The sequence below is a fragment of the Terriglobia bacterium genome (genome assembly GCA_020072565.1).
GTDB lineage: Bacteria > Acidobacteriota > UBA6911 > UBA6911 > UBA6911 > JAFNAG01.
This window is the reverse complement of the sequence record JAIQGI010000011.1, coordinates 57672-115342: the sequence shown is the minus strand read 5'-3', so window position 1 is coordinate 115342 and position 57671 is coordinate 57672. Positions and strand designations below refer to the sequence as shown.

The 57671-nt window shown below is 60.0% G+C and carries 45 protein-coding genes (2 of these 45 cut by a window edge); 16 read left to right on the top strand and 29 right to left on the bottom strand.

Translation table 11 applies throughout. The features are described 5' to 3' along the window. The 4 genes from LAP85_08940 to LAP85_08925 all read left to right on the top strand — a co-directional run. Positions 1–1084 carry the 3' portion of a hypothetical protein gene (locus LAP85_08940; protein MBZ5496517.1) on the top strand. It extends 74 nt beyond the left edge of the window, so 1084 of the gene's 1158 nt are visible here — the last part of the coding sequence; the start codon falls outside the window, past its left edge; the stop codon is at positions 1082–1084. Positions 1085–1730: 646 nt separating this feature from the next. Continuing rightward, positions 1731–4352 (top strand): heavy metal translocating P-type ATPase, encoded by a 2622-nt coding sequence (locus LAP85_08935; GenBank protein ID MBZ5496516.1) that lies wholly within the window; start codon positions 1731–1733, stop codon positions 4350–4352. Between the two features lie 254 nt (positions 4353–4606). Further along, positions 4607–4810 (top strand): cold shock domain-containing protein, encoded by a 204-nt coding sequence (locus LAP85_08930; protein MBZ5496515.1) that lies wholly within the window; start codon positions 4607–4609, stop codon positions 4808–4810. 73 nt (positions 4811–4883) lie between these two features. Then, a complete protein-coding gene (locus LAP85_08925; protein ID MBZ5496514.1) occupies positions 4884–5243 on the top strand; it encodes an RNA-binding protein in 360 nt (119 codons plus the stop codon). A 55-nt stretch (positions 5244–5298) separates the two neighbouring features. On the opposite strand, the gene LAP85_08920 is transcribed toward LAP85_08925, so the two are convergent. Beyond that, positions 5299–5481 carry a hypothetical protein gene (locus tag LAP85_08920; protein ID MBZ5496513.1) on the bottom strand — a complete coding sequence of 61 codons (183 nt, stop codon included), beginning with the start codon at positions 5479–5481 and terminating at the stop codon, positions 5299–5301. 147 nt (positions 5482–5628) lie between these two features. Here LAP85_08920 and LAP85_08915 point away from each other — a divergent pair, with 147 nt between their 5' ends. Then, the gene (locus LAP85_08915; protein MBZ5496512.1) at positions 5629–8316 is read left to right on the top strand and encodes a protein kinase; all 2688 of its coding nucleotides are present in this window, start codon (positions 5629–5631) and stop codon (positions 8314–8316) included. Between the two features lie 47 nt (positions 8317–8363). On the opposite strand, the gene LAP85_08910 is transcribed toward LAP85_08915, so the two are convergent. The 3 genes from LAP85_08910 to LAP85_08900 form a co-directional block, all read right to left on the bottom strand. Further along, positions 8364–8927 carry a peroxiredoxin gene (locus LAP85_08910; protein ID MBZ5496511.1) on the bottom strand — a complete coding sequence of 188 codons (564 nt, stop codon included), beginning with the start codon at positions 8925–8927 and terminating at the stop codon, positions 8364–8366. A 274-nt stretch (positions 8928–9201) separates the two neighbouring features. Continuing rightward, entirely contained in the window at positions 9202–9885 is a 684-nt protein-coding gene (locus tag LAP85_08905; GenBank protein ID MBZ5496510.1) for a metal-dependent transcriptional regulator, read from the bottom strand. 4 nt (positions 9886–9889) lie between these two features. Next, complete coding sequence (locus tag LAP85_08900) at positions 9890–12148, bottom strand: ferrous iron transporter B (protein ID MBZ5496509.1); 2259 nt, start codon at positions 12146–12148, stop codon at positions 9890–9892. Between the two features lie 244 nt (positions 12149–12392). On the opposite strand from LAP85_08900, the gene LAP85_08895 reads away from it, so the two are divergent. Next, the gene (locus LAP85_08895; protein ID MBZ5496508.1) at positions 12393–13358 is read left to right on the top strand and encodes a D-cysteine desulfhydrase family protein; all 966 of its coding nucleotides are present in this window, start codon (positions 12393–12395) and stop codon (positions 13356–13358) included. Positions 13359–13462: 104 nt separating this feature from the next. Here LAP85_08895 and LAP85_08890 read toward each other — a convergent pair whose 3' ends face one another. Then, positions 13463–14248 (bottom strand): SDR family oxidoreductase, encoded by a 786-nt coding sequence (locus tag LAP85_08890; GenBank protein ID MBZ5496507.1) that lies wholly within the window; start codon positions 14246–14248, stop codon positions 13463–13465. Positions 14249–14468: 220 nt separating this feature from the next. On the opposite strand from LAP85_08890, the gene dinB reads away from it, so the two are divergent. The 4 genes from dinB to LAP85_08870 all read left to right on the top strand — a co-directional run bounded on the left by dinB (position 14469) and on the right by LAP85_08870 (position 18924). Beyond that, positions 14469–15665 (top strand): DNA polymerase IV, encoded by a 1197-nt coding sequence (dinB, locus tag LAP85_08885; GenBank protein ID MBZ5496506.1) that lies wholly within the window; start codon positions 14469–14471, stop codon positions 15663–15665. Between the two features lie 87 nt (positions 15666–15752). Further along, positions 15753–16634 (top strand): bifunctional 5,10-methylene-tetrahydrofolate dehydrogenase/5,10-methylene-tetrahydrofolate cyclohydrolase, encoded by an 882-nt coding sequence (locus LAP85_08880; protein MBZ5496505.1) that lies wholly within the window; start codon positions 15753–15755, stop codon positions 16632–16634. A gap of 82 nt (positions 16635–16716) precedes the next feature. Then, on the top strand, positions 16717–18252 hold the full coding sequence (locus LAP85_08875) for a methylenetetrahydrofolate reductase C-terminal domain-containing protein (protein ID MBZ5496504.1): 1536 nt from the start codon (positions 16717–16719) through the stop codon (positions 18250–18252). Positions 18253–18366: 114 nt separating this feature from the next. Continuing rightward, on the top strand, positions 18367–18924 hold the full coding sequence (locus tag LAP85_08870) for a C-GCAxxG-C-C family protein (protein ID MBZ5496503.1): 558 nt from the start codon (positions 18367–18369) through the stop codon (positions 18922–18924). A gap of 90 nt (positions 18925–19014) precedes the next feature. On the opposite strand, the gene LAP85_08865 is transcribed toward LAP85_08870, so the two are convergent. The 7 genes from LAP85_08865 to panB form a co-directional block, all read right to left on the bottom strand. Then, positions 19015–19668: a corrinoid protein gene (locus LAP85_08865; GenBank protein ID MBZ5496502.1), complete on the bottom strand. Its 654-nt coding sequence runs from the start codon at positions 19666–19668 to the stop codon at positions 19015–19017. A 201-nt stretch (positions 19669–19869) separates the two neighbouring features. Beyond that, on the bottom strand, positions 19870–21015 hold the full coding sequence (locus tag LAP85_08860) for a uroporphyrinogen decarboxylase family protein (protein MBZ5496501.1): 1146 nt from the start codon (positions 21013–21015) through the stop codon (positions 19870–19872). After that, complete coding sequence (locus tag LAP85_08855; GenBank protein ID MBZ5496500.1) at positions 20991–21743, bottom strand: DUF1638 domain-containing protein; 753 nt, start codon at positions 21741–21743, stop codon at positions 20991–20993. The genes LAP85_08860 and LAP85_08855 overlap by 25 nt, the downstream gene beginning before the upstream one ends. Positions 21744–21855: 112 nt before the next feature. Next, the gene (locus LAP85_08850) at positions 21856–22683 is read right to left on the bottom strand and encodes a dihydropteroate synthase (GenBank protein ID MBZ5496499.1); all 828 of its coding nucleotides are present in this window, start codon (positions 22681–22683) and stop codon (positions 21856–21858) included. A 139-nt stretch (positions 22684–22822) separates the two neighbouring features. Continuing rightward, a complete protein-coding gene (locus LAP85_08845) occupies positions 22823–23287 on the bottom strand; it encodes a cyclic nucleotide-binding domain-containing protein (GenBank protein MBZ5496498.1) in 465 nt (154 codons plus the stop codon). A gap of 108 nt (positions 23288–23395) precedes the next feature. Then, a complete protein-coding gene (locus LAP85_08840) occupies positions 23396–25159 on the bottom strand; it encodes a formate--tetrahydrofolate ligase (protein ID MBZ5496497.1) in 1764 nt (587 codons plus the stop codon). Between the two features lie 111 nt (positions 25160–25270). Beyond that, positions 25271–26125, bottom strand: coding sequence for a 3-methyl-2-oxobutanoate hydroxymethyltransferase (panB, locus tag LAP85_08835; protein ID MBZ5496496.1), 855 nt, complete (start codon positions 26123–26125; stop codon positions 25271–25273). A gap of 236 nt (positions 26126–26361) precedes the next feature. Here panB and LAP85_08830 point away from each other — a divergent pair, with 236 nt between their 5' ends. The 4 genes from LAP85_08830 to LAP85_08815 all read left to right on the top strand — a co-directional run bounded on the left by LAP85_08830 (position 26362) and on the right by LAP85_08815 (position 31193). Further along, complete coding sequence (locus tag LAP85_08830; GenBank protein MBZ5496495.1) at positions 26362–27636, top strand: hypothetical protein; 1275 nt, start codon at positions 26362–26364, stop codon at positions 27634–27636. Between the two features lie 45 nt (positions 27637–27681). Continuing rightward, on the top strand, positions 27682–29160 hold the full coding sequence (gene aroE, locus LAP85_08825) for a shikimate dehydrogenase (protein ID MBZ5496494.1): 1479 nt from the start codon (positions 27682–27684) through the stop codon (positions 29158–29160). A gap of 39 nt (positions 29161–29199) precedes the next feature. After that, on the top strand, positions 29200–29781 hold the full coding sequence (gene hisB / locus LAP85_08820) for an imidazoleglycerol-phosphate dehydratase (protein ID MBZ5496493.1): 582 nt from the start codon (positions 29200–29202) through the stop codon (positions 29779–29781). 143 nt (positions 29782–29924) lie between these two features. Continuing rightward, positions 29925–31193 (top strand): glucose-1-phosphate adenylyltransferase, encoded by a 1269-nt coding sequence (locus LAP85_08815; protein MBZ5496492.1) that lies wholly within the window; start codon positions 29925–29927, stop codon positions 31191–31193. Positions 31194–31344: 151 nt separating this feature from the next. Here LAP85_08815 and LAP85_08810 read toward each other — a convergent pair whose 3' ends face one another. Beyond that, on the bottom strand, positions 31345–33381 hold the full coding sequence (locus LAP85_08810) for a SpoIIE family protein phosphatase (protein MBZ5496491.1): 2037 nt from the start codon (positions 33379–33381) through the stop codon (positions 31345–31347). A gap of 57 nt (positions 33382–33438) precedes the next feature. On the opposite strand from LAP85_08810, the gene LAP85_08805 reads away from it, so the two are divergent. After that, positions 33439–34293 (top strand): deoxyribonuclease IV, encoded by an 855-nt coding sequence (locus LAP85_08805; protein ID MBZ5496490.1) that lies wholly within the window; start codon positions 33439–33441, stop codon positions 34291–34293. 125 nt (positions 34294–34418) lie between these two features. Here the strand turns inward: LAP85_08805 and LAP85_08800 are convergent, their stop codons facing one another. From LAP85_08800 to ndhC, 15 genes are all read right to left on the bottom strand, one after another. Beyond that, on the bottom strand, positions 34419–35951 hold the full coding sequence (locus LAP85_08800; GenBank protein ID MBZ5496489.1) for an amino acid permease: 1533 nt from the start codon (positions 35949–35951) through the stop codon (positions 34419–34421). Between the two features lie 140 nt (positions 35952–36091). After that, on the bottom strand, positions 36092–38788 hold the full coding sequence (locus LAP85_08795) for a GNAT family N-acetyltransferase (protein MBZ5496488.1): 2697 nt from the start codon (positions 38786–38788) through the stop codon (positions 36092–36094). A gap of 191 nt (positions 38789–38979) precedes the next feature. Further along, positions 38980–41229 (bottom strand): UvrD-helicase domain-containing protein, encoded by a 2250-nt coding sequence (locus LAP85_08790; GenBank protein ID MBZ5496487.1) that lies wholly within the window; start codon positions 41227–41229, stop codon positions 38980–38982. A gap of 40 nt (positions 41230–41269) precedes the next feature. Then, entirely contained in the window at positions 41270–43423 is a 2154-nt protein-coding gene (locus LAP85_08785; GenBank protein MBZ5496486.1) for a S46 family peptidase, read from the bottom strand. An 84-nt stretch (positions 43424–43507) separates the two neighbouring features. Beyond that, positions 43508–44944, bottom strand: a complete 1437-nt coding sequence (locus tag LAP85_08780; GenBank protein ID MBZ5496485.1) for an NADH-quinone oxidoreductase subunit N — start codon at positions 44942–44944, stop codon at positions 43508–43510. Between the two features lie 70 nt (positions 44945–45014). Then, entirely contained in the window at positions 45015–45323 is a 309-nt protein-coding gene (gene nuoK / locus LAP85_08775; GenBank protein MBZ5496484.1) for an NADH-quinone oxidoreductase subunit NuoK, read from the bottom strand. A gap of 9 nt (positions 45324–45332) precedes the next feature. Beyond that, positions 45333–45845 carry an NADH-quinone oxidoreductase subunit J gene (nuoJ, locus tag LAP85_08770; GenBank protein MBZ5496483.1) on the bottom strand — a complete coding sequence of 171 codons (513 nt, stop codon included), beginning with the start codon at positions 45843–45845 and terminating at the stop codon, positions 45333–45335. A 160-nt stretch (positions 45846–46005) separates the two neighbouring features. Further along, positions 46006–46521 (bottom strand): NADH-quinone oxidoreductase subunit NuoI, encoded by a 516-nt coding sequence (gene nuoI, locus LAP85_08765; GenBank protein MBZ5496482.1) that lies wholly within the window; start codon positions 46519–46521, stop codon positions 46006–46008. 10 nt (positions 46522–46531) lie between these two features. Next, positions 46532–47488 carry an NADH-quinone oxidoreductase subunit NuoH gene (nuoH, locus tag LAP85_08760; protein ID MBZ5496481.1) on the bottom strand — a complete coding sequence of 319 codons (957 nt, stop codon included), beginning with the start codon at positions 47486–47488 and terminating at the stop codon, positions 46532–46534. Between the two features lie 131 nt (positions 47489–47619). Next, the gene (gene nuoG / locus LAP85_08755; GenBank protein MBZ5496480.1) at positions 47620–50334 is read right to left on the bottom strand and encodes an NADH-quinone oxidoreductase subunit NuoG; all 2715 of its coding nucleotides are present in this window, start codon (positions 50332–50334) and stop codon (positions 47620–47622) included. A 39-nt stretch (positions 50335–50373) separates the two neighbouring features. Next, the gene (gene nuoF, locus LAP85_08750; GenBank protein ID MBZ5496479.1) at positions 50374–51690 is read right to left on the bottom strand and encodes an NADH-quinone oxidoreductase subunit NuoF; all 1317 of its coding nucleotides are present in this window, start codon (positions 51688–51690) and stop codon (positions 50374–50376) included. Continuing rightward, complete coding sequence (gene nuoE / locus LAP85_08745; GenBank protein ID MBZ5496478.1) at positions 51690–52154, bottom strand: NADH-quinone oxidoreductase subunit NuoE; 465 nt, start codon at positions 52152–52154, stop codon at positions 51690–51692. The genes nuoF and nuoE overlap by 1 nt, the downstream gene beginning before the upstream one ends. Positions 52155–52168: 14 nt before the next feature. Beyond that, a complete protein-coding gene (gene nuoC, locus LAP85_08740; GenBank protein ID MBZ5496477.1) occupies positions 52169–53908 on the bottom strand; it encodes an NADH-quinone oxidoreductase subunit C/D in 1740 nt (579 codons plus the stop codon). Positions 53909–54134: 226 nt separating this feature from the next. Next, the gene (locus LAP85_08735; GenBank protein ID MBZ5496476.1) at positions 54135–54836 is read right to left on the bottom strand and encodes an NADH-quinone oxidoreductase subunit B; all 702 of its coding nucleotides are present in this window, start codon (positions 54834–54836) and stop codon (positions 54135–54137) included. Positions 54837–54851: 15 nt separating this feature from the next. Then, positions 54852–55223, bottom strand: coding sequence for an NADH-quinone oxidoreductase subunit A (ndhC, locus tag LAP85_08730; GenBank protein MBZ5496475.1), 372 nt, complete (start codon positions 55221–55223; stop codon positions 54852–54854). A gap of 291 nt (positions 55224–55514) precedes the next feature. Here ndhC and LAP85_08725 point away from each other — a divergent pair, with 291 nt between their 5' ends. Next, positions 55515–56156 (top strand): response regulator transcription factor, encoded by a 642-nt coding sequence (locus LAP85_08725; protein MBZ5496474.1) that lies wholly within the window; start codon positions 55515–55517, stop codon positions 56154–56156. Positions 56157–56370: 214 nt separating this feature from the next. Here LAP85_08725 and LAP85_08720 read toward each other — a convergent pair whose 3' ends face one another. After that, positions 56371–57671, bottom strand: the final stretch of a protein-coding gene (locus tag LAP85_08720) for a hypothetical protein (GenBank protein MBZ5496473.1). Its footprint extends 1453 nt past the window's final position; only the last 1301 of its 2754 coding nucleotides appear in the window; its start codon lies beyond the right edge, outside the window; it ends in the stop codon at positions 56371–56373.

Here is a 57671-nt window from a genome sequence, read left to right as displayed (position 1 = left end):
GCGAAGACTGGAGGGCATTCCCACGCGAACAGTCCGCGACCTCGATGCGCTTCTCCCGGAGCTGCGGGCCGCTTCCGACTTTCGTTCGGCGGCGAAACGCACCTTGATCCTGGCGCGCAACCGAGGCAGCTTCATGAAGGAGTGTCCGGGCGCAGGTGCCGAGATCTGCTGCAACTACTTCGTGATCAACTATGCATTGAATTGCCATCTGGAGTGCACCTACTGCGTCCTGCAGTCATTCCTCAACAATCCGGCCCTGACCATCTACACCAACATCGATGATCTCATGTGCGAGGTGAAAACGAAGGTGCAGCTCGTGCCCGGGCGCACTTTCAGGATCGGGACCGGGGAGACCGCCGACTCTCTTGCGCTCGATGACATAACGCTTTACTCGCACCGGCTGGTACCGTTTTTCCGCAACCTTCCGAATGCAGTGTTGGAGCTGAAGACGAAATCAGCCCAGATAGCCAATCTACAGGCGCTGGATCATGGCGGGCATACCATCATTTCGTGGTCGCTCAACCCCAGACGCATCATTCGCAACGAAGAATTGAGGACCGCCACCCTCGAGGCGCGTCTTGCCGCAGCCCGCCGGTGCCGTGAGTGGGGATTTCGCGTCGGCTTTCATTTCGACCCTCTGATCCATTACGAAGGCTGGGAAGAGGATTACGAGGAGGTGGTCCGGGATCTGTTCCGGCACGTGGATCCAGACGGTGTCTGCTGGATCAGTCTCGGATGCCTGCGCTTCACCCATGACTTGAAAGACATCGTCCGGCGACGGTTCCCGCGATCCAATGTCCCTTACGGAGAGTTCGTCCCGGGCAACCACGGCAAGCTGCGCTATTTCCGGCCCATCCGCGACGAGATGTACGCGAAAATGAGGGCCTGGATCGGCGAGCGCGCGCCGCAGGTTTTTGTCTATCTGTGCATGGAAAATCGCGCAGTATGGGAGCGAACCTTCGACTGTGCGCCGGCATCCTCGGACGAACTTGCAGCGAAATTGGATTCGCTGGCCGGCATCCACGAGTGCCGAGAAGCAAGAACCGCCACACGAATAGAGCCTGGGGGCGATTCTCAGTTGTGACGGGGTCTCTGCGGCCTCAGCGCACTCTGTGTTGAGATGGCTTGGGTGCGGCCATGCCGCGACATGCGTTTCGAGGGGGATTTTGCTGTCAGAGAATTTGGTTCTGCTTTAGCTCTTTTTCTTGTGATTCTTGTCGAGAAAGGAAAGATCTCTGGCGGAACTGCGCGAGGTCTGACTATGATCGGAATAGCAGAAAGCCAGACAAATCACAAGCAGAACAGCCAAAAGAGTCAGAATGATCCCGACCATTGTTCCTCCACCGCACCCCTTTGCCAAATCAAAGGATGCAAAACGCTATAGCGAGGAAAATCAATTTCTGACCTTTCCGACCCGACTTCCCTGTTTTCCACCCCGAATAATCTCATTACATTCACAGATCTCTCGGAAAATCTCAACTCATTTTTAAATAAATATCTTCCTCACAGTTAATTAGATGCAAGAACCTCCTGTGGAGGTTCAGTGACAGAAGTCAGATATCATGCCGACCCGGAATGACCGCAGAGCCGGCGGCAGAGGTAGGGCCCTTATTGACCGGAGGTTGTTCCCTGTTTGCTGTGGAACAGATTGGTTTCTCGATCGCGACGACTTAGATATTTATGGGTGTGATAAAGTTATAATCACGCAACGACATGCGAGGAGAGGACCGATGAAGGGTGATTTTGAGGCCAGGGATCTGGTGTGTGGGATGAAAGTAGATCCGGACACGGCTGCGGGTAAAGCCGACTTCAAGGGCCAGACCTACTATTTCTGTAATCCATCCTGCGAAAAACGATTCCGCGAGGCTCCCGAGAGATTTTTGACGGCAAGGCCCAAGTTCCTCACCGCTCTCGACGCTGCGCCGGAAATGGCCCGGGATCCTGTGTGCGGCATGAGCGTTGACCCGCGCCACGCAGCGGCCGAAGCGGATTACCAGGGGATGAAGTATTACTTCTGCTGCCGGTCCTGTGCCGACCGATTCGTGGCGGCGCCGGAACGTTTCCTGGCGCTCGGAAGCGCCGCTCGGTCAGAGCCTTTTGTGCAGCGGGTCGAGCCGGAGGATGAGGCGACACAGTACCTATGTCCGATGCACCCGGAAGTCCGCGCCGGCAGCCCAGGTACGTGCACCGCTTGCGGCATGGTCTTGGAGCCGTTGCCGATTGCGCCCCGGTCCAAGATCGACTACATCTGTCCCATGGATCCCGAAGTGGTCAGCGACAAACCCGGCACATGCCCCGTTTGTGGAATGGTGCTGGAGCCGCGCACGGTCACCCTCGAAGAAGAGGCGAATCCGGAACTGGACGGGATGAAAAGGCGATTCTGGATCAGCTTGATCCTCACGGTCCCGGTGGTGCTGATCGCAATGGGTGAGATGATGGCCGGACCCGGGCATTTCTTCCTTTTCTCCGGGAGGGCGCCGGTCTGGATTCAGTGTCTGTTGTCCACGCCGGTCGTTCTTTGGGGAGGATGGCCCTTTTTTCAGCGTGGCTGGAAATCCATTGTCAGCCGCAACTTGAACATGTTCACCCTCATCGCCGTCGGCACAGGAACTGCGTTCCTCGACAGCCTGATAGCGACGCTGTTTCCGGGGATATATCCTGAATCGTTTCGCGGCCACGGGGGCCGGCCGGCCGTCTACTTCGAAGCAGCGGCGGCGATCACCACGCTTGTCCTTCTGGGCCAGGTGCTGGAGATCCGCGCCCGCAGCCGAACGAGCAGCGCCATCCGGGCTCTCCTGAGCCTGGCGCCGAACACGGCGCGCCTAGTGATGGCGGACGGCGGCGACCGGGATATTCCTCTGAATCGGGTCAAGCCGGGCGACCGGCTGCGCGTCCGCCCGGGAGAAAAGGTGCCGGTGGACGGTGTGATTCTCGAAGGATCGAGCTCCGTGGATGAATCGATGGTAACTGGGGAGCCGATCCCCGTGGAAAAAGTCAAGGGTTCCCGGGTTACCGGAGGGACGGTGAACGGCACGGGCAGCTTCGTCATGGAGGCGGAGCGAGTGGGAAGCGATACCTTGCTTGCACAGATCGTCCGCATGGTGAGTGATGCGCAGCGCACGCGGGCGCCGATCCAACGATTGGCCGACAGGGTCTCCTCCTATTTTGTGCCGGCCGTGGTTTTCGCTGCTGCCGTCACATTTGTCATCTGGGCCTGGATCGGGCCTTCACCCCGCCTTGCCTATGCTTTGGTGAACGCGGTGGCCGTGCTGATCATTGCCTGCCCCTGCGCGCTCGGGTTGGCCACGCCGATGTCCATCATGGTGGGCACGGGGCGCGGCGCCGTGGCGGGGGTGCTTATCAAGAATGCCGAGGCGCTTCAGATGCTCGAAAAAATCGACACTCTGGTCGTCGACAAGACCGGAACCCTTACAGAAGGGAAGCCACGCCTGAGTGCGCTCGTGAGCCTGCCGCCGCTGGCCGAGACGGAACTTCTGCGGGCTGTAGCATCTCTGGAACGGGGGAGCGAGCATCCGCTCGCGACCGCCATTGTCACGGCTGCAGAGTCGAAGGGGCTCCTGCTCAGCGAGGCCCGCGATTTCCGCTCCGTCACGGGAATGGGAATCAGCGGGAAAGTCGGCGGGCACACGATCGTTCTCGGCAACCGGAGCCTGTTCGAACAACTCGGGATCGACCCCTCCGCATTGATAAGCAAGGCCGAAGAGGTGAACCTGGGCGCGCAGTCGATCGTGTTTGCGGCCATGGACGGCAAGCCTGCCGGAGTTCTGGGCGTCTCCGATCCAATCAAAGAGACCACGCCTGAAGCCATCCGGATGCTGCATGGGGACGGTGTGCAACTGGTCATGCTGACGGGGGATAGCCGCATCACTGCGGAAGATGTAGGGCGCCGGCTGAACATCGACGACGTGAGGGCAGAGGTCAGGCCCGGCCAGAAGGGGGAGATCGTCAAGCAACTCCAGGCGCAGGGACGCATTGTCGCCATGGCAGGCGACGGGATCAACGATGCCCCCGCCCTGGCCCAGGCCCACGTCGGGATCGCCATGGGCACCGGTACGGACGTCGCCATTCAGAGCGCCGGAATCACTCTGGTAAAAGGGGACCTGCGCGGCGTCGCCCGTGCGCGCCGGCTGAGCCGCGGGACGATGAGAAACATCCGCCAGAACCTCTTTTTCGCCTTTGTCTACAATATGCTGGGAGTGCCCATCGCGGCAGGAATCCTGTATCCGGTATTCGGGCTGCTGCTCAGTCCCATGATCGCCGCGGCCGCGATGACCTTCAGTTCCGTTTCTGTCATCAGCAACGCTTTGCGCCTGCGCCGCCTGCAGCTATGAGAAAAGTGCATCTCCCGCGGATTTCGCCCAATCCCCTTTTTGTCACCCAAGTTCCGATTTGTCTTGTTTACCTTGATAACTCGGCGTAGGATTTGTGGGTAGGGTTTTGTAAGGACTTCGTTGATAGGATTGAGCTGCATGCTCCTGGACGGAGGGCAGCTTTTTTTGTTTTTGGCCCCATAGCCCGCGGATAATTACGGAAACCCGAGATTAACATTTTTGCCCGCAAGGGTAAGTTGACACTAGGAAAGCAAATGAGAGAACAAGGAACAGTGAAGTGGTTTAATAATGATAAGGGTTACGGTTTTGTCAGCCGTGAGTCCGGGGACGACGTTTTCGTCCACCACACGGCGATCGAAGGCACCGGCCGCAAGTCGCTCAACGAGGGTGACCGGATCGAGTTTGAGGTGGCCAGGGGTCCCAAGGGATTGCAGGCTCAGAACGTAACAAAGATTTAAACAGGACTGCGGGGGTTCCGGTAATCCGGAACCCCCTGCCCTATAAGGATTGTCACTCTGAAAGTGAGGTTTCATGCCAGGAAAACTTTTCGTAGGTAACCTTTCCTTCAATGTCGTTGAGGCGGATCTCGATAAGCTCTGCGCGGATCTTAATCTAAAGACGGCAAGCGTCAAGGTCATGCGTGATATGGAATCAGGGAGGTCGCGCGGATTTGGTTTTATCGAGCTGGCCCCAGAAACCGACATGGATGCTGCCATTCAGGCCATGAACGGGAAGGACCTGGATGGGCGGGCTCTTACGGTGAATGAGGCGCGGCCGCCCAAAAAGCGTGAGTTTGGCGGTGGCGGTGGCGGCGGCAACAGATTCGGCGGACACGATTCCCGCCGCAAGGAGCGCGAACGTCCCAAGCGCAAGATCCAGGAACTCTACTAACGATCCGGAGTGCGATGGCTTGCCACCAAAAAGCGCCGCACTCCTGATCGCGAGCTCAGCGGTCCGTGCGTGCCTCGCAGCGGACGTAGATCTCTCCGGCCAGGGTATAGACATTGCGCCCGGTAACCAGGTAACTCCCCAGTGCGATCTCGGCGAGCGGCGCACCCCGGAAGCAATCATCCGGCGGACACACCCTTCCTGCCGATGGTTTGCCATCATCTGCGTCCGGCACTCGCATCGCACCGGCCAGCCGCCTCTTCTGCGGTTCAGTCAGCTCTCTTGACACCCATTAGGGTGACCACTATCATAAGCCAACTCGGGAAACAATCTCCTAGGTTAATATTGAGGCCACCTGACAGTCCTTTTGTGTCAGAAAGTGGATCAAATGCAAACGTCACCAGCTGACTTGGCCGGCCGCACCGTTGCTCACTATCGCATCGTGGAGAAGATCGGCGCCGGCGGTATGGGGGTGGTCTATCGCGCCCAGGATACGAAGCTGGCGCGCGAGGTGGCCATCAAAGTCCTACCGGAGGTTTTTGCACAGGATCCGGAAAGACTGGAGCGTTTCCAGCGCGAGGCGCAACTGCTGGCTTCGCTCGACCATCCGAACATCGCCGCGATCCATGGGCTGGAAGAATCCGGGGACCTCCATTACCTTGTGCTGGAGTTGGTGCCGGGCGGGACGCTGGCAGAGCAATTGGCTTTGGGGCCAATGGATGTAGCTGCGTCACTCCGCATTTGTGTTCAGATTGCCGAGGCGCTGGAAGCGGCCCATCAGAATGGCGTCATCCACCGTGACATCAAGCCTGCAAACATCAAGGTCACTCCCGAAAATAAGGTCAAGGTATTGGATTTTGGCCTGGCCAAGGCATTTGCCTCCGAAGGATTGAGCCCGGATTTTTCAACTTTGTCCCGAGTTGCCGCAACCGCAACGCAGGAAGGAGTGATCCGGGGCACGCCGTCCTATATGAGCCCGGAGCAGGCAAGGGGCAAGACTGTCGACAAGCGGACCGACATCTGGGCGTTTGGTTGCGTGATGTACGAGCTTCTGACGGGGCGGCGGGCGTTTCCTGGACAGACGATCTCGGACACGATCGCCGGAATCCTGAATGAGGTGCCCGATTGGCGTGCGTTGCCGGAGGCAACGCCGGCCGGCATTCGATGTCTGCTGAGGCGGTGCCTCGAAAAGGACTCCAGGCGGCGCCTGCATGATATCGGCGACGCCAGGATCGAGATCGAAGACGCCATCGCGTCCCCCTTGCCGGTTGCGGGCAAGAAAACGACCTGGACGACTCTGCGGGATCATCCTATAAGGCTGAGCCTCGCCGTCATGATGGTCTGCGCCCTCGCTATAAGTTTCTTCGTATGGAAATTGCAGCCCACGTCACTTCCCTCGCACGGCCCGGTAATGCGCTTCACCGTTACACTTCCGTCAACTGAGCGGCTGACAGGAATGGACTTTCCCAGCATAGCAATCTCGCCGGCGGGATCTCACCTGGCGTATGTCGCGAGCCGCGGCGGCACTTCGCAGCTGTTCCTGCGACGCATGGATAGCCTCCAGTCCGAGCCGATCTCCGGCACTGAGCAGGCGCTGGGCCCCTTTTTCTCGCCCGACGGACATTGGATTGGTTTTTTCGCGGGTGGGAAGCTCATGAAGGTGTCAATCCAGGGCGGCGCCCCGGCGTCCCTGTGCTATGCCCCGATCGGCTTCGGCGCCGTGTGGGGACGCGATGACACCATCACGTTCGCGCCGACCGGAGGGTCGGGACTTTTGCAGGTGCCCTCTGGAGGCGGCACTCCCCGCGCGGTGACGAGGCTGAATTCGGAAAAAGGCGAAATCAGCCACCGCTGGCCCGACCTGTTGCCGGACGGGAAAACGGTGCTTTTCACCGTGGGGGCGCTCGGCAGCTGGGATGACGCACAGATCGTCGCACAGTCGCTGCAGACAGGTGAGCGGCACATCCTGATCGTCGGAGGCACCTCCCCTCACTACGTTCCGACCGGGAATCTGATCTATGTGCGAGGTGGCACCCTCTTGGCGGTGCCATTCGATGTCGCTCAAAGCAAAGTCACCGGCCCTCCGGTGGCTGTTCTGCCGAGGGTATGGGAGTCCGTCGACGGCGCCGCCCAGTTGAGCACCTCGCCCCTTGGCCACCTCGTGTATGTGCCGGGCGGACCTCCCGGCAGCATGCACACGCTTGTGTGGGTAAGTCGGAAGAACGACGTTGAGCCGCTGGCAGCACCGCCAGACGCTTATTCGGATCCCAGGCTCGCACCAGACGGCCGGCGTCTGGCCGTCACCATCACCCGAACCTCGGAAAACGTCTGGATCTACGACATCCCCACTGGCAATTTCACGCAACTGACTTTCGATGGCAACAATTCCATGCCGGTGTGGATGCCGCCGGACGGCGCCCGCCTGGCGTTCGCGTCGAACAGGACCGGTCCGTTGAACCTCTTCTGGCGGCGAACAGACGAGGGTGGATCGGATGAACGGCTGACAACGAGTGAACTGCTGCAAGTCCCCTGCTCTTGGTTGCCTGGTGGCCGGGGGCTCGTGTTCGTCGAGAATTCTCCGACGACCGGCCGCGACATCCGGATGCTCTCGATGGACGGCGATCTCAGCATCCGGCCGGTCCTCCAATCGCCCTCCAATGAGACCGGTCCCGCTCTGTCGCCCGACGGGCGCTGGCTGGCATATGTCTCGGACGAATCGGGTCGCAACGAAGTGTACGTCTCGTCGTTTCCGGGAGCCCAGGGCAAGTGGCAAGTTTCAGTCGACGGCGGGACCGAGCCGCTCTGGAGTCACGATGGAAGTGAGATCTTCTATCGCATCGGGAACCACCTGATGGCCGCCAGAATCACGACTACGCCTTCCTTCAAGAGGAACACACCGCAGTCGCTCTTCGAGGGTGCGTACGACCGGGGGAAGGCTTCCCGGCCGGCTTACGATGTCAGCGCCGACGGCGCGCGATTCTTGTTCGTCAGAAGCGGCGACAAAGAATCGGCGCCGATCGAACTCGAGGTCATCCTGGAATGGTTCCAGGAGTTGAAGCACCGCGTATCCAGGTAGCCTCCACGGGGGTAGCCGGCCTGTGCGGGTCTTACGAGCTGCGGCTGTCACCGCCGTGCACGTTTCGGAACACCAAGCTCGGCGAGCTTCGCGGCGATCGCCTTGCCATGATCGGATGGACTGACCTCCTTGTCGATGTAAAGGATCTTCCCGTCGAGGCCGATGTAAAACGTCCATCGCGAAATGCCCTCATAAACCGGGGAGGCGACGCCGTAGGCTAGAGCCACCTTCCGGGTAGGGTCGCTCAAAATGGGATAGTCTACGCCCAGCGACTGGGCATAAGCCTTGTTCGTTTCAGGGGAATCAGTGCTGATGGCGAAAAAAGCAACATTAAAGGCGCGGATTTCGTCGCCGCTCTCACGGAGCGATTGACATTGGGCCGTTCAGCCGGCGCTGTAGGCTTTGACAAACCAGACAAGCACCACCGCCTGCTTGCCTCCAAACCCTGCCAGGCTGTAGGTCTTGCCGTCCGATCCCGGGAGAGAGAACTGAGGCGCGGGACTGCCGGGTTTGAGCTGAGTTGCTGTCTGGGCTGAGCTGTCTCGAAAGCCGCTTGTGACGGCGGTGGCCGCAATGAAAACAAGTATGCCCAGGTTTTGAAGCGTTCGCATCCGACACCCCCTGCCGCGTATGTTGGGAAAATCAACCCGAGTTGCCCGTATCTAAATCCAATGGTCGCACAATATACCTTTGCAGACCTGCAGTCAACTGCTCCTGCGGCCGGGGGAGCAGCCACCACTGAGTCCAAGTCTGCAGCCTCCCTATTGACGCTGACCTTGGGGACGCTGGTCACTGCCCCCTCCCCAGGCGGGGGCTTCTGCACTTTCACCCTCACCGCTCCCGGGTCGAAAACGGCAGCAATCCACCGCACTGCGAATCGCGAACTCAGCGGCCGCGGCGTCCCTCGCGGCGCACGTAGATGTTTCTGGCCACCTCTTGCTCGACCGCGATTTCGGTTTCATCGCACTGGAAGACGCAGCTCGGCCATTTTTGCAGCAGCTTGAGCCGGTTGCCCGGTGTCATCCCCAACGACGAAAGCTTCAGCATGCGTGCGTGTTCGGTTGTGCACAGGTAGGCGATGGTGCCGGTTTCCCCCACGTCAAGCTGATCGCCGGAAACCAGGATGGGTTGGAGCTCCTCCTGGGTGCGGCGGCAGCACTCCCCTTCGGGAATGGGTTTTCCGTGAGGGCAGAAGCGCGGATGTCCGAGTAAGGTGCAGATCGAGTTGGCTATGCCCTCGGCCAGTATGTGCTCGAACTCGCAGGCGGCATCCTCGCTGTCATCAACGTGCGCTCCCAGGGCATCGCAGATCAGGCGCTCTGCGAGGCGGTGGCGGCGGATGATCCGTTCCGCCAGCTTGCGCCCTTCCTTCGCCAGCCTGACGCGCTGCGCATTGTCGATCGTGATCAGATCCTGGCGCCTCAGAGCTCCAAGGTGCTCCGCGGTTACCTGCGTCCCGGCCTCATGAAAGATCTCCTCAGGAGCGTCTTTTCCTTTTTCCTCGAGAGTCCATAGAGCCTCGAGAATTTCGGCCAGTTGCTCCGGCAGCCTGTCAGTTGTGAATTCCATTTCGCTAACCGAAAGTGATATGGAACGTGCGCAGCACCCAGCTGACCATGGCACCGATGCTGACGGCGAACGGGACGATGAAAGTGGTCATGGCTACGGCGCGCTTCATCCCCTGTTCTTTGGCGATTACCAGGAAGCTGGCGAGACAGGGAACAAAGAGCGTGATCACTACCAGGCTCACGACCACCTGCTGGGCGCTCAACATTCCGGTGCGTGCCATCTGGAAGAGACCGGCAGCTCCGTAATCACGCCGCAGGAAGCCCAGGACAAAAGCGCCCGCCGCCTGTGCCGGGAGGTGCAAGAAGCCCGTCACGATGGGAGCCAACCCCGTCTGCACCCATTCCAGCAGGCTCTGACCCGCCACACGGACCTTGTCCAGGATGAAGAGCGCCACCGTCCCGTAAAGGAAAAGCGGAAGCGCTTCCTTCAAATACCACTGAATCCGATAGCCGGTTTTGAGCGCGAGGTTCTTGAGCTGCGGCACGCGGATTGGGGGAATTTCGAAGATGAACTCGCTGCTCTGGCCGCGAATCAGCTTGGAAGACAAAAAACCGACCAGGAGAAGCTGCGATGCCACCACTCCGAGCACGGTCAGGGTAGCCGCGGGGGAAAAGCCCGAAGCGATGCCGAGGATCACACCCAGTTGCGCCGAGCATGGGACACCCAGAGCGAGGAGCAGCGTCGCGATGAGCCTCTCTTTGCGCGAGCTGAGGACCCGTGTTGTGATCGTGGCCATGGTGCAGCAACCGAGGCCGAGCACCATCGGCAGTGTCGCTTTCCCGTTGAGCCCCATCAGGCGCATCACGCGGTCGGATAGAATCGAGAGTCTCGGCAGATACCCGCTGTCCTCCAACAGCCCGAACGCGATGAAGAAGGTCGCTACCACCGGCAGCACAATCGCGATTGCATAAGTCAGCCCCATCGACACCAGCCCGTATTTTCCGGCGACGAATTCCTGGAAAAATCCCGGCGGCAGGAACCCGTGGATCAGCGGGATCAGGTAACGCCCGAAGACGATGTCTTCCAGGAAACCGACCAGCGTCTGGGCGCCCGTGTAGCCGACAAATTCAAACAGCAGGAGCAGAACGCATAACAGGATCGGAATCCCGGTCGAAGCGCGCCTTGTCAGGATACCGACCTCGTGCGCGAATTTCCGGCTGCGGGCGATGAGCATGCCGAAAGGGATAACGACAGGGGCGATGAAGAACAGGAAGTGGAGCGCTTCGAGGGCCAGGCCGAATTCCCCGCGCCCTGACGAAGCCTTTGTGAGTAACAGCGTGGAGATGAGACCGGCGCTGCCGGAAGCGGGCGCCAGGCGCGCGGCAAGAAACCGGGTCGCCACACTGTAGGGTGTCGCGACGCCTGCGATGCCTCCAAACTCATTCCATGCGAAAAGGATCAGGCCTGCGATCAGCAGCCCCAGCCATATCCGTGACGCAGAGCTTTCGGCTTTCTCCAACAACCCACCCTGTCTCCTCTTCTTGAAGGCGGCGACGGAGCGGTCCAGAAAATCATTTCTGCTCTCAGCCACATCCTTGGCCAAAGACCGGTGCGTGGCTTCCAGGTATGTCTTCCTGGCATGTTCAAGCTGGTTTACGACGGTACCGCCCAGCGACGATTCCAGCCGCCGCGCAAAGCCGGCATCACCGAGCGACAGCCACTCGACTGCCAAAGCTCCGGGAGCGGATCCTGATCCGTTGAGCGTTGAAGAGACATGGCACATCGGACGGCAGTCCCTCAGCGGATTCGTCGGCGGCAACGCGTTCTGCATGGCCTGCAGCAGCTGGCGCCGGCCCTGCGAGTAGATGGCGACGGTTTCGACGACCGGAACGGAAAGCAGGCTGGACAGGCCCCGGGTGTCAATCTCGATGCCGCGCTCCTGTGCTTCGTCCATCATGTTGAGCACGAGAACCATCGGGATGCGGAATTCAACCAACTGTGAAGCAACCAGGAGCGTGCGCCGCAGGTTTTTGGCGTCCGCCACTTGCATGATGAGGTCGGGCTTTTCCCGGAGGAGGACCTCGCAGGTGACGCGCTCATCCTCCGATTGGGGAACGAGACTATGCACGCCAGGCGTATCGACGATCTCGTAGGAGACGCCTCCCAGGCTGATTCTGCCGCGCGAAACCTCAACCGTGGTGCCAGGGAAATTCGAGACCATGACATAGCTGCCGGTTAACAACCTGAAAATGACAGACTTGCCGACATTAGGATTGCCGACCAGGATCACCCTCCTCGTGGCAGCGCGCTCGTCGGTCGTCATGCTTCTCTTGCTCCTGCTTGAAGGCGCAGCATAATTATTGAAAACGAACTTCAAAATGTAGCAGATTCATGGCGGTGCTGCCAGAGATTAAAGACGCCGGGTTCGGGGGACTTCGCTTTTCGCAGACGTCTCTTTGTTACATCTTGTGGATCCTGATAAATGAAACTTTCAGGACCTGCCGGCCGGTTTGGCGGATACAATGAGCGCTTCGGCATGGAAGCGAATCTGTTTTGACGGAGGACTTATGAAGATTGCCTTGCCGCGCGTTTCTCTTACACCCTTGCCCACGCCGGTCGAATCGCTTGCGCGGCTGGGCCAAGCCCTGGGCGGGCCGCGCCTTTTCATCAAGCGCGACGATCTGACCGGGCTTGCCGGGGGCGGGAATAAGACACGCAAGCTCGAGTTTCTGGTTGCCGACGCTCAGCTCAAGAAGGCCGACACCCTCATTACGCTCGGGGCGGTGCAGTCGAATCATTGCAGGCAGACAGCAGCAGCGGCTGCCAGGACGGGCTTGCGCTGCATCCTTGTCTTGCGTGGCCATGCGCCGGCGCAACCGGTGGGCAACCTGCTCCTCGATCGTCTGCTGGGAGCTGAAATCCGCTGGTCGGGCGACCGGACGCGCGAGGAAGTCATGGATGAGGTGGTGGCAGCCGAACGGGCGGCGGGACGCAATCCTTACCCTATTCCTCTCGGCGGTTCGAATCCGCTGGGAGCGGCGGCTTATGCTGCTGCGATGAATGAGATCCTGACCCAGACGACGGAGCATTTCGACCGCATCGTCTTTGCATCCAGCTCAGGCGGCACTCACGCCGGGCTGGCGGTCGGTGCCGTCATGGCCGGCTTCCGTGGCCAGGTGCTTGGCATCAGCGTGGACGAGGACCTGGCGTCGCTGCAGCGCCTGGTTGCGGAGATTGCCAACGGGGTGTACCGTCTGCTGGGCGAGCCGGGAACCATTCAGCCCCGCAATATTTTTGCCAACGCGGATTGTCTGGGCGCCGGCTATGGGATCCTGGGCGCGCCGGAGCGCGAGGCCATCGACCTGTTCGCGCGTTACGAAGGGATAATCGTCGATCCGGTATATACCGGCAGAGCTGCAGCGGGCATGATCGACCTTATCCGTCGTGGCGTCATCGGCAAAGATGAGACGGTTCTGTTCTGGCACACCGGTGGTGTCCCTGCACTGTGGGCTTACATGAATCAGCTCGCCTGATTTCGGATTTTTTGATTTGGCGCCAGCGAACACTCGCAGCCCCATCGTGACTTCGATAGCGACCGCAGGTTCCAAATCAAAATTCCGCAATCCAAGATCCAAAATCATGAGATGCGGCTTTTCACCATGGCTGCCGCTAAATGAACCACCAGGCTGCGGGGGAAGAGCCAGCTGGCGAAGGTCTGCAGCTTGTTGCTTATGCCGGTTATGCTGATGCGCTTGCCGGCTTCGAAATCATGGAGGCCGATGCGCACGCAGTCGGCCGCGCTCATCCTGGGTCTCGTGCGCGCGCTCTCAGCGCGCTCTCCTGCAACTTGCTGGAATTCGGTTTCGGTGTAGCCCGGACAGAGCGCCATCACACGCACGCCCGAGCCGCCTAACTCTTCGGCCAGCGCCTCCGTGAAGCTCAGTACATAGGCTTTGGTCGCCGCGTAGACGCTCATGTAAGGGACCGACTGAAAGGCCGCCGTGGAGGCCACGTTGATGATGCCTCCCGACCGCTTCCGCGTCAGGATCTTCGCGGCCTCGAGAGACAGCTCGGTCAGCGCGCTCACATTGAGCTCAATCATCTCGAGACATCTCGCCGCGGCGATGTCGACTGCAGGCCGGGCCGCTCCGAATCCGGCGTTGTTGATGAGCAGGCTGAATCTGTCCGGTTCGAGCGCGATGCTCGAAACGAGTTGCTGCCGTTCTGCACGGACCGTCAGGTCGAGCTTCAGGATCCCGGCTTTTGCCTGGCCGCGTGCTTCGATGTCCCCGGCCAATTGCTTGAGCCGCTCTTCTCTGCGCGCGACCAGAAGCAGGTCGTACCCCCGTGTCGCCAGCTGTTTTGCCATCTCCCACCCGATGCCCGCGGAAGCCCCGGTAACCACGGCCAGTCCCTTTGTCACGTTGTTCTCCTCGTTGCAGTAAAACTTCCAAACCTTGCAGTGGACACTCCGTACTCTCGAGCGCCAGGTCGACACCGGCAACCTATAATTTACTCTCGATCTCAAAGGAGGTGCGACTTTTTAGAATCCATGACCCGCAATCCAAAATCCAGGTTCAAGAGCATTTGCTGTCTGTGAAGGTTTGCGATTACCATAGCAGGTGCGAGGAGCGGAGCTTGAAATGAACCGCACCATTCTGCACGTCGACATGGATGCCTTTTTTGCGGCGGTGGAGCAGCGCGACCACCCCGAGTATCGCGGCAAGCCCGTGATCGTCGGATCCGATCCCAAAAATGGCAGAGGCCGCGGGATCGTGGCGACGTGCTCCTACGAAGCGCGCAAGTTCGGCGTGCACTCGGCGCAGCCGATCTCTGAGGCCTGGCGCCGCTGCCCGCAGGGCATCTACGTCCGGCCGGACATGGGCAAATATGCGCGCGCCTCGGACCGCCTGATGGCGATCCTGCTCGAGTTCACCGACATGGTTGAGCAGGTCAGCATCGACGAGGCATTTCTCGATGTCACTGGCAGCCGCAGGCTGCTGGGTTCGGGGATCGAGATCGCCCGCAAGATCAAAGCGCGCATCGTTGAGGATCAGCACCTGACGGCTTCGGTGGGGATTGCGGCAAACAAGTTCGTCGCCAAGGTGGCGTCGGATCTGCAGAAACCAGACGGCCTGGTAGCCGTCGAACCTGGGCGGGAGCGGGAGTTTCTCGCGCCCCTTCCTATCAGGCGACTGTGGGGTGTTGGCGCCAAAACCGAGGAAGCGCTCGGCCGCCTCGGCATGCGGCTGATCGGAGATATCGCCCGGCTCGAACATGCCGATCTGATCCGGCGCCTGGGGCAAAGCGGCGACCACCTCTGGCAACTCGCACACGGGATCGACGACCGCGTCGTCTCGCCCGAAGAAGGCTTCAAGTCGATCGGCCACGAAACCACTTTTGATCGGGATACTGCGGACCGGCAGCTGCTCCACGACACGCTCCTCGAGCTGGCCGAGAAAGTGGCCCAGCGCCTGCGCGCAAACGATGCCCGCGGCCGGACGATTACCGTCAAGCTGCGCGAGGCCGATTTCTCGACATCAACGCGCCGCACCACTCTGCCGCAGCCGGCCGACACCACGGAGAAGATATTTCCGACGGCCTGGAAACTCATGCAACCGCTCATCCGCACTGGAAAGCTGGTGCGCCTGATAGGAGTCTATGCCAGCAACCTGGGCACGCCGGAGAACAAGGGCCAGCTGCCTCTCTTCGACCAGACGCCGGAGAAAGACCGACAGCTGGCACAGGCACTCGACCACATCACGCGCCGTTACGGAGACGGCTCCATCACCCGCGCCTCCCTGGTAGCTTCCAAGAAGAAGGACTCCTGTGAAAAGTGATTGACACTCGCGCACGGCAAGGGGATAAACGTTTCGACGGTTGCGCGATGTGGCCTGCCGAGGACAACACTTCGAGGAGGAATGCCTATGACCGCCAGGCTGCTCAAGGGCGCGGACGTAGCCAGGGAGATTCGTGAAGAGCTCCTGCAGGAAGTGCAGCGGCTCAAAGAAACCCGCGGCGCTGTCCCGGGACTTGTGACGGTTCTGGTCGGCAACAATCCCGCCTCGGAGAGCTATGTCCGGGCCAAGCAGAAGACGGCCCACGAGCTTGGTTTCTATTCGATCCAGGACAGCCGGCCGGAGAGCATTTCCGAGGATCAGTTGCTGGCGCTCATCGAGGGATACAATCGGGATGAGCGGATCCACGGCATCCTGGTCCAGCTGCCGCTGCCGCGCCACATTAACGAGGCCAAAGTGCTGTACGCCGTCGATCCCAAGAAAGATGTTGATGCGTTCCACCCGGTGAACGTCGGCAAGCTGGTGATCGGACAGGCGGATTATCTTCCCTGCACCCCCGCCGGCATCCAGGAGCTGATCGTTCGTTCCGGTGTGGAGACCAGCGGTGCCGAAGTGGTCGTCATCGGCCGGTCCAATATCGTGGGCAAGCCGATAGCAAACATGATGCTGCAAAAGGCAAAGGGCGCAAATGCCACTGTGACGGTTTGTCACACGAAGACCCGGGATATGGCCTCGCACTCAAGGCGCGCCGACATCCTGATCGTGGCTGCCGGCACACCGGAATATGTCCGGGGTCACATGATCAAGCCCGGCGCAGTGGTGATCGACGTGGGCGTCAATGAGGTGGGACGTACAGCCGACGGCAGGAGAATGCTGAAGGGGGACGTGGCTTTTGAGGAAGCCGTCGAAGTCGCCGGCGCCATCACGCCAGTTCCCGGAGGCGTGGGGCCGATGACCATCACCATGCTCATGAAGAACACGGTCCGGGCATGCAAGGTGCACATGTCTTGATGAGGCCGGATCTGCAATAATCAAAATCCCGGGTCCGTTGACTCTTGCAGATCCGGCCCCTCTGAAAATGGGAGTGAGGAACGTGCCGGAGAATTTTCTCAGGCTGGCTCTTGATCAGGGTGAGTTTTTTATTTCTGCCGAGCTGGTGCTGGGCCGGGACCATGCAGTCACGGAGGCAGAGACCTTCGTCCTGGACGCGTCCCGCGAGAGCAAGGGCATCAAAATCATCAGCATCACCGATCTGCCGGGCGGCAACCCGGCCCTGCCTCCGGAATCCTTCGCATCTTTCATAGCCGAACGGGGCTTGACGCCGCTGGCCCACCTGAGCGGCAAGGATGGCAACCGGGCCTTCCTCGAAAGCCGCCTGCATGCTCTGGCGCGCATCGGGGTCGAAAGCATCCTGGCGCTCACGGGAGACGCGCAGAAGGACGGATTTCTGGGCAAACCCAAGCCGGTCTATGATCTCGATTCCGTCTTGTTGCTCGGGCTTATAAACGCCGTCGGCGCCGGCATCGAATACACGCTTGGATCCCGGACCGTCCGGACGACCCCCTTCGCTTTCCTCGCGGGTGCGGTGGTGAATCCCTACAAAACCAGCGAGCCCGACCAGATGATGCAGCTTTACAAGCTGGAGCTGAAAGTGGCTGCAGGAGCCCGTTTCATCATCACCCAGCTGGGCTTCAATCTTCGCAAGCTTCTTGAGGTCAAACAGTTTCTGATGAGGGAAGGGCTGGGCGGCGTGCCGCTGGTGGCCAATGTCTATGTGCCGACCGCGACCATCGCCCGCATGATGAAGGATGGGGAGGTTGCCGGATGCGTGATTCCGGATGCTCTGATTGAGCGGCTCGAGAAGGAGAAGAAACCGGAGCGGCTCGAACGTGCGGCCCTGATGGTTGCCGCGGCGAAGGACCTTGGATTCGCCGGGGCGCATGTGGGCGGATTCCGGCTCGCGCATGCCGACTATGTGACCATTCGCGACCGCGCCCTGGAAATCGGAGCGGATTGGCGGCAGCGGGTGGAGGATCTGATTTTCCCCTACCCCGGCGAATTCTATCTCCTGCCGCCAGGTGAGGGCGGCCTGAGCGACCCGGACGCAACGTATCAGACCGCCGCTTCTCCACACCTCTCCCTGTTGCAGCACCTCACCCTGGCCGTGCATGAGCACCTCGTGGCCGGGGATTCAAGCGGGGCCCGATTTCTTTCGGCGAGATTGGGAGTTTCTGCCGGCTTGCCCAACGACGATTCGTGGCGTTGCGGATTCTGGTATCGGCTGCTTGGGGCGGCGACGCTCTATCGCAGAGCCGTGCTGGGATGCTTGAGTTGTGGCGACTGCTTGCAGGATCACCTGAGCTACGCGGGATGCACCATGCGCTGGTGCTATAAGGGCCTGCGCAACGGCCCATGCGGTGGCTCGCGCGTGGATGGAAGCTGCGAGGCGCACGCGGATCTGCGCTGCGCGTGGGAGAACGTCTATCTCAGCACCTTGGCGATCCGGGAGGATCCGGCGAAGTTCGCCCACACCTGGCTCCCGCCCCGGGATTGGCACCTGGACCAGACGAATGCTCTGGCAAATCGTCTCGCCGGGTTGGATAATTACCCGCGCCGGCAGAAGATCTGACCGGCGGGTCCGGGGAGAAACCACAAAAGACACGAGATACACGGAAGGCATTATGCGTGTTGCGTGTGTTTTGTGGTTTCTTATGTTTTAGATCCACTAGGAGGAGCGCGGGGAATGACGGAAAAGAGAGGCGGAGTGTTGTCCGATACCGACAGGACGGAACTCTTGAACCGCGTGGAGGAGAAGGCGGGCTCCTATATGAACAAGTATGGGGGCTGCGGCCAGTGCACGCTGCGGGCGCTCCAGGAAGAAATGGATCTCGGCGGAGGCGCGGCGGTGTTGAAGGCAGCAGGTTTCACCAACATGGGAATCGCGCTGACGCAGAACATATGCGGCGCGTTGCTGGGTTGCATCATGGCCATGGGATTGGCCTGCGGGCGCGAGGATTTCGCCGATACCATCTACCCCCAGCCCGAGGTGGTGGACGAGACCTACCAGCTGCCCCGTTCTCTGATGCTGATCCGGGGCTTTTATCAACGCTTCATACAGGAATTCGGCAGCTGGTCCTGCCGCGATCTGCAGATCCGGATCTTCGGCCGGAGCTTTGAGACCGTGATCCTGGAAGAGGAGGAAAGGTTTCACCTGGCGGGCGGACACACGGCGTGCGTCAGTCTTGTCGGCAGGGCCGCGCGTCTCGCGGCCGAAACCATCCTGGAGCTTCCGTGCCGCTAGAGAGCGAATCGGGAGCACTTCGACATTCCGGTTCGGGTACGGCGGCAAATCTGCCGGTGAGGCCGGCGAATCGGCATGTCCCCTTCTGCTTTACGTGCGCGGGTCTTCCATCAATGTCCTGGCCAGCCTGGTAGCGGACGCCGCATCGGGGGCGTAGCCGTCGGCGCCGTATTCATCCGCGAGCCGCTGATTCAGGATGGCGCCGCCGACCATGATCTTCACCCTGTTTCTCAAGCCCTCTTTCTGAAGCGCTTCGATGACCCCTTTCATGCGGGGCGCCGTGGTTGTCAATAACGCAGACATTCCCAGGATGTCGGGGCTTTTCGTCTTGACGGCATTGACGAACTCATGGGTCGCAACGTCCGCGCCCAGGCTGAGGACCTCGAAGCCGGCTCCTTCCAACATGATGCATACCATTCTCTGGCCGATGTCGTGCACGTCGCCCTCGACGGTCCCCATGACGACCTTGCCGACCTTCTTGACGTCGGACCGGGCGAGCTGCGGCTTCAGCAACTCGAGCGCTGAGGTCATCGCTTCCGCGGCCAGGAGCATTTCGGGAATGAACTTCTGCCCCTGTTCATACTCGTTCCCGACCAATTCCATCGCGGGAATGAGCGCCCTGTTAAGAATTTCCTCTGCCGGGTGATCTGCCAGAGCTTGCCTCGTGAGCGCGACGGCCTTCTGGTCTTCCATGTCTACAATGCTGAGCTTGATCTGCTCCAAAATGTCATCGGCAAGGGTCATTTCAGCCTCCTCGATACTCTCAGTCAGACCAGCGAAGTTGTGGCGAAGTTCTTGGAGTGCGCGAGCTTGCTGCCGCCTGTCAAGGCGCGAGCAAGCTCGCGCACTCCAAGGACGATGGGGGATGTTCCGGTTTTCCGGTTCCAACGCCGCCGCTTGAATGTGATGATCGAAAAATCGGGATGTCCCCCTTTCGCCGGCGCATTACGACAAACGGCCGTGCTTTCTTGCGGCGTAGACCACCGTGTCAATATTGACGAAGGGCACACCCTGCGGCGTCCAGCAGTTGGGCCCGAGGATGCTGCGCAGTCCGCTCCCCTCGACGACCTGGATGATTTCCCTGCACTCCGCCTCGATGGTGTCCGGCGTGCCGGCGTCAAGAGTTGTGGCATACGGCACGGGAACCTTCTTGTCGGTGCTCGTCAGCGTGGTGGCCCCGATGTTGCCGTTGATGGCCTTGGCGCGTGCCCTGCCGGCCCTGTTTTGCTCGGTGATTCTTTCGACGCAGAGCCGGATGTCCATCGGGCCGAGGAAATAGCAGTCGGCCTGATTCTGTGCGATGAGGTCCAGTCGATCGTGCCAATTGCCGCAGGGATGGAAAACGACAGGCAGCCCCGTCTCCTTCCGGATGGCCTCGATGAACTTCCTTTCCATCGGCTGGGTGAGTTTCTCGTAGACGGCCCGCGAGATGCAGTCTGCCGAGGACACCGGATCGTTGACCCACACCAGATCCGCCCCGGCTTCCACCTCTGCTTTTACCATCTCCAGCCATGGATCGAGAGCCAGTTCCATGAGTTCCTGCGCCCAGGCGGGATCGCGCACGACCGTGGTGAACCACTTCTGGAAACCGAGCAGGCAGCCGACGGTTCTGGACGGGCAACTCCCCCATGTCATGATGGGGACGTGCTGCTTTCCGCCTCCCCTCTTGGTCAATTCCTCTTTGAGCCTCCGGATGACGTAGAGGACCTTGGGCATGTTGCCGTCTTTTCGGGGATCGATTTTCCAGTTGATCTTTCTGGTGTCCTCCTTGCTCCTGATGGCGGGCTCCTTTACCATGGGCACGTCGTCTTCCGGATACTTCAGCACGGTGCCCAGGGCCTCCTCGACCGGCCCCATCATGTCGTAGTCGATCACACAGTCGTATTGGAACCTCTCCTGGCCCAGGATTTGTGCTTTGACATACAGATCGGGGACCTCCCAGGTCTGAAGGAACTTCAGCCCTAAATACTCGAGCGGGGCAAAGCGAGGGTAGATGTGCACCGGCACGCGGTCGGGCTTCTCGCCGCGGAGTGCGGCCATCATCCGCTCCATGGGGGTCATTTCCGTCACTTGATTGTACAAGTAGTACATGAACCTGATTTCTCCGTAAGGGCCGTCTCGTTCATTAAGAACTGCTCCTGTCGCACTTCTTCACCCGGCTTGATGATCACGAAGTCCTCGGTGACGCAGAGATCGCCGGCGGGGACGGCGGCCCGGCCAAACTCGAGCAGGCGCCGGATGAGTGCGTCCGAGCCGACGCGCTCCGTGTACTGCCAACGCCAGCGTTCCCGGCAGAACTCGGCTACCCGCATGGCCCGCGGACGGTAGCGCTCCAGGTCTTGCGGGCTGAAGGCGACGAAACAGACCTTCCGATAACGTCCGTAGAGGGCGTCGGAGATCAATGCGGCCTTTGCCGGGCCATACTTGTCGCAGTGTTTCTGGTGCTCGCTCATGGGCTCGCCGCCGCATTCCAGCCATCCCGGAGTGATGTAGTATGTTGCGGGCTCGGCATGGAACTCCCTGAGGTAGGCGGCACGCGATCCGAGAAAAAAGGAGACGCAGTCATCGACTCTGGGAATAATGAGCGTGTGGTGTCTCGCCTGCAGGCCGATCAGGCCGTTGCCGCAAAGTCCGAATCCGATCAACACGAGGTGGGGCGCTGCGAGAGCATCGATCTGCTCCTGAATGGCGGCCCGCATCTTCCGGGGCGTAAGGTGCAGGCCATAGTCCATGAAGATGAACGGGATCTCGATGCCGGTGCGAACTACTTCCCGGAGCACTGCGCAGGCGATGACGACGGCTTGCTGGTTCTCTGCCATGAATGAATCCCTTTAAACTGCACAGCGGGTCGCAGCTGCCGGGCGCGATCTGCAGCTCTCCCGCAAGCAAGCTGATTTCAAGATCATTCTGATGCTTCCCCTATCGCAAAATCTAGGGTGTCTTCGGACTGCCGGAGCCCGCCTGCTGCGGCTCGAGCCTGCCGTTCCGATAGGCGTGCAGATAACCCATGCAGTGCGCATCCCGCCCCCCAAGCGCCTCAGCAGCCAATATCCGTGCCATCAATCCTGTGTCACAAGGATCGATGATGGCTGCGTCCATTCCCCTTCCCAGGAGCATCAAGAGGAAGACCTCATTCAGCAGCTTGCGGACGGGGAGTCCATAGGAAACGTTGCTCACACCGCAGCTGGTATGGACACCCGGGCACTGCCTGTGGATTCGGCTAATGGCCTCGAGAACCGCAGGACCGTGCTGCGAGCCCGTGCTGACGGGAAAAACGCAGGGATCTACATAGATATTGCCCGCCGGGACACCCGCCGCGGTCAGCCGCTCCACCAGGCTGACGGCGGTGGCTACGCGGTCCTCGAGACCTGTGGGCGGGGCTCCGGCGGCAAGGCAGAGGGCGATGACCTTCGCATTGTGCTGCTTAACCAGAGGCAACACAGCCTGGAATCTCTCCGGATCGTCGGTGATCGAGTTGATCATCGCCGGTTGCCGGCACAAGGGCAGAGCCTGCCGCAAGGCCTCGGGATCGGCGCTGTCCAGACAAAGAGGCACCTGCGCGACCTCCTGGACGGTCTTCACTAGCCAGGACAGGTTTTCCACCTCATGGCCCGCGACGCCGCCGTTGACATCCAGCATGTGCGCCCCGGCCTCCACCTGCTTCCTGGCTTCCTCTTTGATGAAGTCCTCATCCCTCTTCGTTACCGCTTCGCCAATACGCTTGCGCGTTGCGTTAATGCGTTCCCCAATAATCAGCACGGTTTTCCCTCCCCTCATGGTTAGCCGGAATTGCCCTGCGGTTGTCCGATGCCTCAGCGCTGAGATCGCAGGGAAAACAGGAACTAATAACAAAATTCCTGCAGCCTCCGCGCTTCGAGCTACCGTACCGGCAGTTTTCTCACCCCCCGAATTCGTAGCGGCCTGAGCCCTTGGATTCGTGGGCCGCTGCGATCTGGCGATAACTCTTCAACAGACGTTCGCCGATCATTCTCGCAAGGCGCCGAAAGAGAACCAGGCCGCAAACCGGATAACGGTCGAAAATCTCGTTCAACCTCTCCCTTCGGATTTTGACGAGGCGGACGTCGGAGAGGCATTCGGCCGAGCTCGAATAAACGTCACGCCCCACGAGGCTGGACCATCCGATGGCATCGCCTTGGTTTTCCACGATCTGAGTGACGATGCCTCGATCCCCGGCACTCAGCCGCACCCTGCCCTCCTCGATCACATACAGAAAGCCGGCTGGATCTCCGGCCTTGAACAGAAGGTCTCCATTTTGGTGTGACTCGTGAGTCAGGCTTCGGGAAATCTCGTCCATGAACTCCGGGCTCATTCCCTGGAAAAGATAGGCCTTCTCGATGAACATAAATCTTCCTCTCCCCTGCAAACGCGATCACGGGGTCTCTGATGTAATCATGATATCGTCTCGTTCTTCATTGCACCGGCAATTTTCTCCTGCGCAGGGGCTGGTAGTTCAGAACAGACCTTTCACCTCGCCGGTGGCGGTGTCCACATCGACGCGGCGGAATCCCGGGTTGGATCCTGTTCCGGGCATCAGGCTGATGCTCCCGGCCAGCGGACAGAGGAACTTGGCTCCCGAGAAGATCAAAACGTCGCGAATGGGAAGAATCCAACCTTTCGGAACGCCCTTGAGCGCGGGATCATGAGTGAGGCTTAGGTGAGTCTTGACCATGAGAGTGGCATAGTCTGCATATTTCGGGTCAGACTCGAGTATTTCGGCCTTTGCCTTAGCCTCGGGAGTCCACGCAACGGCGTCAGCCCCATAAACTTCCTGAGCGATGGTTTCGACGCGGTCTCTCAGTTTTCTATCGAGCGGATAGAGGTAGTGGAAATCATTCCTGTCTCTGCAAGCCTCGGTTACAGCTTCGGCAAGTTCTACGGCGCCCTCTCCACCCTTGGCCCACTGGTTGGACACGGCGCAACGCGCCCCGGCAGCCTCTGCTGCCTTGCGCACCATCGCGATCTCATCCTTGGTGTCGCTGGCGAAGCGGTTGATGCACACCACGGGGTGAATCCCCGCTTTGCGGATGATTTTGATGTGATGGACCAGGTTGGGAATTCCCCTTTCCAGCAATTCCAGATTCTCTTTGGTGTACTCCGGAGGCAACGGAATGCCGGGAACGACAGCTGGGCCGTTACCGTGCATTTTGAGGGCCCGGATGGTGACAGTAAGAACCGAGGTGCTGGGAGCGAGGCCGGCGTAACGACATTTCACATTCCAGAATTTCTCAAAGCCGACATCGGCCCCGAATCCGCTCTCTGTAACATGATACTCAAACAGCTTGAGTCCGACCCGGTCACCGATTATCGAGGACTGGCCTACGGCGATATTGGCAAAAGGCCCGGCGTGCACCATACAGGGTTGGTACTCGGCCGTGCTGCACAGAGTCGGGTTGATGGTGTTGCGCATCCAGGCGCACATGGCGCCGTCCACCTCCAGATCCCTGGTCGTGACGGGGTTGCCGCGGCGATCGAAGGCCAGAGTGATGTTTGCCAGACGCTCTCTCAGATCCGCCAGATCCCGCACGATGGCGAGAATGGCCATGAGTTCGGAGCTCGGTATGATGTTGAACTGGGACTTCATCATGTAGCCGTCGTTCCTGCCGCCGATGCCGATGATTATGTTGCGCAGGGCCTGGGCGCAGAAATCCATCACCCAGGTGAATTCGACACGCGTGGGATCGACATCGAGGCGGCGCATCCTGGTCAGCTTTTGCAGCTGCTCATCGCCGTAGTTCCGTTCATGCTGCATGCGTGCAGTCAGCGCTACCATGGCCAGATTGTGGGCATTCATGATGTCGTTGAGGTCTCCGGTCAGCCCCAGAGAGAACTCGGTCATCGGGATCAGCAGCGCGTTCCCGCCGCCGGCTGCAGTCCCCTTGATATTCATCGTAGGCCCGCCGGAAGGTTGGCGCAGGCATCCGCCGGCATTCTTGCCCAGTTTGCCCAGGCCTTGAATCAGGCCGAGAGAGGTGGTTGTCTTCCCCTCTCCCAAAGGTGTGGGTGTGATCGCGGTTACTTCCACAAATTTGCCGTCGGGACGGTCTTTGAGGCGGTCCATGATCCGGAGAAAATCCAGCTTGCAGACTCTCCCCATGGGGAGAACTTCATCTTCCTGCAATCCCAGGCGTTCCCTCCATGCGGCAGGAGAGGGCATGTTTTTTTCGGCTGCTTGAGCAATCTGCCAGTCTGCCATCTTGCTCGCATCGTAGGGCATTCTCATCTCCTCCCCGCCTCGGGCAGAATAAGCAGGAGATCAACGCAGGGGGTGCAGAGCAATGGGCCAATCTCTGCGCCCTCTGCGTCGAGATTTCAGCAGTTGCCGTTGCTATTTCAGCAACTCGCAAAACCGCTGGTATTCATCGTCCGGCATCTGGAACCAGTTTTCAGGCTGGGGGAAGCTGCGCCCGGTAACTTCCTTGACGTACTGCTCGAGTCCCTGCTGGATGACTTTGCCGGCATCGGCAAAGACTTTGGCCATCCTGGGCTTGAATCTGGGGTACAGCCCGAACATGTCGTGGTAGATCAACAGCTGGCCGTGGGCGTCCGGCCCGGAACCGAGGCTGATGATGAAACAGTTCCTGGCCCGCTCCGTGATCACTTTGCAGACTCGATCGGGAACCATTTCGAGCAGGATGGAATAGGCGCCGGCCTCTTCAAGCGCCTTGGCATCATCCACGATCTTCTTTGCCTGGACCGCGCCCTTTCCCTGGACACGGAATCCTCCCAGCGCGCTGGAACTCTGCGGAGTCAGCCCCAGGTGGCCCATGGTCGGGATGCCCGAGCGGACCAGTGCTGCGATGCGGTCGGCCATTTCAATGCCGCCCTCGAGTTTAACGGCATTGCAGCCGGCCTCGGCCATGAAGCGTCCGGCACTGCGAATAGCCGTTTCGATGCTGGGTTGGTAGCTCATGTAGGGCATGTCCCCGATCAGCCAGGCGTTCGGCGAGCCGCGCCGCACAGCCTGGGCGTGTCGGATCATGTCTTCCATGGTCACCGGCAAGGTGCTTTCATATCCCAGCATGGTCATGCCCAGGCTGTCGCCCACCAGGATAATATCGATGCCGGCGCGATCCTGCATGACCGCGGTCGGAAAGTCATAACAAGTGAGCATGGCAAGCGGCTGCCCTTCGGCGACTTTTTTAAAAAGAGATGGCAGCGTCGCTGGTTTTCTTTCGGTCATAGCTCCTCCACGAAACTCCATGATTCGTATGCAAGCTCAGGGCATCAATGACGACGGCCGTTGATATCATCCACCCCTGGGAATGTCAAGCGCGCTCAGAAAAGTGATGAGCGATGAGTCTTACACTCATTGCTCATCACTCAGTACTCGGTACTAAAAGAGCGGGCGTTGATGGTAGAATCCGGTGTCTGCAGTGCGCGCAATATGACTTCAAAACCGCTTCAAGGAGAATTTCCATGGCAAGGCCGATCCAGCAACTGCTCAAAATCCCCCATAAACGGTTGAACGAGATCAACGCTGTTCTGCTCGATCCCGATACGCGCGTCATCAGGGATCTCCTTGATGTCGTGGCACGATATGGCACGCCTGCGGAGATCAATCGGAAAGCGGTGCGGGCCGGGAAATTGTCGGCACTGCGCAAACGCGTGCGCGAGGTCAAGCCCGAATTCCTCGATTCGCTGCGCTGGCTGGAGTCGGAGAGGGACAGAGGCGCGTTTATCGGGATCCAGGCTTACCGGCACAAGGTCCTGGGCGATCGCGTCGCGTCCATGCAATTCAAGGACGACTTCGCCGTGACGCTCGAGGTCAGTGCGGCCCAGTACTTCCCATGGGTGATCGCTGCCGCGGAGCGAGCCATTGCCCAGGGCTCACTGATGCCCGGACGTTTCATCTGCGTGCGCAAGATGAAGGAACAGGAGGCGGATGGCGACCTGCCGGCTTTCGCCGCCGCCATGCAGATCATCGGCGCCAGCTATGTCGAAACTCTGGACACCAGGGGGACCGATGGCTCGAACATCCACCTGGGCGGGCCGGAGACCATAACCGGCTACTTCGGCGGCGTCGGCCAACCCAACGCGCACGTACTGCAGTGGATCGATGAGTTCCTCTACTTTTATACCAACTACGGTGTGCGCCAGGTACTCAACATCAATCCCGGCACCGTCTTGGCCGGATACCTCCTGCATCGCCTCGGCGTGAATATCGAGTTCAAGATCTCCGTTTTCATGGGCAACGACAATCCGTATGCGGCCCTTTGGACTCTGATCGGGGCCAGGTTGTTCTCGCGGCGCGACGGCGGTACACCCCTGATCGGCTTCAACTGGAGCAACTCCGTCAACAACGAGTCGATGGAGATCACGGCCCAGTTTCGCAAGACGCTTGGTCTCGAAGAGTTCGTGCGCTTCGAGCACCATATCACGGAAACCTACAAGAGCATCGTGCGCCAGCCCTACAATCGCCGGAATGAATTGATCGAAATCGCCGGTCATGTCGCCAATATCTCAGCCAAGCACGAAGGCGGAGAGCCGGAAGTCGAACAAACCCGGGTACACGCCTCGGACATCCTGGATTACTTCCGTGACAAGCAGGAGGTCATTGCCTCGGGCGACTGGGACCACATGGCCCAGAACTTCATGGACAAGGTCGATTCCACCAACAGGACCGCCTGGGCCCTGACGGAACACGGTCTTTCCTTTGTGGCCGCCCAGAAACTTCATCCGGCATCAGCGTGACACGGAGGATGCTCACCTCTTCCAGAACCCCGTCGGGTAGAATTGATGGCACAAGACATGGAGGCTCGAATCTGCGTTTCTATCCGTGAATCCACCTCCCAGAGAGCCGTTGAGGCGGCGGGGCGCGCCGCCGCTTGGGCCGATGTGGTGGAGTTCCGTGCCGATTTTATCCAGGATCTCAACCTCGACCTGCTCTTCCGTACCAAGCCGCGTCCCGTGATCTTCACCCTGCGGTCACGCCGGGAAGGCGGAGCTTATGCCGGCTCGGAGCAGCGGCGACTGGGAACGATCCTGCAAGCAGCACGGTGCGGCGCAGACTACGTGGACGTGGAGTTCTCCTCCTCCTGGCAGGAGATCCTGCAGGCCCTGCCGCATGAAATGGTGATCTTGTCCTGCCACCATTTTGAACAGGCTCCCGCAGATCTGGATGTGCTCGTGAATGCCATGGCTGCTTCGGGTGCCGGCATCCTCAAGCTCGCCGTGCGTGCCGGCTGCCTTGCCGACAACCTGCGCATCCGGGAACTTCTCGAACATGCGCGGGAGCGGTGCCTGAAATTGTGCGCGCTCGCCATGGGGCGCGAGGGACTGCCCAGCCGGATCCTCGGATGTTGCTGGGGATCGTGGATGACCTATGCCAGCCTGCCCGGCGGGCAGACGACTGCCGAGGGACAACTGCCCGTCGATGTGCTGCTGCATCAGTATCGTGTTCGCGAAATCACCCACGACACCCTTCTCTTCGGCGTGCTGGGGAAGCCGCTGGAGCATTCCCTGTCACCCCATGTCCATAATGCCGCGTTTGCTGCGCGCGGTGCCAATGCGGTGCTGCTTCCGCTCGAGGCAGCGGACTTCGATGACTTCCTCCGGTTTCACGCTTCAATCCCGATGCAGGGAGTTGCCGTTACGATCCCATACAAAGGGGATGCGCACGCGCTCGCGCACACCTTGTCGGTTGCGGCCGAGCAGACTGGAGCAGTCAACACGCTGATTTTCACGAAGAACCGGTGGCACGGCGAAAACACGGACGTCGAAGGCTTTCTTCGTCCCCTCAAGCGGTTCGCGCTTCCGGGAAACATGCGCGCAGTCGTGCTGGGAGCCGGCGGTGCTGCGCGAGCCGTGATTCATGCGCTGCGCTCCGAGGGTGCTGAGGTCTGCGTCGTGGCACGCGACCGCTCCCAAGCGCGCGATCTGGGAAACAAGTTTCAAGTGGAGTACGCAGCGTGGGACCGGCTCGAAAGTCTGCACTGGGATCTTCTGGTCAATGCGACGCCGATAGGAATGATTCCGGAAACAGACCGGTCTCCGGTGCCCGCAAACTGTCTTACGGGCCAATGGGTGTACGACCTCGTCTACAATCCTGCAGAGACCCGATTGCTGGCAGAAGCCGGTCGGCGTGGCTGCATGACTATTGCGGGAAACGAAATGTTCCTCGGGCAGGCCTGGAAACAGCAGTGCCTCTGGTGCGGGACGCCGCCTCCCGAGGAGGTCATGGAGGCGGCGCTGAAAGCGGCATTGGAAAAATCGTGACCCATTCCAGCCCCGGCGCAGCCAAATGAAAAGGACAAAATGAGCGAACGCAAGGCCAGCATCATACGCACTACGGAGCTTGCGGAGGTGAAGGCAGTACTCGACCTCGACGGCAAAGGCTCGGCTGCCGTGCAGACCGGGTCTCCCTTTCTGGATCACATGCTGACTCTGTTTGCCAGGCACGGGGCCTTCGATCTCGAGGTCCACTGCAGAGCGGCGGGCGAAACCGATCCTCATCATCTGCTCGAAGAAGTCGCCTTTTGCCTGGGCCTGGCGCTGGACAAGGCACTCGGGGATAAGAGGGGGCTCCTGCGCTCGGGGCATTCCTGCGCGCCCGTGGAAGAGCATCTCGCTCGCGCGGTAGTCGAGTTTTCAGGTCATCCGTGCCTGGTCTATCGCGTGCGCGCGTCGGCCCCGTCTCTCGGCGGCGTGGACGCCGGCGAAATTGAGAACTTCTGGAAGACCTTCGTCGCTCAAGCCCGCTTCACCCTGCACATTGAACTCCTCTATGGCGGTGGAGGATTGCCCGCCTACGAAGCCCTCTTCAAGGCAGCGGCCCGCGCCGTGAGTGATGCATGCCGGCTTCAGGGATCTTCCTCCCAGCGCGTGGGCGTGGAATAGCTCTCAAGAACCGGTGGAATCCGATCGTGAAGGCTGCGCGGCCGCATGGCATGAAAGACGCTCCCTGTCAGGTTCTTGCGGTATGGGCGTGAGCGTGCGCAGGAACCTGCTATAATCGGACTCTCTCTGCGAAAGGGGCGATCATGCTGGATGTGCTGGCATTGGTGCTGGGCGGCGGCCGTGGCCAACGGCTCTATCCTCTGACAAAGTTCCGCAGCAAGCCTGCGGTCCCTCTGGGCGGGAAATACCGGATTATCGACATCCCGATCAGCAACTGCCTCAACTCGGACATCAATCGCATATTCGTGCTGACCCAGTTCAACTCGGCATCGCTCAACAGGCATATTGTTCAGACTTACAAGTTCGACATGTTCAGCGGCGGCTTCGTCGATATTCTGGCCGCGGAGCAGACGCCCGATAATCCAAACTGGTTCCAGGGGACAGCGGACGCGGTCCGGCAGAGTATCAAGCATTTCGCACCCTACGATGTGCGCTACATCCTGACTCTTTCAGGCGATCAGCTCTACCAGATGGACTTCCGCCGGCTCGTTCAATTCCATGAGAAGTCGCGAGCCGACATCACTGTTGCCGGCATTCCCGTCAGTGCTGCGGAGACTTCGAGTCTGGGCATCATGAAGGTGCGGGATGATGGACGTGTGACCGCATTCTACGAGAAGCCGGGACCCGAGCACCTGCCCGAGCTGCGCTGGGCGATGGCGAACCGGCACAAGCCCGACGACGGCCGCGACTATCTGGCCAACATGGGCATCTACCTGTTTCGGAAGGAACACCTGGTCGACCTGTTGACGGGATCCAGCGCGCTTGACTTCGGCAAGGATCTGATTCCTGAAGCCATAGGGAAATGCAGCGTGTCCGCCGATGTTTTCAGCGGATATTGGACCGATATCGGAACGATACGATCTTTCTATGAGGCCAACCTGGCACTCACCGCAGGCCTGCCCCGATTCAACTTCTATGCCGAACGCACGCCGATCTATACCCACCCGCGAAACCTCCCGAGTTCCAAGCTGAACAGTTGCACGCTTTATCAGTCGATCATCGCCGACGGCTGCATTCTCAACGGCGCCGACATCACGCGCTCCATCGTGGGCGTCCGAAGCCGGATCGGAACCGGAACCACGATCAAGAACTCGATCATCATGGGCGCCGACAGTTACGAGACGAGTGAAGAGCTGGCGGCCAATGCGGAGCGGGGAATCCCCAATATCGCGATCGGAAGCAACTGCACCATCATCAACGCCATCATCGACAAGGATGTGCGCATAGGCGACAATGTTTCCATAATCAACGCGCACAACCTGCAGGAGAAGGACGAAGACCGCTACCACATTCGTGATGGCATCATCGTCGTGCCCAAAGGCTCCATCATCAGCAGTACTACAGTGATTTGAGGTCGGATGCGGGTTGCGGATTCAGGGCCGCCGGATGGACTTCCTCTTTGTTGGCCTCTGATCCTGAATTTTGGATTCCGGTTTCTTGCCATACTGATGATGGGCTCCCATCCCGGTCTGAAATCCAAAATCCGCGATCCAGAATCCGAAATCATCCCGCAGGCGTCTCGCGGTATCCCAGGATCATCATGGTGATATCGTCGTGCTGAGGGGTGTTGGCGGAAAACGAAGCAAGCTGTTCCTGCAGGCAACGGAGTATCGTGGAAGTGCTTGCACGCGAGTGCTCCCGCAGGAGATCGCGCATTCTCACTTCTCCGAACTCTTCGCCCGCAGTATTGAGAGCCTCCAGCACTCCGTCGGTGAAGAGAACGACGTGATCTCCCGGCCGCAGGCTGATGGTGTTGGTCTCGAATTGAACTTGAGGAAAGAGCCCGAGAACCATTCCCCCCTCCGTCAGTTCGTGCAGGGACCCATCCGTGCGAACCAGGAACGGCGGATTGTGGCCGGCATTGGTGTAGGTGCAGTTCCCCTCGGGGTCAAGGATGCCGAAAAAGAAGGTCACAAATCTGTTTCCGGTGCCCCGCTTTGCCAGGCTGCAATTGACGTTGGCGATCATGCTGGGGAGAGGGAGATTGAGCAGTGTCTGGGCGCAGAAAATCCCCTGGAGCATGGCGGCAAGAAGCGCGGCAGGCATTCCCTTCCCGGCAACGTCGCCCAGAGCAAAACCGAGCCGTCCTCCCTCCAGGTCGAAGTAATCGAAATAGTCCCCTCCTACCTCGCGACAGGGCAGGTTCAGACTGCAGGCGGTGACATAGGGCAGCGTCTTGTCCGGCGGGGGCAGCAGAGCCTGCTGGATTTCGCGTGCGATGGCGAGATCCTCCTCCAGTTTCTGTTTCTCCCGGGATTCCTTGTAGAGCCGGGCGTTGTAAATGGCCATGGCGGCTTCCGAGGCCAGTGTGTCGAACGCGTCGATCTGGGAGAGAGACAGGCCGCTGCCGATGTTGGCGCTGTCCACATACAGCACCCCGATGGTCTCCATGCTTCCGACCCCCGAAAGCCCCACGGATTCGTGAAACGGGAGGTAGCGCAGGGGCACGCACGAGATGCTGCGCACGCCCAGCCTCCGGGTGGAGGTATGGCTCTCGGATTCATTGCCGAGTTCGAGGTCATTGATCACGATCCGCCGGCCCGTCTGAAAAACCTCATCCGGGACGCGCCGGCTGGTCTGGAACGAGGCTCCGTCCAGCGACTGTTTATAGGCATTCCGGGCGCATCGGAAACTCAGCTTGCCGTCCGCCTCCTTGAGCATGATGAAGCCTCGTTCCGCGCCGGTCAACTCGATGGCTGTATCCACTACGAGGTTCAACAGGTCATCCAGAAGTGGGATCGAACTGAGGGCACGAAAAGTCGACAGCAGCATGGCCATTTCACGAAAGCCGCGCACCGTCAATCCGGAATCCGCCTTGGATCCGCTGCCGGCGAGCAGAGACTGGAGGAGATCCCCTTTCTGAAACGTGAGGGCTTCCCCCTGCAGGCCGCCCACCCGGATGCGATCTCCATGGTTGAGGACCACCTCTTCGATCCTGACCCCGTTCACGAACGTGCCGTGCTTGCTGCCCAAATCGCGCAGAACATACTCTCCGTTGCGCACCTCGACCTCAACCTTGTCACGGGAGACATTCATTGAGGAAAGGACCAGGTTGTTGTTTGAGCCGCGTCCGATTGTAAACTTGGGCGGCGAGATCGCAATCGAGCGTTCCTTTCCGGTCTCGTCGAGGTAGCGGAATCGGGCCTGAGTCTCCTCCTCTCTATCACTTCGCCGGTGGCGCGTGCGCAGCGTTGCCCGCCGCAGGCTTTCGTCCAGGGATGCAGGCGTCAGCGGTGTGAAAAGGACATCGGACGCGCCGGTGCGCCAGGCTTCGAGCGTCAGGCGCTGCGAGGGCTGGGCGCAGACCAGAACGACGGCCAGATCGGGCCGTCGGTTCAAAACCTGCTGAAGTTCCTCCATTGCCCGCGCATCTTCCGCCGGCTGGAGATAGATCACGTCCAACTCTGAGTCATCCAAGCTCTCGATCATCTGACTGAGTGCGGGTGCCGCGGCTACATGAGAACCGGCCTCGCTGAAATGGCTCAGCGCGAGAGCTTGTTCCGTCATTCCCAGAAGAAGTATGCGATGGTTGTCGGGCATAGCGGGCACGGCCCCAGGAATTGTGAAACCAATGATATCATACGCCGGGGAAATTCTATGACATACGAACCTCTCGTCGGGGCCCACATGTCGATTGCCGGCGGCATCCATCTTGCATTCGAGCGCGGCCTGCGGGCCGGATGCCGCACCCTCCAGATCTTTCTGAAGAACAGCAATCAGTGGAAGGCAAAGCGACTCACGGACGAGGATAGAAGACTGTACGCGGAAGCGCAAGAAAAGAGCGGAATCGCGCCGGTGCTGGCCCACAGCAGCTACCTGATCAACCTGGCAACGCCGGATCGCGCGTTGTACCGGAAATCACAGGCTGCGTTTGTTGAGGAGCTGAAGCGCGCCAACTTTCTGGGCGTATCTGCCGTGATCCTCCACCCGGGCGCGCACAGGAGTTCGGGCGAGGTTGCGGGGATTGCCGCGATCGCCGCCGCGCTCAACCACGCGCTTGATCAAGTCCCTCCGCCGGTGTCGATTCTGCTGGAAAACACCGCAGGGCAGGGAAGCTCCATCGGCCACAGCTTCGAGCAATTGGCTGCAATACTCGAAGGTGTGCGGGACGCCGACCGCATAGGCTTTTGCCTTGACACCTGCCACCTGTTCGCGGCGGGCTACGATATCAGCATCGAAGCGGGCTATCGCAGGACCCTGCGCCTCTTCGACCGGCTGATCGGCTGCAGGAAGATCCGCGCCTTCCACATGAATGACTGCAGGAAACCCCTGGGCTGTCGGGTCGACCGTCACACCCACATAGGGCAAGGCTGCATCGGCCTGGAAGCTTTTCGCTGCCTGGTCAACGACCGCCGCTTTGCGGCCGTTCCCAAGATCCTGGAAACTCCCAAGGGAGATGACCTGAAACTCGATTTGATGAACCTGCGTACCCTACGGGGTCTGGTTGCCTGAAATGGTAAGGGATGGGAGCGATGATCATAAAATATGTTTTTGCATGGCTCCCGATGGTGCTGATTGCCGTACTGAATGGCGCCCTCCGGGACGGATGGTATGGGAAATACATGAGCCATCGGTGCTCATTTCTTCGTTCCGGGGGCCGAATTCTGCGCGAGACGGCTCTTGCGGACGCCGTACAGGAAGTAGATCACCAGCCCGGTGGCCAGCCATAACACGAAGCGGATCCAGGTCATCAGTGGCAGACCCGACATCAGAAACACACACATCGCGATGCCAAGCAGGGGAACCGCAGGTACGAACGGAACCCTGAACTTGCGCGGGCGGTCCGGCTCCCGCCTGCGCAGAATCAGAATCCCGATGCAGACCAGAACGAAAGCGAACAGGGTGCCGATGTTGGTGAGTTGCACGATTTCGTCGATGTTGGCGATTGCGGAGAAAAAGGCGACGAAGATGCCGGTGAGGATCGTCGTCACATGCGGTGTCCGGTAGCGGGGATGGATCTTTCGAAACCATGGGCCCAGGAGCCCGTCACGTGACATGCTCATCAGGATGCGTGGTTGACCCAACTGAAAAACCAGCAGCACTGCCGTCATCGCGATCACCGCGCCGAAGGCGAGCAGTCCTGCGGCCCAATCCTGCTGAACGAAGTGCAGTGCCGCTGCCAGCGGGTCGGCTGCCCCGGTGAGTTTGAAGTAGGGGATCATGCCGGTCAGCACCACGCCGGCGGCTATGTAGAGGATCGTGCAGATCACGAGCGAACCGATGATGCCCCTGGGCATGTCGCGGCCCGGGTTTTTGCACTCCTCGGCTGCTGTGGAGACGGCGTCAAAACCGATATAGGCGAAGAAGATCAGAGAAGCGCCGGTCCAGACTCCGTGGATTCCTCCCGGGAAGAACGGATGCCAGTTGGCCGGCTTCACGAAGGCTGCGCCTACGCCGATGAAAAACAACAGCGTGATCACCTTCAGGACCACGATCACGTTGTTGAAGCGTGCCGACTCCTTGATGCCGATGACGAGAAGCCAGGTGATCAGCCCGACAATGACGACGGCGAGAAGATTGAAGATAATCGGCAGCCCGAACACCACCGGGTGAGACAAGTGCGCCTGATAGGCGATGCTTGCTTCCGGGCTGAGAGAGTTTGCGCCCCCGGCGGCCGCAGCCTTTGCGGCTGCCGCGACAGACCTGTAATCGGCTGCCATCCATGCGGGGATCTCGATGCCGAAACCAAGCATCAACTGGCGGAAGTAGGCCGCCCATGAGATCGCCACGGCGATGTTTCCCACCGCGTACTCGAGGATCAGGTCCCAGCCGATGATCCATGCCACCAGTTCGCCCAAAGTGGCGTAACTGTAAGTGTACGCCGAGCCCGCAATCGGGACCAGGCTGGCAAATTCAGCGTAGCAGAGTGCGCAGAAGCCGCACGCGACCGCCGTGAGCAGGATCGAAACGCTGACGCCGGGTCCGGCCGGCGGCAAACCGTTGCCTCCGGAGGTTGCGGATCCCAGGGTCGCGAAGATCCCCGCCCCGATGATGCCCCCGATGCCGAGCGCCATCAGGTCGATGGCCGTCAGGGTTTTCTTGAGGCCGTGTGCCTCGTCACCTCGCTCGTCGAGCAACTGGTCCAGCGGCTTTCTGCGGAACAAAGACATTGTGTACGCTCCTTCTATGCATTCCCTTCGAGATCATCTCCTGGAAGTGCGGCGGCTTGTTGCCGCCTTCGGGCGCAGCGATGAAGGGCGCGCCGAACCGAGGCGCCGACGATCCTGCGCAGCCAAGAGATCTCGCAGGCTCATGCGCCGATTCTCATGCGCCCATCCACCACAATCGCTCCGGTTCCAGGTTCCAGCACCTTGATGGGATTTAGGTCCAGATCCTGCAATTCAGGAATGATGCCGATCAGGGCCGACACCTTTTGCAGCACCCGGATCAAGGCTTCCCGATCGCCGGGGGGGGCGCCGCGATAACCGTCAAGAAGCGTTCCCGTGCGCAGCTTTCCGATCATGTCGGCGGCGTCAATATCGCTTACTGGAGGCAGTCGGAAACTAACGTCCTTGATCACTTCCACCAGCACGCCCCCGAGCCCGCACACCAGCATGGGTCCGAAGTTAGGATCTACCGTGACTCCCACGAGCGCCTCCACCCCCCCTCGGATCTCGCGCTGCAGCAGCACACGCTTCAGTTCCACGCCGATCGCCTTCATGCGCTCCTTCAGCGCAGTGACCGCCGCTGCCACCTCTGCGCGCGACTTCAAGCCCAGGAGCACGCCGCCGACATCGCTCTTGTGGATCACACTCTCTGCCTGTACTTTCGCGACCAGCGGATATCCCAGACGGTCGGCCACCGCCGGCGCCTCTCCCAGGCCGGCCGCCTCGGCGACGGCGAAGTCGATGCCCGCAGCCCGCAATATGCGCGCCAGATCCGCGGGCTCGAGCCAGACGGGACCGCGGGCGGAGGCAAGAACACGGTCAACCACGGCGCGGATCTCGTGCTTCGCATGCGCATCAAGGGCCAATGTCGAACCTTTCGGACGTTGGCGCCAGGACGCATGCCGGTAGGCCGCAGAAAGGGCGACCGCCGCATTTTCCGGGAAGCCGTACAGAGGAATCCGTCCCCGCGGCCCATCGCACACGACGGGGGGCAGTCCGCGCGCAGACATGAAAACCCCTAGCACCGGCTTTTCAGGCGGCACGCGCTCGACCGCTTCTTTGATCGCCTCGATCATGTCCTCCGGCGGGTGCAGCCGCGGCGGCAGATAAATCAGAATCAATGAGTCGATACCGGGGTCTGCGGCCGCGATGTCGATCGCGCGCGCGTATTGTTCCGGCGTCGCGGACGCGATCATGTCGATGGGATTGGCCAGTCCCGCCTGCATGGGCAGGAAGGTGCGCAGCGCCTCTTTGGTGGCAGGCGCGTATTCGGGCAGGATCAGCCCGTGCGCCTCGCAGGCGTCGGCAAGCAGGATGCCCGGCCCGCCTGCATTGGTGATGGCACCTACCCGCCGGCCGGGCGGGAGCGGCTGGCTCGATAGGAACCTGGTTATGTCCAGGAGCTGTTCCACCGTTTGGGCGCGGATGATGCCCGATTGCAGAAACAAGGCGTCCACGGCCACATCTGAACTGGCCAGCGCGGCGGAGTGACTCAAAGCGGCACGCGTCCCGGCAGTCGAGCGTCCGGACTTGACGGCGACAATCGGTTTGTGGCGCGCGATCTCCGGCGCCATGCGCGCGAACTTGCCCGGGTGGTCGAAACTCTCCAGATACAGCATGATGACCTTGGTGTGAGGGTCCTCGGCCCAGTAGGAGAGCAGGTCATTGACCGACACATCGGCCTTGTTGCCGACGGACACGAAGGTCGAGATGCCTATGTTCAGATCCGGGGTGAGATCGAGAATGCCATAGCCGAGGGCGCCGCTCTGCGACAGCAAGCCGATCGTGCCGGCCGGCGGCCAGACGGGGGCGAAATTAGCGTTCATGGAGACATCCGGCGCCGTGTTGATCACGCCCATGCAATTGGGGCCGACCATACGCATGCCCGACGACCGCGCCAGTTGTCTCAGGCGTTTTTCCGTTTGCCGCCCCTCGGCCGAGACCTCACCGAAGCCCGCGGATATCACGACCACGCTGCGGACGCCGGCGCGAGCGCAATCCTTGATCGCTTCCTCCACGGCGGCGGCGGGAACAGCGATGAGGGCCATGTCTATCGGCGCCTGAATGGCGGTCACAGCCGGATAGGCCGGAATGCCGTCGATTTCCGGGGCTCCCGGATTGACCGGGTAAAGCAAACCTTTGAAACCGCAACGCTTCAGACTGGCCACCAATGCCGCACCAATGGTGCCATGCTTGCGCGAAGCGCCAACAATCGCGATCGCTCGTGGGTTCAGGAAGGCACGGACGCTCTCGGCCGTCGCCAGCTGTTCCCTCTTTATTTGCGCCGCCATGAATTCATCGGTCAAATCGGTGGGGAAGGAGAAATGAACCACGCCCGACCCCTGGCACCGTTCCACGCGGAAGCCGATGGAAGTGATGACCTCGATCATCCGGCTGTTCTCTTCGAGGACGTCGGCCCCGAACTCCGCTATGCCGTTGCGGCGCGCGATCACGGCGAGGTGTTCGAGGAGCAGGGTTCCCACCCCCTTCCCTTGAAATGCGTCGGCCACCGCAAACGCGACCTCGGCCCGTCTCGGCCCGTCGTTCTCTTCCAGCGCAACATACCGGCCGACACCGATGATGCGTTCCCTGTCTCCATCACGGAAGGCGGCGATCAGGGCCGCCTCCTTGACGAAGTCCAGGTTGGTGAACTGTGCCAACTCGCCCTCGGTCAGCCACTTCTTAAAACGGAAAAAGCGGAAGTAGACCGACCTCGGGCTCAACTGGCTGAAAAGCTCGAGCAGGCAATGCTGGTCGTCGGTGCGCAGGGCGCGGAGATAAATCGATCTGCCGTCGCGTAAGATGGCCTCCACCAGGTAATCGCGCAAATCAGTAACCATATCCATTGTCCCCTAGGCCATGGAGTATGGCAGCTTGCTGCCGCCTTCTTTCCGTTTACGGCGCAGACAGCCCGACGCTCTCGAGAATGCGGGCGCAACGGAGCTCGCCCGCTTTAAGCACTTCGTCATCAATTTCTTACCTCTTTATGACGTCGCGTGCCAGGCTGCAATTGTGCCCACCACGGAATCTCTCACAAAGGTCGAAGTTTGGCGTACCTCTCTATCAGAGTTTTTCTGCCGACACGGCCGAAGGTGATCGTCAGTTTGACGTCATTTCCGGTGCGCTGGCGGCTCAGGATGATTCCGTCTCCGAATTGCGCGTGGCGCACCCGCATCCCCGGTTTCAAAACCGGGCCGGCCCCGCCGCCGGATTTTCCGGAATTCTGTTTCTCCACGTAAGCGCGCAGTTCTGCCAGGGAGCGCGGCTGACTGCCAGCGTCCACCCCGGCTCGCTCTTCAGTGGCATCGTCCTCTTCTTCTTCCTCATCCTGATAATCGCCGCTCTCCTCAAAGACATATCCCGCCTGAGTGTCAAAGCCTTCAACCAACGCTTCGGGAATCTCCTTCAGAAAGCGGGACGGCAGGGACGGCATGCCCGCCTCGGGGCCGAAGCTCCGGCGATACGGAGTCCAGGTCAGATACAGCTTGCCGCGTGCGCGCGTCATTCCCACATAGCAGAGGCGCCGTTCCTCCTCCAGGTCCTCCTTTGAATCCCGCGACTGGAAGTGCGGGAACAGGCCCTCTTCCATTCCCGCCAGCAAAACCACGTCGAACTCCAGCCCCTTCGCGCTGTGAACGGTAAGAAGCGCCACGCGCGCATTCGGATCGAATTGGTCGAGCTCGGAGGAGAGGGAAGCGCGATCCAGGAACTCGAAGATCGTCTCGCCCCGCTCTTCCGATTCATAGGCGGCGCGCACCAATTCCTCGACGTTCGCGATCCGGCTCTCGGCTTCTTGCGGGGTCTCGCGCTCTTCGAGCATATTCAGATAGCCGATCTGATTGACGATTTCTTCCAGCAGCTTTCCTGCCGGGGTCTGCTCTGCATTCGAAATCCAGGCATCAAGCAGCTCCTGGAAACGGGCGAGCGCCCGGTGCGCCCGCCCGGCCCGCTGCGGGTCTTTCACAAGTTCACGCACGACCTGCGAGACCGGCACCCCCTTGTCGACCGCAGTCGTGGTCAGCTGCTCGACGGTGGTACTGCCGATGCCGCGGGGCGGCGTGTTGATGATGCGCAGGAGAGCGACGTCATCCTCCGGATTGTAGATTACACGCAGGTAGGCCAGCATGTCCTTGACTTCCATCCTGTTGAAGAAGCCCACACTCCCTACCACCACATAAGCGATTCCGCGCTGAATCAGGACATCCTCAAAATTCCGGGACAGCGCGTTCGTGCGATACAGAATTGCGATGTGACAATCGGGATTGTCCTGCAGCATGTCCTGGATCCGGAATGCAACCCATTCTGCTTCCGCGCGGGCAGAGGGGCTGCGGTGGCAGGTGGCTACGTCGCCGCGCGCATTTTCAGTCCACAGCACCTTTCCTTTGCGCTCCGTATTGTTCGATACCACAGCGCCTGCGACATCGAGGATGGTCTGCGTGGAGCGATAGTTCTGCTCCAGTTTGATGGTCGTAGCTCCGGGGAAATCCCTTTCGAAATTCAGGATGTTCTGGATGTTGGCCCCCCGGAACTTGTAGATCGACTGATCCTCATCCCCGACGACGAAGACGTTCTTGTGCCTCGCGGTGAGGAGACGCAACAGGTCATACTGAGTGCGGTTCGTGTCCTGGTATTCATCCACCAGAATGTAGCGGTACCAGTGGCTGTAGTTGTCGCGCACCTCCGGAAAGCGCTCCAGGAGTTCCGTTGTTTTCAGGAGCAGGTCATCGAAATCCAGGGCATTCGACTTGCGCAGCCGCTCATCGTAGACCTTGTAGAGGTGCTGAAGATCTTCGGCGGTCTCCGATGGAAAACGAGCGGCGAAATCGGCAACCGTAATGTTGTGATTCTTGGCGTAGCTGATCCGGCCGAGGATTTCGCGCGGCGCCAGATCCTTCTCCGTCCGGCGCTCATTCTCCAGGATCTGCTTCATCAGGCGCCTCTGATCATCCGTGTCGTAGATCGAAAAATCGCGCTTGTAGCCGAGGCGCTGGATCTCACGTCGAAGCACCCGCACGCACAAAGAGTGAAAAGTCGTAATGAGAGGTTCCGCGGTCCGTGACGGGCCCAGCAGTGCGTGGACGCGCTCGCGCATTTCCTGCGCGGCCTTGTTGGTGAAGGTGACGGCCAGGATATTCTCGGGACGTGCCGCCCCATTTTGGATCAGGTAGGCGATCCGGTGCGCAATGACCCTGGTCTTGCCGCTCCCGGCGCCGGCCAGCACGAGCGCAGGCCCGCTGCCGTGCTCGACAGCGAGCCGCTGCTGCGCATTCAACTTGGCCAAAATATCCATCCGACAACAATCCTGGGGTTCGACCCAAACGCTACTTCACACCCATCTCTTTCAACAGTGAATCCGCTCCGCCGACTTTTTCCGTTACCCACAGGACATATCGGATATCGACCGCAATGGAGCGGCTGTACGCCTCATTCCAGGCATAGTCATTGATCGTCGCGCCCCAGGCCCGGTCGAAGTTCACGCCCACGAGTTCACCCATCGCATTCATCAGTGGACTTCCGGAATTGCCGCCGGTAGTGTCGGTATCATAGAGGAGGGCAACGGGGAGTTCGTTGCTTTTGGGCAGTTTGTAACGGCCATAGTCCTTCGCCCGGTACAACTCGCGCACTTTCTGGGGCGTGGCATAGGGATACTCGTCTTTCGTTTTCTCCATCACGCCCGTGAGGGTTGTAATCGGCTTGAGATACGTTGCGTCAGCCGGCGAGTATCCTCGGACGTGGCCGTAGGTGAATCGCAACGTGCCGTTCGCATCGGGGATGAAGTCCCTCTTCAGGTACCTTTGCTTCACATCAATAAGCAGAGCCGAGAGTTTGGATAGTTCTGCGCTGCGGCGCTGGCGGACATCTCTCAGATTCTGCTGCAGCGGAGCGAGCTCTCTGGCCAGGCTGACAAACGGATCGTTCAGCTGCGCCGCTTCTTCCGGCGTCTTGCCTAAGGCATTCGCGAGCCCCTCGGCGGTTCTTAATGTGGTTTTCGAAAACGCGGCGTCGACATATCGGCCAATGTTCTGTTCGGAATAGTCTTTTTGCAGGACATCATCGACAATGGCGATGCGCTGGCCCTGCGGCAGCTGCGCCGCGAGCGAGATCATCTTCCTGAAGAAAAGCTTCTCCGCCGGTTCATAATAGTTGGCGAAGTTGCCGCTCGATGCCTTCCTGGTTTCTGCCAGGGCGGAATCGCGGTAGGCGGCCGAACGCTCTGCGCTCGGTTTCGCCATTTCTCTGCTTGCGTCGTGGACGGTGTTGCCCAATCGAAGCAGCAGGGAAGTCGACTGAAGATTGTCGAGCACAAGCTCGTACTGTGCCTTGTCGGACATCTCCGCGTATATTTTGCCGATTTGATCCAGTACGGTTCCGTAGATTGCCTTGCGTTGCGGGTCAGCATCGATGAATTTTTGAAGCGCGACCTCTTCTTCCCGTTTTTCCGCAACCAACTGGAGGCGCTTCATGCCGGCAAGCTTGCCGCGATAGTTCTTCATCGTGTTGGCCAGACCTTTGACCCGCGCGTCGAATTTGAGCGCCACGGCCCTGCTTGCCTTGCCCAGCTCTTCCATGCATTTGATCTGCCAGTCGTTCAGATCGGCGACGAACGGCATCCGGAGATTTTCCTCGTAGGCCATGTAGGAGGACGTCTGGTGCCGATATGTCCTTCCGGGATAGCCGAGAATGAAGACCAGGTCTTCTTCATTTACGCCGTTGGGATTCACTTTCAGGAACCGTTTGGGATGGTACGGAACATTGTTCTTTGAGTAGTCGGCCGGTTTCCCGTCAGGACCGACATAAGCTCGGACGAATGAGAAATCTCCCGTGTGACGCGGCCATACCCAGTTGTCATCCTCTCCGCCGAACTCGCCGATGGAACGGGGCGGAACGTACGCCAGGCGGACATCACGCAGGGTCGTCGAAATGAACATCACATACGATTTCCCGGCGAGCATTTCCGATATGCCGATGCTTTTTCCAGGAAGCTCTTTCTGAGCCTGTTTTGTCAGCTCACCGATCCTGCCGTCGATCGCTTTCGATCGTTCCACGGGGTCCAAGGAATCACTGATTGCGCTGAGCACTTCTTTGGTGACGTCGCGCATTTCCTCAGTGATCCGCGCGGTAAGCCCACGGGCGCGAATCTCTTCCGGTCGCGCTTTGGCGAGGAATCCGTTGGTGAGATAGTCGTTTTCCACGGTGCTGGCGGCCTGCACGGTGCTAAAGACGCAATGGTGGTTGGTGATGATCAGGCCGTCCTTCGAGACGAACGAGCCGGTGCAGCCGCCAAGGGAGACAATTGCCTCGATCAAACTCGTGCCTTTCGGGTTGTAAAGCTCTTTCGGGTCAATCTTCATGCCTTTCGCCTTGAGGTTCAACTTCGTCAATTCGCTGATGGGATACATTCCCTCTTCACCCGTGGTAGGCTGGAGGAGAAGAGACAGAAGAATGGCCAAAATGAAAAACATCCGTCTGAGCATGGAGGACTCCTTTAGAAAAACCGCTGAGAAGCGACGCGAGTCTATCGGAAATGCGCTGGAAATCCAAGGTCGGAAGTTAGGGGGTCAGAGACTCGCGGCCGTGGCTTCGATCAGGCGCACGATCGGGGCGGGATAGACGCCAAGCCAGATCAGCGCCACGGTGAGCGCAGTGAGCACCAGGCCGCCCGTGAATGTCAGCACCGGTGGCGGGGTGGAGGCGGCCGGACCCGGATCCTGGGCCATGATGACAACGATGCGGAGATAGTAGTAAAGCCCGATGCCGCTGGTTCCCACCAGGACCAGCACGAGCAGCCATAGCGCGGAACCGATGCCGGCTGTCAGAACATAAAATTTCCCGATGAAACCCGCCGTCAGCGGGATGCTCGCGAGCGACAGCAGCGCTGTTGTGAACATGCCGGCCACCCAGGGCCGGCGCCAGAAAAGACCCTGGTAGTCGGGAAGGCTATCCATTTCTGCCTCGCGGCCGGATAAGGCTGATATGACCCCGAACGCGCACAGGATAGCCGCGAAATAGGCGGTCAGGTAGTAGGCCACCGCGGTGAATGCCCGTGATCCGCTGGCCAGGAACGCGACCAGGAGATAGCCCAGGTTGGCGATGGAAGAATAGGCCAGAATGCGCTTGACGTTGTTCTGCCGCAAAGCCAGCAGATTGCCGGCCAGCATCGAGGCGATCGCGATCGAGGCAAAAATCTCAAAAAAGACGCCATGCTCGCGCAGCTGCAGCTGTGAGAAGTAGCGCAGCAGGAGCGCAAACACCCCGCCCTTCGATACCGATGCCACGAATGCAGTTGCCGGCGCCGGTGCTCCTTCGTACACGTCGGGAGTCCACATGTGAAAGGGGACCACTGCCAGCTTGAAGCCGATGCCGACGGTGGCGAGGGCGAGGCCGGCCAGCAGCAGTGCTCCCGGCCCCCCGGGCCGGGCAGCCAGCAGGGAGTTGACGCGCGACAATTCCATAGTCCCGAGGTCGGCATAGATCAACGCCATGCCGAAAAACAGAAAAGCGGCGGAAACCGCGGCCAGGATGAGGTACTTGACGGCCGCCTCGATGCTCTGCTCTCGTGTGCAGGTGTAGCCGATCAGAACGTAAAGGGAGACACTGAGAATCTCAAGACCGAGCAAAAAAGACGCGAAGTGGGTGCTGGCAACGAGCACGGCAGAACCCAATGTTGCCAGAAGCAGCAGGAGGTAGAATTCCTCACGTTCGCCGCCCTGCAGTTCCAAATAGGAATAGGACATCAGGGCCACGGCGAATCCTGCGGCGAAAAGCAGCCCCAGGTAAAAGCGCGCATAGCCATCCATTACCAACAGGGTGGTCAGCTGCCGCGGGGAGAACGGTACGGTCTGCGGCAGGGAGGCCAACCCTGAGGCAAAGATGGCCAGCGTCAGGCCGAAAGTGAGGCGATGGCTCCGGCGCAGGGCGATTCCCAACATCACCAGGACGGCACCCCCGGCAATCACCAAGAAAGGTGCCAGAGCAATCAGATCAGCCCGGGTCACAACCCACCTCGATCAGGATTGTCGAACGGCCAATGTTCAGTAAAAGGCCTGGGGAAATCCGTCATTCGGTTCAGCCTTTCATCTTGCCGGCGGCGGCCGTGTCCAGTGTCTTCAGCTGCCGATGGATACGCAGCACCAGCGCGAGCCCGACGGACACTTCGGCCGCCGCTGTGGCCAGCACCAAGAGAAACATCACCTGTCCGTCCGGTTGCCCCCAGCGAGCGCCCGCGACGATGAAGGCCAGCCCGGCGGCATTCAGCATGACCTCGATCGAAAGCAGCACGAATACGATGTTGCGGCGCGTGAGCACGCCGATCAGCCCGAGACCAAACAGGATTCCGGCCAGGATCAACCCGTGCTGCATTGGTATTAAAGCCACGGCTCCCGCCTAGTCAGTGCTGTGCGCCGCCGTCCTGTCTCGGCGCCCCAGGTGATATGCCCCCACCAGACCTGCCATCAAGAGAATCGACGACAACTCCACGGCCAGCAGATAGGGACCGAACAGCAGCGCTCCGACCGCCTGCGGCTGCGTCTGCCCGGAAGGTGCCAGCGCAGCCCGATCGCTCAGGAACACATAAAAGAGCTCCGCCAGCAGGACGGCAGCAAGGATCGATGGCCCCGTCCAAATGCCGGCGCTCAGCCAACGGTGCTCCTGCTCGATCGTCCGCGGTCCGAGGTTAAGCATCATGACCACGAACACGAACAGCACCATGATGGCGCCGGCATAGATGATCACTTCCAGAGCGGCGATGAAAGGAGCACCCAGCGTGAAGAAGACCACGGCCACCGCCAGCAACGAGACGATCAAATACAGCAAACCGTGAACCACATTCAGACGGGTAACCGCTAACGCCGTCGCCAGCACCGCAACCGCCGCCGCAATGTAAAAGACAATGTTCATCTGCCGTCTCTGCCCCCTAGTGCTGAGTGTGGAGTGCTGAGTGCGGAGCGCTGGGAACCGAATTCAGGAGTGGCCGAAACATGACCGTTTACTGCCACAGCGTTCTGAGAGCTTTCCATCAATATGCCCTTCCTTTCCACTCATGACTCATCACTCAGCACTACGGCAAAAGGCTGTGAATATCCGTTGGTGGAGCTTCATTCTCCGCCTCGCCTTTGCTCTTGCCCCCGACTGCCATTCCTGCGATCCGGTAGAAGTTGTATCCCGGATACTTGCCGGTTCCGTTGATCAGCAGGTCTTCTTTTTCATATACCAGGTTTTGACGCCGGTACTCACTCATCTCGAAGTCCGGCGTCAACTGAATGGCGTAGGTCGGGCACGCATCTTCGCAATAGCCGCAAAAGATGCACCTCGAGAAGTTGATGCGGAAAAACTCCGGATAGCGTCGTCCATGTTCGTCCTCGGCCGCCTGCAGGGCGATGCACTCCACCGGACAGACAACGGCGCACAGGTAGCAGCCCACGCAGCGCTCCTGGCCGTCCGGGTCACGAGAAAGAATGATCCGGCCGCGCCATCGGGGAGCGAGATACGCCTTCTTCTCGGGATATTCAATCGTCTCCCGCCTGCGAAATGTGTGCGTGAGCACAGCCCAAATCGTTCTGATCAAACTGAACACGGTTTCTCTCTCAAGGTGCGATCGCCAGAGCGATTGCGCCGGTGGCCAGCAGGTTTAACAGCGACAGCGGTAACAGCACCCTCCAGCCGAAGGCCATCAGCTGGTCATAGCGCGGGCGTGGAAGGGCGGCCCGAGCGAGTATGAATCCACAGATGAAGGCGAACGTCTTTATGAAAAACCAGAGGGGTGGCGGCAGTACTGGGCCGAGCCAGCCGCCGAAAAACAAGGTGACAATCATTGCCGAGATCAGCGTGACGGCGAGATATTCGCCGACGAAGAACATGCCGAACTTCATGCCTGAATACTCTGTATGATACCCAGCCACCAGTTCCGCCTCGGCCTCGGGCAGGTCGAACGGCAGCCGGTGCGTTTCCGCGAAGCCCGCGACCAGGAAAATGATCAGGCCAAGAAACTGCGGGATGCAGAACCACAGATGCTTCTGGGCTGCGACGATGTCGTTGAGGTTGAAGGATCCGGCGAGCAGAACTACGCCCATCAGCGACAGCCCCATGAAGACCTCGTAACTCAGCATTTGAGCTACGCTGCGCAGGCCGCCGATCAAGGCATATTTGTTGTTGGAGGCCCAGCCGGCCAGGACCACGCTGTAAACCCCCAACGATGACATCGCCAGAAAGAAAAGGAGGCCGATGTTGAGGTTGACGACCGAGATCTGCGGCCCAAAGGGGATCACGGCGAAGGTCATCAGCACCGTTACCATGATGATGGCGGGCGCCAGAACAAAGACGGGCTTGTCCGCGAAAGGCGGAATCCAGTCCTCCTTGAAAAAGAGCTTGATGGCATCTGCCACCACCTGGTTCAGGCCGAACGGTCCCACCCGGTTAGGCCCCCAGCGGTCTTGCCAGATCCCCAGCAGCCTGCGCTCGAGCCAGATCAGCCCTGCCGCAACGGTCAGGATGACGATCAGGACGCCTAGGATTGTCAGGATTGGGCGAAGAATCTCGGTCATCTGTACATCCCGGCACAAACCACAAAACACCGGATGCGGCATCGCCGCATCCGAAAAATCTCAACGCAGAGTCTGCTGAGATCGCATGATATGAATTTGTCTCGCATCCTGTCTGTTTCCATAAGCATTGCCTAGCGAAGCGCGGCAAGCCGTACCCATTCGGGTGCACGCGGTCCGCGCCATGCCGGCAGGCCGCTCGCGATGCCCACGACACCGGCCGGCAGCGAGGCAGTCAGCCGAACCGGCAGCCGATGCCGGCTGGCTTTGAATTCGACCAGCACGTTGGCTCCATCATCTACTGCAAGTACCCGCGCGTCTGCGGGATTGAGCGCCAGACATGGTTCAGGCGCCAACTCCGCAATCCCGGGCGACAACATGCTCAGCTCTTCGGAGCCGAAGATATGAAACAACGGCACGGCCAGATATTCGCCGTGCCGGAGCTGGAAAGGCGGTGGGACGTCTGCAAAAAAAACGAGACTCGCACCGGAAGGGGGCTCGATCAGTCGGCGTCCCGGATCGCCGCCGTGCAGCGGGCCGCCGATCTCCTTCTGGAACTTGTTGACCGCCTGAATGGAATTCCACCCGGGGGCCCAGAACTCATGGATGAGGGCCGCGGGGGGATGTCCCGGATAGCCCTCCATCGAGAATGAAAACGGAGTTTCCGAATCACTGGGAGGCTTGGGCTCACTGACTTCGATATGTGCCAGCATGGCGGTCCGACCGCTGTACCGGTGGGGTTCGCGGGGGATCTTCTGGCCGGTCATGCGAAACTCAGCGGCAGGTGCCATGTCCGGAACCCTGCTGAAAACCGGCAAAGCCCGGGCCAGTGCCTCGGTGACGTCGTCCAGATTTTTCCAGGCGGCTTCCTGGGCCCTGTGCGTCGCGACCATGATGTCCTGAAGCCAGCGCCAGCTCTCCGCCACCTCGCCGCCTGCAGTGAAAACCTGATAGGCGCGCTGCGCTCTTCCTTCATTGTTGACCAGAGTGCCGGTGCTTTCGGCGAACGTCGCCGCCGGCAGCACTACTTCCGCGCGGGCGGTCGTGTCGTTGGCCAGCGAATCAATCACAGCCACGTGCCTGGCACCGGCAAACAGTGCATCGACCGTCGTCGCATCGCCGCGCCGGTAAAGATCATTCTCGAGGATCAGAAGCGTATCCGCTGTTTTTTGCCGCAGTGATGCGAGAGCCCGGCTGATCCCTGCTCCACCCATCAAGCCGATCCCGACGGTATTGCACTCAGCGACAACGAGGCTGAGCTCGGCCGTGCGGGAGGCGGTCGTGAGCGCCCATGCGGCATTGGCGGCCGCCTGCAAGATTGGTTTGCTGCCCAGGCTGGTCCCAGCCACGATCAGAGGACGGCGCGCTGCCGCCAAATCGGCGGCAATCTGCGCGGCCAGCGCGCGCGTGTCGCCCGGCAGACCGGGGACCTCCGGACAAGCAGGGTTCAACACCGATGCAACCGCGAAGCCGAGGCGAGCGATGTCGTCGGGCGCGGCACGCAGCACGCCTCGGGCGATCTCATCCAGCCGGGTGGCTGCTGGTGTGGCGATGAAGAGGGGACCCCTCTGATGCTGGAGCGCTTCACGCACGGCGGTGTCCTGCCAGTCGGGGATCTTTTGCTTGCGCGCAGTCTCCATCGGCTGTTGGCGCACCGATTGGCGCAGCGCGAGCGCGAGCATGGGTGCGGTATTGGTCAGATCCTCCCCCAGGACCAGGACGGCATCGGCCCGCATCGCGTCGTGCAGAGAAGGGGAGCGCGCAGGTCCCTGCCGCAGGATCTCCACCGCTGCAGAGATCAATTCTGATTCCTCGTCGGAGGTGCCCAGGCAGAAGTTCTCCGCCCCGACCAGAGTGCGCAACGCGAAGTTGGCTTCGAGGGAGGCTCGCGGCGATCCGATACCGATCACGCCCTGGCTCTCCGCCAGGATACCCGCCAGGTGTGCGAGCGCCTCTTCTCTGGTTGCAGGCTCGGCCGCAGTTCCGGCCGCCCGCCGCAGCATCGGCCTGCGGATGCGGCGCTCACTGTTGACGAACTCGTAGCCATAGCGGCCGCGGTCACACAGAAAATAGCGGTTGACCTCGCCGTGGTAGCGGTTGCGGATCCGGCGCAGCGTCCCATAGCGCTCGCCGGGGAGGGTGTTGCAGCCAATGGCGCAGTGAACGCAGATCGAGGGCGCGGTCTGGAGGTCCCACTTCCGCGTATAGTGCCTCTTGAGCGATTTGTCGGTGAAAACACCCGTGGGGCACACCTCCACCAGGTTGCCGCTGAATTCACTCTCGAGCACGCCGTCTGTTTGGCGGCCGAAATATACCTGATTGCGCAGCATGTGGGCGCCGAAGTCGCGCCCGCCCGCGTAGTCGTTGTAGAAGCGCACACAGCGATAACACTGGATGCAACGGTTCATTTCATGGTTCACGAAGGGGCCGAGGTACTGATTCTGGAAAGTACGCTTCAATCCGCGATAGCGCCGGTAGTCATGCCCGGTCATGACGGTCATGTCCTGCAAGTGGCACTCGCCGCCTTCGTCGCATATAGGACAGTCATGGGGATGGCTCAGCATCAGCCACTCGATGATGGAGGCGCGGAACTCGCGCGCCTCGGGATCCTCGATGGAAATCCGTGTGCCATCCGCGGCGGGAGTCATGCAGGCCATGATGATCTTGCCTTTGGTGTCATGCTCATCCCTGTACTGTTTGACGGCGCACTGGCGGCAGGCGCCTACCGACCCCAACTCCGGGTGCCAGCAGAAGTAGGGGAGGTCCAGTCCTAACTCCAGACAGGCATGAAGCAGGTTCCGGCCGGGATCGACTTCGTAGGCCTTTCCATCCACGTAAATCGTCGCCACTGATTGCCTCCATTGTGAACCGCGCAGACCTCAAACGAGTTACTTTGTGGCCTTGGAGGGTATCGCGGTTCGATTCTCCTGCTGCCTCCACGGGCAGCGCCGCTCGTGCAGATGCCGTTCGAAGTCCTCCCGGAAATATTTGAGCGCGCTCTGTAACGGCTCCATGGCACCCGGCGCGAGTGCGCAGTAGGTGTTGCCCGGCGCCAGCAGCCGGGTGTGAGACTGCAGGATCTCCAGATCGCCGGCACGACCCGCGCCGTTCTCGAGCGCCAGGAGAATATGCTCCACGAACTGCAGGCCGCCCCAGCACGGCGTGCACCACCCGCAGGATTCCTGAGCGAAGAAATGCTCCAGGTTCCACACCATGCCGACAGGGCAGGTCTTGTCGTCGAGCACGATGATCGTCCCGGTCCCCAGCCTGCTGCCGGCCGCCTGCACGGCACTGAAGTCGAGTTGGACGTCGAGGTGCCGCTCGACGAGGAAGTCAGTCGATGCGCCGCCCGGCAGCGCTCCCCGGAATTTGAGGCCCGGGCGCATACCGCCGGCATGCTCTTCGAGGATTTCGCGCATGGGCGTTCCCATGGGCAGTTCCCACAAGCCCGGGCGGTTGACCTTGCCGCTCACCCCGTAAAGCTTGGTTCCGCTGTCCTCGGTGCGGCTCAGGCTCCGAAACCACTCCGCGCCTTTGTTCACGATATGGGGGACGTTGCAGATGGTCTCGACGTTGTTCACGACCGTGGGTTTTCCCCACAGGCCGCTTGTCTGTGGGAATGGGGGCTTGGCCCTCGGGTTGGCACGTTTCCCTTCCAGTGAGTTGAGCAGGCCCGTTTCCTCGCCGCACATATAGCGGCCGGCGCTGGTGTGAAGACGCAGTTCGAAGGTGAAACCACTCCTCAGGATGTCTTTTCCCAGATGTCCGGCCGCGTAAGCTTCCGCCATGGCCCGGCGCAGGCGGATCTCCGCGACCGCGTACTCACGACGCAGGAAGATGTAGCCGACATCGGCCTGGATCGCGAACGCTGCAATGATCATGCCCTCGATAATCTGATGCGGATTGCCCTCCAACAGGAAGCGGTCCTTGAACGTACCGGGTTCCATCTCGTCCGCATTGAGCACCAGATATTTGCGCGCGGGCGCATCCCTGCCCATCGGGACGAAGGTCCATTTCAGCCCGGTGGGAAATCCCGCCCCGCCCCGGCCCTTGAGGCCCGATTGCTTGACGACATCCGTCACCTCGGCCGGCGTCATCTTCGCAAGTGCCTTATGTACGGCCTGGTATCCTCCGACGCGCTCGTAATCCCTCAGATTGAGCGGCTCTTCGCCCGGCCGGATGTTGGCGGTCAGCGGTCTCTCCATCATTGGTAGCTCTCGAGGATCCGGTCGATCTTGTCCGGATCGAGGTCGTGATAAAGCACATCATCGATCATCATCGCGGGCGCGTGATCACAGGCACCCAGACAGACAATCGGCAGCAGGGTAAACCTGCCGTCGGCGGTGGTCTGCCCGAGCCCGACGCCCAGGCGCGCCGTCAGATGGGCCCGGATGCTGTCATACCCCATGATCCAGCAGCTGACGCTGTCGCAGACGAGGACCACATGTTTCCCGACGGGCTTGCGAAAGATGAGGTTGTAAAACGTCGCGACGCCGTCAAGCTCATCCGGTGACATCTCGAGCAGCCCGGCGATCTCCGTGAGGCTTTCATCCGAGACCCATCCCCGGTGCCGCTGAACGATCTTCAGCGCATCGAGGCAGGCGGCCTGCTTCTGCTCGTAATGTTCGAGAGCCGTTTCGATTTCCCGGACCTCTTTCTCACTCAACAAGGTTCTTCCTCTTCTCAACGATCTACATCAGCCAGCACGAAGTCGATGCTGCCGAGAATGGCCACCAGGTCGGGAACCAGGCGGCCACGGCTGAGCAGCGGTACCATCTGCACATGGGGAAACGATGGCGCGCGGATGCGCGTGCGATACGAAACGGTGTTTCCATCGCTTACGAGGAAATAGCCGTTGTTGCCTTTGGTTGCTTCAATGCCGAAAAACGCTTCGCCCGGGGGAATCACCGGACCCCAGCTCACTCCCAGAAAATGGGTGATCAGGGTCTCGATGTCATGCATGGTGTTCTCTTTGAGCGGCGGCGTTGCCAGCGGATGATCGGACTTGTACTGGCCGGGTGGCATGTTCTCGAGGCACTGGCGGATGATGCGCAGGCTTTGCCGCATCTCCTCCACACGTACGAGTCCGCGGTCGTAACAATCGCCGTGCTGGGCAATGGGGATGTCGAATTCAAACCGGTCGTATCCGGAGTAAGGCCGTTTTTTGCGGAAGTCCCACTCAAAGCCGGTCGCGCGCAGCCCCGGCCCGGTTACACCCCATTCGATCGCCTCGGCCGTGTTGTAGCTGCCGATCCCCTGTGTGCGGGCCTTGAAAATCCGGTTTTTCATGACGAGGCTGTCATATTCCGCGAGCCGCTTCGGCAGGTAGTCGAGAAAGTTCCGCACCATTTGATCCCAACCCCTCGGCAGATCCTGCGCCACGCCGCCGATGCGGAACCAGTTGGGATGCATGCGGGCTCCGCATATGGCTTCGACGATCTCAAGGATCCGCTCGCGATCAGTGAACATATAGAAGACGGGCGAGAGCGCGCCTACGTCCTGCGCGAATGTGCCGTACCAGACGAGATGGCTGGACAGCCGGAACAACTCTGCCATCATGACCCGGATTACTTTGGCGCGATCGGGCACCTCAATTCCCGCCAGCGTTTCCACCGCCAGCACATAGGCGAGGTTGTTCATCACGCCGCCGAGGTAGTCGACACGATCCGTGTAGGGGATGTAGGTGTGCCACGACTGGCGCTCGCCCATTTTCTCTGCGGCCCGGTGGTGGAATCCGATCTCGGGCACCGCATCCAGGATTTCCTCGCCGTCGAGCTGGAGGACGATGCGGAACACGCCGTGAGTCCCCGGATGCTGCGGCCCCACATTGAGAAACATGAAATCGGTTTCCTCGCTGTGGCGCTTCAACCCCCAATCCTCGGGGCTGAAAAGCAAAGCTTCCTGCTCCCTTTCCTGTTTTTCATCGGGAAGCTGAAACGGACCCATCTCCGTCCCACGCGCAGGATGATCCTTGCGCAACGGGTGCCCCTCCCAAGTGGGCGGCATCAAGAGGCGGCGCAGATGCGGATGTCCTTCGAAGCAGATACCGAACATGTCCCATACTTCGCGCTCGTACCAGTTGGCTGCGGGCCAGAGATCGGTAATGGACGGTAGTGACGGGGTCTCACCCAGGAGCGGAACTTTGATGCGCACATCCTGATTGCGTTCGAAGGAGAGCAAATGGTAAACCACACTGAAATCGCTCGGAGGCTGACCCTGCCGATGCTCGCGGACACGTTCGTCGATGGCCGTCAAGTCATAGAGCATCCGATAAGGCTGGTTCGCCTCCTCCTTGAGGTAACGCAATGCCGCCGCCGCGCGCTCCCTGGAAATCCATAGAGTCGGAATCTGATCGCGCGTTGCCTGAAACGCGACCACCGACCCATTGAACCTGTCCATCACTTCCTGCCGGACGTCCATCATTTTGATTTTGGATTTTGGATTTTAGATTTTGGATTTCGGAGGAATTCCTAGTTAGGGATCTTGAAATCCAAAATCCGCAATCCAAAATCTAAAATTAAAAAACCCTGTTCGTATGATTTTGGATTTTAGATCTTGGATTTCGGAGGAATCCCTAGTTAGGAGTCTTGAAATCCAAAATCCGCAATCCAAAATCTAAAATTAGAAACCCCTATCGTATCTGCTTTCGTCATATTTCGTCGGGTGGGCGCAGCAGGCCAGCTTGTTGCCGTTCGGCGCGCTTGAGATCTCGCTGTGAGGGGGTGTCGCCCCGCCGGGCAATCCCCTCGCCCAGCACCCAGCTGAGCGGCCGCCGCTCGGTTCCCACCGCTTTCTGCAGGAGCAGCAGTCCCTCCAGGAACGCATCGGGACGCGGCGGGCAACCCGGCACATAGACGTCTACGGGCATGAACTTGTCAACCCCCTGCACCACGCTGTAAATGTCGTACATGCCTCCGGAATTTGCGCAGGAACCCATTGAGATCACCCAACGCGGTTCCATCATCTGATCGTAGAGCCTGCGGATGATCGGAGCCATCTTGATGAACGGCGTGCCGGCGATCACCATCAGATCGGCCTCGCGTGGAGAGCCTCTGATCACCTCAGCGCCAAAACGGGCGATGTCATACTTGCTCGTGATGCTGGTCGCCATTTCCACATAGCAACAGGAAAGTCCGAAGTTGAAGGGCCAGATCGAGTTCTTGCGTCCCCAGGCAATCAGATCTTCCAGGCGCGACAGCAAGACGCTGCGTTTCGCCACTTCCTGAAAGGACCCATCCCCGACTTCGGGGATCGGCGAGCGGGATGACACATCACGGGCCGAGGATGACCAGGGCGTCGGAATGGGCGATGACCGCGCCGCGCCTGGTGCTTTGCTCAACCACCAACGCATAGAGCCAATTCCTTTCTAGGTTCTTGTGCGGGGGCTCCAGTTCAGGGCGCCGAGGCGCCACAAATAAGCGAGCGTCGCGATCAGGATGCCGATGAAAATCGCGACCTCGAGATAGCCGGCCCAGCCCACTTGACGAAATGCGATGGCCCAGGCGATGATGAAAACTGCCTCCAGATCGAAGATGACGAAAAACATGGCGATCAGGTAGTACTGCACGGACAGGCGGCCCTGTGCGGAGCCGGTCGAGATAATGCCTGATTCGTAGGGTTCGCCGGTCTCCTTCCCTCGATGACGGGGGCCCAGGAAGTATGAAACCAGGATCATGCCGGCGGCCAAAACAACGGTAGCGGCGAAATAAGCAATCAGAGGCCAAAGGGCTGTCTGCATCGAAGCATCCAAGGTGACGATCCCCCTTTCTCCCGATGCCATGGCGGCGCCGGGAGCAGACCTACCTTTAGCTGAGAATAGCAGGTACCTTGATGTTAAGGAATACCTTGGGTGGCTGATACGGTCTTGGATATCAATTGAAACTGAGTTTCTTTGTCCTGTCAGATCATGTTATCTTAACCTGTAGTCTGACGGGGAGTGGGGACAAACGCCCCAGCGCTTTGCGGTTGTTCCCCACGTTCGCCAAGGGCGGCCGAAAATGGGCGGTGTCGGAGCGAGGAGGGCTGAGGGATGAATCGCCCACGCGTGTTATTGGCAGACGACCACACCATGATCCTGGCCGGGTTGCGCAGCCTGCTGGAATCTGACTTCGACCTGGTCGGAACGGTAGAAGACGGACGTGCTCTGCTCGATGCCGCCGTGCAGTTGAAGCCCGACATCATTATGGTGGATATTTCGATGCCTCTGTTGAATGGCATTGAGGCCGCGCGCCAGCTGAAGAAGCTGGTTCCTCAATCCAAGATTATCTTCCTCACCATGCATGGGGATGTCGCGTACGTCAAGGAAGCGTTCCGGGTGGGAGCCTCCGGATACCTGATCAAGCGCTCGGCAGCTTCGGAGCTGGTCACCGCGATCCAAGAGGTGCTGAAAGGCCGCACCTACGTGACTCCGCTGGTCACCAAAGACATGATGGAGTCTTTCATCGAGCCCACCGATTCCCCCGAGAAGTTGCACAGCCGCCTGACGCCGCGCCAGCGGGAGGTGCTCCAGCTGGTGGCGGAGGGCCATTCAAACAAAGAGATCGCCTCGGTTCTCAAGGTCTCTACCAAAACGGTAGAGTTTCATAAATACAACCTCATGCAGGCTCTGGGTATCAGGACGACAGCCGAACTCACGCAGTATGCCATGCGGCACGGATACATCTCGACGTAATTAGGGGCATTCCGTTTCCCCGGCATTTTCGTGTTTGTTTACCCCGGATCGTTCATGAATGTGCGACCAAAATGCAGTTTTGGACGCAGAAAAACGCTGACCGACGCCGACCGTCTGGTCCTGGTCGGCGTGCAAAAGCTCCTGCCTGCGTTTATCTGCGTCCAATTTTGTTGCTCTTCACGGGCGCGCGGTTCCGCTTCATGAATAATTCAGGTTAATACATCTTGTCAAACCAGGCGTCCTCCAAGATGAAGGTCTTCTTAATCAGTGACTTGCCGCCGGCGCGCACAACGATGGTGTAATTCCCGGGAGTGGCCGGCACGGAACCTCCGAAAGCGGAGATCGCCTGCGCCGCTCCGCCGCCGCGGCCGCCGCCTCCAAAACCTCCGCCTGCGCCTCTGCCTCTGCCACCTTGCGCCGGTGGCACGAGCGTGGTTTCGGTGCTGCGCATGTTCCACATAACCTGGTTCAGTCCTGCTGCGTTCGGGCCCTTGGTTTCGGACACGACACGGGATCCCTGAAGAACCTGGATCGTGACTTCGCCTGACACTGGCGCCTTCTGGTAATAGTTGATGACCATCCCGTTCGGCTGGCCCGGTGCTCTGAAATTGATGGATGCCGACACCGGATTCGTGCGCGTCACCCATTTTACCCTGGGCTTGACATCGAAAAGGTATAGGTCCTGCCCCAGTACTTGCGCGTCCAGTTCCTGGAAAGGGCTGATGTCGGCGATGAAGAATCCGCGGCCGTGTGTGGCCAGGATCAGTTCGTTCTCACGCGGGTGGATCTCGAGATCATGCACGGGTTGAGTTGGAAAGCCCTTCATCTCCGTCCAGGTCTTGCCGCCGTCGATGGTAACGTAGAGGCCGAAATCGACACCGGCGAAAAGCAGGTTTGGATTTTTCGGATCCTCGATCACGACGTTGACCGATTTGTTGGGCAGGTTGCCGACGACTGATGTCCAGGTCTGGCCGAAGTCGGAGGTTTTATAGATGAACGGCCTGAAATCGTCATTCCGGAGCCCGGTGTAGGAAACGTAGGCGGTGCCCGGCTGGTGCCTGGAGGCGACTATGTGGCTGACCCAGAAACCCGGATTGCCCTTGATGTTGTCATTCAGCTTCGTCCAGGCTTTCATGTCGTCCACGTTCTTGGTCACCCATACGTTGCCGTCATCGGTGCCGGCCCAGATCAGGCCCCTGACAATGGGCGACTCGTCCAGAGCGGTGATGGTGCAGTACTCGATGTTCCCGTCGCCGCCCTTGCCGGTGGGCATCTTGCTCGCGTCATTGGTTGACAAATCAGGGCTGGCCTCCACCCACGTGTCCCCGCGGGTAGTCGATTTCATCAGCTTGTTGGCCGCGTGATAGATCACGGCCGGATCGTGGGGCGAAACGACGATGGGGGACGACCAGTTGTGGCGGAGGGCCTGGTCGCGCGGGGTGATGTTCCTGGATTCCCCGGTATAAAGGTCGGTCCGGCCCAGCGACCCGAACTGGGATTCGTTATAGAGGTAAC

Bases quoted from the DNA above. Each gene is read 5' to 3' on its own strand.
- ndhC (MBZ5496475.1), bottom strand. From the start codon at position 55,223: ATGCAGACAGCCCTTTGGCCTCTGATTGCTTATTTCGCCGCTACCGTT.
- aroE (MBZ5496494.1), top strand. From the start codon at position 27,682: ATGGCACAAGACATGGAGGCTCGAATCTGCGTTTCTATCCGTGAATCC.
- LAP85_08830 (MBZ5496495.1), top strand. From the start codon at position 26,362: ATGGCAAGGCCGATCCAGCAACTGCTCAAAATCCCCCATAAACGGTTG.
- LAP85_08815 (MBZ5496492.1), top strand. From the start codon at position 29,925: ATGCTGGATGTGCTGGCATTGGTGCTGGGCGGCGGCCGTGGCCAACGG.
- nuoC (MBZ5496477.1), bottom strand. From the start codon at position 53,908: ATGATGGACGTCCGGCAGGAAGTGATGGACAGGTTCAATGGGTCGGTG.
- dinB (MBZ5496506.1), top strand. From the start codon at position 14,469: ATGAACCGCACCATTCTGCACGTCGACATGGATGCCTTTTTTGCGGCG.
- LAP85_08810 (MBZ5496491.1), bottom strand. From the start codon at position 33,381: ATGCCCGACAACCATCGCATACTTCTTCTGGGAATGACGGAACAAGCT.
- LAP85_08805 (MBZ5496490.1), top strand. From the start codon at position 33,439: ATGACATACGAACCTCTCGTCGGGGCCCACATGTCGATTGCCGGCGGC.
- nuoF (MBZ5496479.1), bottom strand. From the start codon at position 51,690: ATGGAGAGACCGCTGACCGCCAACATCCGGCCGGGCGAAGAGCCGCTC.
- LAP85_08935 (MBZ5496516.1), top strand. From the start codon at position 1,731: ATGAAGGGTGATTTTGAGGCCAGGGATCTGGTGTGTGGGATGAAAGTA.
- LAP85_08795 (MBZ5496488.1), bottom strand. From the start codon at position 38,788: ATGGTTACTGATTTGCGCGATTACCTGGTGGAGGCCATCTTACGCGAC.
- LAP85_08840 (MBZ5496497.1), bottom strand. From the start codon at position 25,159: ATGCCCTACGATGCGAGCAAGATGGCAGACTGGCAGATTGCTCAAGCA.
- LAP85_08930 (MBZ5496515.1), top strand. From the start codon at position 4,607: ATGAGAGAACAAGGAACAGTGAAGTGGTTTAATAATGATAAGGGTTAC.
- LAP85_08915 (MBZ5496512.1), top strand. From the start codon at position 5,629: ATGCAAACGTCACCAGCTGACTTGGCCGGCCGCACCGTTGCTCACTAT.
- panB (MBZ5496496.1), bottom strand. From the start codon at position 26,125: ATGACCGAAAGAAAACCAGCGACGCTGCCATCTCTTTTTAAAAAAGTC.
- LAP85_08735 (MBZ5496476.1), bottom strand. From the start codon at position 54,836: ATGCGTTGGTGGTTGAGCAAAGCACCAGGCGCGGCGCGGTCATCGCCC.
- LAP85_08785 (MBZ5496486.1), bottom strand. From the start codon at position 43,423: ATGCTCAGACGGATGTTTTTCATTTTGGCCATTCTTCTGTCTCTTCTC.
- LAP85_08925 (MBZ5496514.1), top strand. From the start codon at position 4,884: ATGCCAGGAAAACTTTTCGTAGGTAACCTTTCCTTCAATGTCGTTGAG.
- nuoH (MBZ5496481.1), bottom strand. From the start codon at position 47,488: ATGACCGAGATTCTTCGCCCAATCCTGACAATCCTAGGCGTCCTGATC.
- LAP85_08905 (MBZ5496510.1), bottom strand. From the start codon at position 9,885: ATGGAATTCACAACTGACAGGCTGCCGGAGCAACTGGCCGAAATTCTC.
- LAP85_08845 (MBZ5496498.1), bottom strand. From the start codon at position 23,287: ATGTTCATCGAGAAGGCCTATCTTTTCCAGGGAATGAGCCCGGAGTTC.
- LAP85_08855 (MBZ5496500.1), bottom strand. From the start codon at position 21,743: ATGGCAGAGAACCAGCAAGCCGTCGTCATCGCCTGCGCAGTGCTCCGG.
- nuoJ (MBZ5496483.1), bottom strand. From the start codon at position 45,845: ATGAACATTGTCTTTTACATTGCGGCGGCGGTTGCGGTGCTGGCGACG.
- LAP85_08880 (MBZ5496505.1), top strand. From the start codon at position 15,753: ATGACCGCCAGGCTGCTCAAGGGCGCGGACGTAGCCAGGGAGATTCGT.
- LAP85_08860 (MBZ5496501.1), bottom strand. From the start codon at position 21,015: ATGTACTACTTGTACAATCAAGTGACGGAAATGACCCCCATGGAGCGG.
- LAP85_08895 (MBZ5496508.1), top strand. From the start codon at position 12,393: ATGAAGATTGCCTTGCCGCGCGTTTCTCTTACACCCTTGCCCACGCCG.
- LAP85_08800 (MBZ5496489.1), bottom strand. From the start codon at position 35,951: ATGTCTTTGTTCCGCAGAAAGCCGCTGGACCAGTTGCTCGACGAGCGA.
- LAP85_08900 (MBZ5496509.1), bottom strand. From the start codon at position 12,148: ATGACGACCGACGAGCGCGCTGCCACGAGGAGGGTGATCCTGGTCGGC.
- LAP85_08870 (MBZ5496503.1), top strand. From the start codon at position 18,367: ATGACGGAAAAGAGAGGCGGAGTGTTGTCCGATACCGACAGGACGGAA.
- LAP85_08725 (MBZ5496474.1), top strand. From the start codon at position 55,515: ATGAATCGCCCACGCGTGTTATTGGCAGACGACCACACCATGATCCTG.
- hisB (MBZ5496493.1), top strand. From the start codon at position 29,200: ATGAGCGAACGCAAGGCCAGCATCATACGCACTACGGAGCTTGCGGAG.
- LAP85_08920 (MBZ5496513.1), bottom strand. From the start codon at position 5,481: ATGCGAGTGCCGGACGCAGATGATGGCAAACCATCGGCAGGAAGGGTG.
- LAP85_08865 (MBZ5496502.1), bottom strand. From the start codon at position 19,668: ATGACCCTTGCCGATGACATTTTGGAGCAGATCAAGCTCAGCATTGTA.